Consider the following 41,194-nt stretch of genomic DNA (forward strand, 5'->3'; position numbering starts at 1 on the left):
GCTTCTCCAAGATCGAGGTCGCCAACGTCGCCAAGGTGTTCGGCGTCGGCGCGACGCTGGCCGGCCTCGCCGCGGCCGGAATCGTCGTCTACCGCTGGGGCGTGTTCCGGAGCCTGCTGGTCTGCGGCATCCTGCAGGCGGTCTCGAACCTGACCTACGTCGTCCAGGTCTGGGCCGGGCACGACGTTCCGGTCCTGATGCTGACCACGCTGGTCGAGAACTTCACCGGCGCCATGGGGACGGCCGCCTTCGTCGCCTACATCTCCAACCTGTGCTCGCGGCAGTTCGCGGCGACCCAGTATGCGCTGCTGTCGGCCTTCGCCGGCGTCGGGCGCAGCTACCTCGCGGCGAGCGGCGGCTGGCTCTCCGAGGTCCTCGGCTGGGTCCCCTTCTTTCTCGCGACCACGGCGGCGGCACTACCCGCGCTCGGCATCCTGATCTGGCTCGGCCGGCGCTTTCCCGAACCCGAACGGCCCGCGACATGACGCCGGCACGCGGACGTCTGCCGGCGCTGGCGCTTGCCGCGACCCTCGTCCTGACCGCGGTGCTGGCGCTCCACGCCCACCGCGCGGCGGCGCCGATCCTGGCGGCCGCCGGCATCGCGGTGCCGGCCCTCGCCTGGTTCGCGGGCCAGCGGCCACGACCGTCGCTGCCCTTCGCGGCGCTCTTCGCCGGCCTCCTCGCCTGGGCGGCGCTCGGCCTCGCATGGTCGATCGACCCCGCCGCCGGCATCGACCAGTGGCCGCGGGTCGCCTACCTGCTCGCGACCGGCCTCCTGCTGGTCGCCGTCGCCGCCGGGCTCGCGCCCGAGGATGCGCGCATGGCCGGCCGCGCGCTGGTCCTGGGCTTCGCCCTCGCCGCCGTCCTGCTGGTCGTCGAGGCGGCGACCGGCGGCGCGGTCAAGGCGCTGGTCGGCAACAAGAGCGACCCGGTGATGGCCCTCAAGGCCGGGTCGACCATCCTGGTGCTGCTGCTGTGGCCCGCGGTCGCCGTCCTGGCCGACGACGGCCGGCGGGGTGCGGCCGCGGTCCTGGCGCTGGCCGTCGCCGTGCCGCTCGGCCTCCTCGACGGGCGGGCGGCCTTCCTCGCCCTGCTGGCGGGTGCGGCCGTCTTCGCCGCGGCATGGGCGGCGCCGCGGAGCAGCGCGGCGCTCGTCGCCGTCGGCGCCGCGATCGGCATCCTCGCCGCGCCCTTCCTCGTGCTGCACGTCGCCTATCCGCTGCTCGGCGGCTTCGCCGACGGCGACACGATGCTGCCCTTCTCCGGCCGGCACCGGCTCGAGATCTGGCGCTTCGCGGCCGAGCGCATCCTCGAGCGCCCCCTGACGGGCTGGGGCTTCAACGTCTCGCGCGTGTTCCCGGGCGGCGAGCGCATCCTCGACGCCGGCTCGGGGGCGATGCAGATGCCGCTGCATCCGCACAATGCCGCCCTCCACTGGTGGCTGGAACTGGGGCTGCCCGGCGCCCTGGCCGGGGCGGCGGCGGTCGCCCTCCTCGCCGGCGCCGCCCGCCGCCTGCCGACCCCGGCCGCCCGCGCCGCCGGGCTGGCCCAGGTCGCCTCCGGCCTGGTGGTGGCGATGCTGAGCTACGGCGCCTGGCAGAACTGGTGGCTGGCGGCCCTCGGGCTGGCCGCCGCGGCGACGGCCGCGGTGGGGCGAATCGGTCCGCCGCAGAATTCCTCGCCGCCGCCGGATCGCGGACGCCCGCTGGCGCGTTGACGGCGTCGATGCTCCGAACGCCCGTGTTTCCGATGCCGCATCTGTTGCAGTATCGCCACATGGTCGCCAGGGAATCGCGGAAGAGCGGGGCAGATGGTCGAGAGGACTGCCGGGGTGCGGAAGATTCGACTATAGATTAACACGATGCCGTCGGCGTGGCGCGCCGCCGCGCCGATGTGTGTGGCTGGTGTCACGGGGGGTGCGCACGCGGGGTACTGCCGGCGGGGGTCGTGGATTTTGAGGTTGCCAGGGTCTGGCGTGACCTTAGAATTCATGGTCGAGGGGCATCGGAGGGCTTGTCGCCGTCCGATGGTCGCAGCATCGGTGGTTCGTGGGGCGCGCCCGGCGCCGCGGTATCGACAGGTTGAGCCGCGGTGTGGGCTGAAACGACAAGGAGGTTTTTCTTCATGCGATCGATGAAGCTAGGGGCAGTGTTCGCTGTCGGCCTCATGGCGGCCGCCTGCGGCACGACCGAGATCGACTCGGTCCGCGGCATGACGCAGACCGGGGGCACCGAATTCACCCAGGCGCTCGCCAGCGGTTACCGCGCGCTTGCCATCCAGGAGGAAGGCCTCCGTGACTGGTCCGACGCGTACATGTACGCGCGGAAGGGCCTGTCCGCCGGCCAGGGCCAGGTGGTGCTGCCGGAAGACCCGGCGAACTACGCCCTGCCCGCCAGCATGATGCCGGAGTTCCAGTCGGCCCGCGCCCGCCTCATCGCGGCGCTGGATGCCGGTGGCCGTCAGCGGCTGCCGCGCGTCGCGGCCGGCGCCCAGCTCGCCTACGACTGCTGGGTCGAGGAGCAGGAGGAAGGCTGGCAGATCGACTGCATCGAGAAGTGCAAGCGGGACTTCTATGCCCTGCTGGCGCAGCTCGAGGCGCGTCCGGCTCCGGCGGCGGCTCCGGCCCCGGCGGCTCCGCCCGCTCCGCGGCAGTTCATCGTCTTCTTCGACTTCGACCGTTCGAACATCACGGCTGAGGGCGCTCGCGTCATCCAGCAGGTGATCGCGTCGTACCGCCAGAAGGCGGGCCCGGTCAGCGTCGTCGGCCATACCGACCGCTCCGGCACGCCGCAGTACAACCAGGGCCTGTCGGTCCGCCGCGCCAACTCGGTCAAGGCCGCGCTGGTTCGTGGCGGCATCGCCGCCGGCCAGGTCTCGACCGCCGGTCGCGGCGAGTCCGAGCCGCGGGTCCCGACTCCGGACGGTGTCCGCGAGCCGCAGAACCGCCGCGCCGAGATCCGCATCCAGTAGCGGAACTCGATCGGCAATCGGGAACGGCGTCGGCTTCGGCCGGCGCCGTTTTCGTTTCCCGCCCCCGCTTTCCGGGCGCCCGGCGGCCCGGCTGGACAAGCCCGGACGGGCGGTCGATAGTCGGCGGAGCGAACGGACGCCCGACCCGCCGGAGGGTGAGTGCGGGTGTCCTCCCCTCGACGATCGGCCCCAGCGGTTCCACTCATGTACAGCGAAACCACCCACGCCATCCGCGTCACGGTGAAGCCTTTCTACCTCGAGGATCAGTCCTCGCCGGCCGAGAACCACTATGTCTGGGCCTATCACGTGAAGATCGAGAACACGGGCAGCGAGAAGGTCCAGCTCCGCACGCGCCACTGGCGCATCACCGACGCGCTGGGCCGGGTGCAGGAGGTGCGCGGCCCCGGCGTCGTCGGCGAGCAGCCGGTCCTGGAACCGGGCAAGTCGTTCGAGTATACGAGCGGCACGCCGCTCCCGACGCCGTCCGGCATCATGGTCGGCAGCTATCAGATGGAGGGGCCCGGCGGCCGCATGTTCGACGTCCGGATTCCCGCCTTCTCCCTCGACAGCCCCCACCAGCCGGTCCGCCTCAACTGAGGCCGGGCCGGGTCAACAACGACAAAGAGGCAAGATGACGACCGAGGATCGCCAGGACGCCACACCCGACCGGCCGACGCAGGCGGAGGCGGAGGCCGCCGTCCGCACGCTGATCCGATGGGCCGGCGACCGACCGGAGCGCGAGGGGCTGGCGGACACCCCGGCCCGCGTCGCCCGCTCCTTCGCGGACTTCTTCGGCGGCTACAAGCTCGACCCCGTCGAGGTGCTGCAGCGCACCTTCGAGGAGGTCGAGGGCTACGACGAGATGGTCGTGCTGCGCGACATCCGCTTCGAGAGCCATTGCGAGCATCACCTGGCGCCGATCATCGGCAAGGCCCACGTCGCCTACCTGCCGAAGACGCGCGTCGTCGGCATCAGCAAGCTCGCCCGGGTCGTCGACATCTATGCCCGCCGCCTGCAGATCCAGGAGAAGATGACCGCCCAGATCGCCAACGCGATCGACGAGGTCCTCCAGCCGTTCGGGGTCGCGGTGGTGATCGAGGCCTCGCACCAGTGCATGACGACACGCGGCGTCCACAAGCCCGGCACCACGATGGTGACGAGCCGGATGCTGGGTGCCTTCCGCGACGACGCCGCCACGCGGCGCGAGTTCCTGGCCTTCATCGGCGTCGGCGGACCGGCCGGCATGGTCTACGTCTGAGCCGCCGCGCGCGATCGGGCGGGGCGCGATCGCATGCCGGCGCTACGCCCGGTCCTGCACATCATCGGCCTGCTGCTCGGCATCGTCGCGGCGGCGATGACGCTGCCCGCCCTGCTCGACTGGGCCGACGGCAGCGACGGCTGGCGGGCGTTCGCCGCCTCGGCGGCGGCCACGCTCTTCGTCGGCGGCGGCCTCATGCTGGCCTGCCAGCCGGAGCGGCGGGTCGACCTCACCGTCCGGCAGACCTTCGTGCTGACCGGCGCCTCCTGGGTGCTGATCTGCGGGTTCGCCGCCCTGCCCTTCGTCTTCGGCGCCAGCCGCCTCAGCTATTCGGCCGCCTATTTCGAGGCCATGTCCGGGCTGACCACGACGGGCTCCACCGTCATCGTCGGCCTCGACCGCATGCCGCGCGGCATCCTGCTCTGGCGGGCCCTCCTGCACATGCTGGGCGGCGTCGGCATCGTCGTCATGGCGGTCGCCATCCTGCCCTTCCTGCGCATCGGCGGGATGCAGCTCTTCCGGACGGAATCCTCCGACCGCTCGGACAAGCTCCTGCCGCGGGTGTCGCAGATGGCGAGCGCCATCGTCGTCGTCTATTTCGTCCTGGTCGGGGTCTGCCTCGCCCTCCTGTGGGCCGTCGGCATGCACTTCTTCGACGCCCTCTGCCACACGCTCGCGACCATCTCGACGGGGGGGTTCAGCACCTACGACGCCTCGGTGGGCCAGTTCCGCAGCCCGGCGGTCGAGGTCGTCATCACCGTCTTCATGCTGCTCGGCGGGACCACCCTGTCGCTCTTCATCCGCTTCGCCCGCGGCGACTTCCGGCCGCTCCGCCTGGACACCCAGCTCCACTGGTATTTCGGCATCTTCCTCGCGTTCTCGGCCGCGATCGCCCTCTGGCAGGTCGTGGTCAACGGCGCCCTGCCGCTCGACGCCATCCGCGTCTCGGCCTTCACGGTCGCCTCCATCCTGACCACCACCGGCTTCGCCACCGAGGATTACAGCCTCTGGGGCGCATTCCCGGTCGCGTGCATCTTCTTCCTGACCTTCCTCGGCGGCATGACCGGGTCGACCTCGGGCGGCATCAAGATCTTCCGGCTCCAGGTCTTCTACAGCGTCGCCAAGGTCCAGATCGACCGCCTGATGCAGCCGCACCGGGTCATCCTGCCGCTCTTCAACGGCAAGGCGGTGGCGGAGCCGATCGTCTTCTCGGTGCTGGCCTTCCTGACGCTCTACGGCATGTCGTTCGGGCTGATCTCCCTCGGCCTCGGCCTCTTCGGCCTCGACCTGGTGACGGCGCTGTCGGGCGCGGCGACGGCGCTCGGCAATGTCGGCCCCGGTCTCGGCGAGGTCATCGGCCCGGCCGGCAACTTCAGCACCATCCCCGACGGCGCCCTGTGGATCCTCTCGTTCGGGATGCTGCTCGGCCGGCTCGAGCTGCTCACCGTGTTCGTCCTCTTCACCCCCGCCTTCTGGCGCGACTGAGGGCTTGCGGAAGGCGCGCCTTCCCGGTCCACTGCGCCACACACCCTTTCACCGCTGGAGCTTCCGCGATGCCTGCCGAGGTCGTTTCCCCCGAAGAGATGCTGCGCCGACTGATCGCGTTCGACACGACCTCGTCGCTCTCCAACCTGGCGCTGATCGACTATGTCCGCGAGTACCTGGAGGGCCACGGCATCGCCTCCCACCTGACCTTCGACGACGACGGCCGGAAGGCCAACCTGCTGGCGACGATCGGGCCCGCGGTCGAGGGCGGCTACGTGCTCTCCGGCCACACCGACGTCGTTCCGGTCGAGGGCCAGCCCTGGACGAGCGATCCCTTCGCCCTGGCCGAGCGCGACGGCCGCCTCTACGGGCGCGGCACCTGCGACATGAAGGGCTTCATCGCCATCGCGCTGGCGATGGTGCCCGAGTTCAAGGCCAAGGCGACGAAGCGGCCGATCCACCTCGCCCTCACCTACGACGAGGAGGTCGGCTGCTACGGCGTCCGCCGCCTGCTGCCGCAGCTGAAGGAGCTGCTGCCCAGGCCGCAGCTCGTGATCGTCGGCGAACCGACCGAGATGAAGGTCGCCAACGCCCACAAGGGGGTCCATTCCTTCGTCACGACGGTGACCGGCAAGGACGCCCATTCGAGCCAGCCGCAGATTGCCTGCTCGGCCATCGAGTACGCGGCCGAGATCGTCCGCTTCATCTACGGCATGGCCAAAGAGATGCGCGACAACGCCGATCCGGCCTGCCTCTTCGTGCCGCCCTACACGACCTTCAACATCGGCACGATCACCGGCGGCACCGCCGGCAACATCATCCCGCGCCAGTGCCGCTTCGGCTGGAACTTCCGCGGCCTGCCGACCGACGACCCGGCGGCGATCAAGGCGCGGTTCGACGATTTCGTCGCCAACGAGATCCTGCCCCGGATGCGGCGCGAGTACGCCGACGCCAAGGTCGAGACCACCGAGATCAACGTCCTTCCGGCGCTGGCGCCGCAGCAGGATTCGCCGGCCGAGGAGATGGCGAAGTCGCTGAGCGGCAACAACGGCACGGTCGTCGTCTCCTTCGGCACCGAGGCCGGCCACTTCCAGCGCGCCGGCCTCCCGACCGTCGTCTGCGGACCCGGCAGCATCCTGGAGGCGCACCAGCCCGACGAGTTCATCAGCCGCGCCCAGATGCAGGCGGGCGAGGCCTTCCAGCGCCGCCTCGCCGACCGCGCGGCCGCCTGACGGCGGCGCGGTCGCGGCGGCTGGCCCGGGCCGAAGCCGGCCCGGCGCCCGCCGTCCGTCAGAACGCCGGCGGACCGTCCGCGAGGCGGGCCGGATCGATGCGGTAGAGACGGGCGCAGAACTCGCAGCGCACCTCGATCGCGCCGTCGACGACGAGGTCGGCGCGGTCGGCCTCGGGCAGGCTGGCCAGGATCGACCGCACGCGCTCCTCGCTGCAGCGGCAGCCGTCGCGCACCGGGCCCGGCGCAAACACCCGCACGCCCTCCTCGTGGAAGAGACGGAAGAGCAGCGCTTCCGGCGCGAGGTCGGGGCTCGTCAGCTCGTCGTTGCGGCAGGTGCCGATCAGGCTCATGACGTGCCGGAACTGGTCCTCCCGCGCCTCCTCGTCCTGCCAGCCGCGATCCTGCTCGGGCAGGCGCTGGACCATGACGGCACCCCCCCGCCAGCCGCCGGCGGTGCGGGCGACGGCGACGCGGATGCCGGTCTCGATCTGCTCGGACTGGCGGAAATAGTGGTGGACCGCGTCGACGAGGCTGGTGCCGACCAGTTCGACGATGCCCTGGTAGCGTTCGGTGTCGGGCCCCTGGTCGATCGTGAAGGCGAGATGCCCGGTGCCGAGCAGGCGGGCCGGCGAGGCGCCCGCCGCCACCATCGCCGCCAGCCGGTCGCCGTCGAACTGGGCATAGCCGCGCACCGCCCGGGTGGCGGCCACGTAGTCGGCGACCAGCAGCTTGACCGGGCCGTCGGTCCGGGTCTGCAGGGTCAGGATCCCGTCGAATTTCAGCATGGTGGCGATCGTCGCCGTCAGGACGACGAGCTCGCCGAGCTGCACCGCCACCTCCGCCGGGTAGTCGTGGCGGCCGAGGATGGCGTCGAGCGCCGGCCCGAGCCGGACCAGGCGGCCCCGGAGGCGGTGCGGCTCGACCTGGAAGGGCTGGACCAGGTCGTCGGCCGCGATCGCCGCCGGGGTGTCGTCCGCACTCACTCCAGGCACCAGGCGAGGATGCCCTTCTGCGCGTGCAGGCGGTTCTCCGCCTCGTCGAAGACGACCGACTGCGGCCCGTCGATGACCTCTGCCGTCACCTCCTCGCCGCGATGGGCGGGCAGGCAATGCATGAAGATGGCGTCGCGGCCGGCCGCTTCCATCAGTCGCTGGTCGACCTGGTAGGGCTTCAGCAGGTTGTGGCGGCTGCCGGCATCCTTGTCGCCCATCGACACCCAGGCGTCGGTGACGACGCAGTCGGCCCCGGCGACGGCGGCATAGGGATCGTCGACGACCGCGACCTTGCCCCCCGCCCGGCGGGCCCAGTCGAGCAGCTCGGGCGAGGGCTGCAGCTCCCTGGGGCTGGCGATCCGCAGCTCGAAGCCGAAGCGCACGGCGGCATGGATCCAGGACGCGGCGACGTTGTTGCCGTCGCCGCTCCAGGCGATGACCCGGCCGCGGATCGGCCCCTTCTTCTCCTCGAAGGTCATGATGTCGGCCATGATCTGGCAGGGATGGCTGCCGTCCGTCAGGCCGTTGATGACCGGCACCGTCGCCGCCTCCGCCAGCTCCTTGAGCTTCTCGGGCGCGGTGGTGCGGATCATGATCGCATCGACATAGCGCGACAGCACGCGCGCGGTGTCGGCCACCGTCTCGCCGCGGCCGAGCTGCATCTCGGCGGCCGACAGGATCACGACCTCGCCGCCGAGCTGGCGCATCCCGACCTCGAAGGAGACGCGGGTGCGCGTCGACGGCTTCTCGAAGATCATCGCCAGTGTCTTGCCGGCGAGCGGCCGGGCCGAGGCGGCGTGGGTGCCGCCGCGCTTGTAGGCGGCACCCTGGTCGAGGATGCGGCGGAGGGTGTCCCCGTCGATCCGGTCGAGGTCGAGGAAGTGGCGCGGCGGCGCCGTCGTCAGTGTGTCCATTCGCGGCATGTCTTCTCGACGATGGCCACGGCCTCGTCGATTTCCCCCTCTCCGATGATGAGCGGCGGCAGGAGCCGCACGACGTTCTCGCCGGCGCCGACCGTGAGCAGGCCGTTCTCCCGCAGCTTGGTTCCGAAGTCGCCGCCCGGGACCTCGCAGCGCAGGCCGAGCATCAGCCCGGCGCCGCGGACCTCGGCGACGACCTTGGGATATTTCGCCACGACGTCGGCGAGGCGGTTGCGCAGCACGCCGCCCATCCGCTCGACCCGCTCCAGGAAGCCGTCCGAGAGGACGACGTCGAGCACGGCGTTGCCGACCGCCATCGCCAGCGGGTTGCCGCCGAAGGTCGAGCCGTGGGTGCCGGCGGTCAGCCCGACCGCCGCCTTCTCGGTGGCAAGGCAGGCGCCCATCGGGAAACCGCCGCCGATGCCCTTGGCGATGGTCATGACGTCGGGCGTGATCCCGGCCCATTCGTGGGCGAAGAGCTTGCCGGTCCGGCCGATGCCGCACTGGACCTCGTCGAAGACGAGGAGCAGGCCGAACTCGTCGCAGATGGCGCGCAGTTCGCGCAGGTACTCGACCGTGGCCGGGCGGATGCCGCCCTCGCCCTGCACCGGCTCGACCAGGATGGCCGCGGTGTCGTCGCGGATCGCCGCCCGCATCTCGTTGGTGTTGGCGAAGGCGACGTGGTCGAAGCCCTCGGGAATCGGCTCGAAGCCCTTGGTGTACTTGTAGCCGCCGGTCGCCGCGATCGTCGTCATGGTGCGGCCGTGGAAGGCCGCCTCGGCGGTGATGATGCGGAAGCGACCGGGGTTGCCGGTCTCGTCATGGTACTTGCGCACCAGCTTGATCGCGCACTCGTTCGCCTCGGCGCCCGAGTTGGTGAAGAACATGGTGTCGGCGAAGGTCCTGGCGACGAGCCGCTCGGCGAGCCGCTCGCCCTGCGGGATCCGCCACAGGTTGGAGACGTGCCAGACCTTCTGCGCCTGCTCGATCAGCGCCTGCTGGAGGTGCGGATGGTTGTGCCCGAGGCAGGTGACCGCGATGCCGCTGCAGAAGTCGAGGAAGCGTCGCCCGTCGGTCGCGTAGAGATAGGCGCCGTCGCCGCGCTCGAAGGCGAGGTCGACACGGGCGTAGGTGGGCATCACGGGCGAAATCATCGGCTGTCCTCCTGGCGGTGCGGAGATCGGCCAACCCCAAATCGAACCGGGCCGCACTTGCGGCCCGGAAAAGCGAAGAATATCGGGGTTGGGCCGGAACCTGTCAATCGAGCGCGCCACCTCGACGTCGCCCGTCCGTCGCGGCGGCGACGGCGGCGAAGACGGAGGAATGCAGGCCCGACAGCATGGGCCGGGAAGCTATCAGGTCCGGATTGTCCCGAAAACCGCGAACTTGTCCCGGGACAAGTTCGCGGTAAGAGGGACGGCGCCTCAGCTTTCGCCGACGAGGTCGGCCAGCTTCGTCGTGAAGGGCGCGGTCTTGTAGCCCAGGAGCTCGAAGTCGTAGGGCTCGAGCCGCGCCTTGAGGGCGGCCGCCTCCTTCTTCGCCGCGTCGCCGGCCTCGGGCGTCGTCTCGACCGTGAAGCGGGCCCAGGCGCGGTAGTTCGTCTCGTGCGTCGCGACCTTGACCACCAGCCCGTCGAAGGTACGGATCTCGGCCTTGACGGCATTGTCGGGGATGTCGGCCTCGCCGCGCTTGCGCACGTCGTCGAGGTCGATGCCGGCCAGGGCCGAGGCGGCCTTCTCGACCTTGTCCTTCTCCGTCACCGCCTTGCCCGCGGGCAGGTCGACCACCGCCATCGCGTCCTCGGCCTTGGCCCGGCCGATGACGAGCCGGGTCCCGTCGCCCTGGATCGTCGCCACCTCGGCGATGCGCTCGGGCTTGATGTCGATCAGCGGCCGCACCAGGAAGCGCTGGAACTCGCCCGTGATGTCGACGTTGCCGGCGGCGAGCCACGCCTGCTCGGAGCCCTTGCGGCGGACGTAGAGGGAGTCGCGGCCGCCGCCCAGCCGGTCGATGCGGCGGCGGCCGATCACCACGTCGGCGATGACCGCGCCCTGCCCGTCCTTCACCGTCATCAGGGTCGACCGCGAATCCTTCTCCGTCACGTCCTCGACCTGGAGGCGCGGATAGAGTTCCGCCTTCCGCGTCTTGGCCTCGACGAGGCGAAGGTCGGCCAGCTCGACCAGGACGCGGCGCACCTGCTCGCCGTTCGCCGGGTAGTCGCCCTTCTCGACGAAGATCCAGCGGTCGCCCTGCTGCTTCAGGGTGGCCGTGCCGCTGCTGCGGGTCAGCACCAACTCGCGGACGTCGTTGGCGCGGCGCTGCAGTTCCGGCAGGAAGACTTCGCCGCTGCGCGCCGAGACCACGGCCTCGCCGGGGCGCACCACCTGGTAGGCGACGCCCGCGGTGGCCGCGGCGGCGGCGGCGATCAGCAACACGAAGGTCGTCTTGCGCATCTCCGTCCTCTCCTGTCAGGCGCGGGCGGCGGCGGTGCGCGACCGGCCGCGGCGGCGGCGGCTGCGCCGCCAGAGGCCGAGCAGGATCGCGAAGGCCGCGACGACGATCGGGATCAGCCCGATATTGACGAACTGCACCACCGACTGCAGCCGGTCGATGTCCTTGCGGAGCGCGAGCTGGACGTCCCGCAGTTCCTTGCGGGTCGCCACCATCTCGGTGCGGAACTGGTCGATCGAGCGCTGCTGCTCCGGTGTCAGGATCGCCTGGGCACCCTGGCCCTGACCCTGGTTGCGGATGTCGGCCAGCTTCTTCTCGACGTCCTTCAGCTTGTCCTGCAGCTCCTTTTCCTTGGCGCGGAACTGCTGCTCGGCGTCGCGCTGGAGCACCTGCACCCGCTCGAACGGCCGCGACGAGGTGCCGCGCGAGCGCAGGCCGATCAGGTCGTTGGAGCCGGTCAGGTTCTCGATCGCGTTGGCGACGAAGTCGGCGTTGTTGGCCGTCGGCACCTGCATGCGCTGGCCGAAGAAGTCCTGGCTGTTGACCCAGAACCGGTCGTCCAGGATGTCGGTGTCGGCGACGACGATGAGGTTGACCGGCTGCTTCGACTGGGCGACGTGCCTCTCCATCGCCTTGGCGTGGTCGGCCTCGATCTTCTTCGCCTCCTCCTCGGCCTTCTTCTTGTCCTCCTCGCTGTCGGAGGCGGGCTTGGGCGGCTCCTTCTTCGGCGGCCCGTCGGGGAAGGCGGTCTTGACCGGCCCCTGGACGCGGGCGGCGATCGTCTCCGCCTTGTTCTGCGACTGGAAGCGGTTGAGGAGGCCCAGCACGTCCGGCACCGGCGCCGCGAACTCGGCGGCGTCGATCTCCATCGAGGCCGGGCTCGAATGGATGAGCGGCTTGATCTCGGTCGTGCCGCCCTCGGCCTTGCGGACGATGCCGGTCGAGGCGACGTTGACGAGGTTGAGGTCCGCCGTCACCGGGTCGGACGTGTCGAAATTGGATGGCCGGAGCGTCAGCCAGGCGACGTAGTCGACCGCCTGGATGCGGCTCGACCCGCCGGCGTTGACCTTGCGCGCCGAGAGCCGGTCGCCCAGAACCCTGCCCTTCACGACCTCCACGCCCCACGCCTTCATCAGCGGATCGAGGCTGGAGGAGGCATCCTCGACCGGCCCGCGCATCGGGTTCGGCCGCGACCGCTCGGCCTCGGAGTTCGGGTCGACGAAGACGATGGCCCGGCCGCCCTTCAGCACGAACTGGTCGATGGCGTACTGGGTCTGGGCGTTCAGGTTCTTCGGATGGACGACCATGACGACCGCCACGTCGTCGCCGATCTCCGACACCTCGCCGCCGAGCTGCCGCATCTCGAAGAAGGCGCGGAGCTGCTCCATGATCGCCCAGGGCTGCGGCGGCCGGCCGGTCATCCGCATCGCCATCACGTCGCCCTCGAGCGGCAGGTCGCTGATGAGCGCGACCACCTTCTTCTTCGGATTGGCGAGGTTGTAGACGAGCTTGGTCAGGTCGTACTCGAGGAAGCGCTCGCGCTCCGGCTGAAGGAACGGAATGACCTGCTCGTCGTCGGTCGAGTTGGTCGCCGCCAGGCCGAAATAGACCTGCTCGCCGCCCTGGGTGATCGGCACCCCCTGCAGGCCGAAGGCGACCGCGCGGTCCTCCTCGTCCGAGAAGGGCAGCGGGTTCAGCTGCTCGACCCGGATCTTGCCGCCGGAGAGGGCCGAATACTCGTCCAGCAGTTCGCGCACCCGGGTCGCGTAGGTGCCGTAGGCCGGCACCTCGCGGCCCAGCCGGTCGGAATAGTAGAAGCGGACGGTGATCGGCTCGTCGATCTGGCCGAGCACCGACCGCGAGCCGGGCGACAGCGTGTAGAGCCGCTGCTCGGTCAGGTCGAGGCGCTTGGTCCAGGACCCGGCCAGGATGTTGACGGCGACGAAGAGGACCGCGGCGGCCGCCAGCGCGACCAGCGAATAGAAGGCGTGGTTGCGGCGGAAGGGAGCGTTCATCGCGGCCACCTATCGGCTCTTCGCCAGGTCGACGAGGACGACGTTCGCGAAGAGGAAGAGGGCGATCGCCGAACCGAAGAAGATCACGTCGCGCAGGTCGATGACGCCGCGAACGATGGCGCTGAAATGGGTGAGGAAGCTGAAGGAGGCGATCGTGTCGATGACCGCCTGCGGCGCCCAGCCCGAGAAGAAGCTGATGACGATGGGCGAGCCGGACACGGTGAAGAGGAAGCAGACGACCGCCCCCAGCACGAAGGCGATCACCTGGTTGCGGGTCATCGCCGACATGCAGGCGCCGATGGCGAGGAAGGCGCCCGCCATCAGGAAGCTGCCGACGTAGCTCGCCAGGATCACGCCGTCGTCGGGCTGGCCCAGCCAGCGCACCGTCAGCCAGACCGGGAAGGTGAGCGCGAGGGCGATGCCGCAGAAGGCCCAGGCGGCCAGGAACTTGCCGATCACCGCCGAGGGGATGGAGACCGGCAGGGTGAGGAAGAGCTCGATCGTCCCGGTCTTGCGCTCCTCCGCCCACATCCGCATGGCGATCGCCGGGATCAGGAACAGGTAGAGCCAGGGATGGAACATGAAGAAGGGCTGCAGGTCCGCCTGGCCGCGGTCGAAGAAATTGCCGAGGAAGAAGGTGAGCGCCCCCGCCAGGGCGAGGAAGATGACGATGAAGACGTAGGCGACGGGGGTCGCGAAATAGCTCCCCAGTTCGCGCCGGAAGACCACCCAGGTCGTGCGCATCGGGCGGGGCTCCTCAGACTTGCGGCAGGGTCAGGATGCGGAACACGTCGTCGAGCCGGCCCGGCTCGACGCGGATCTGGTCGAACGGCCATTGCCGGGCGCGCAGGGTGCCGCCGACGTCGCCGACGATGTCGGCGCCGTTCTTGGGGATCACCAGCAGGGTCGCCGCGCCGTTGACGACCGGCCCGACCTCGACGGCGGCGACCTTGGGGTGGCGCACCAGTTCGGCCCGCGCCGCCTCGTGCATCGGCGCCGGGATCGTCACCGCGACGGCATTGTAGTGGCGCGAGCGCGCCTCCAGCCCGTGCGGGGTGTCGTCGGCGACGATGCGGCCGCGGGCGATGACGATCGCCCGCGAGCACACGGCATGGACCTCTTCCAGGATGTGGGTCGAGATGACGATCGCCTTGCGCGCCGACAGTTCCTGGATGAGGGCGCGCACCTCGTGCTTCTGGTTGGGATCGAGCCCGTCCGTCGGCTCGTCGAGGATCAGCACGTCGGGATCGTGGACCAGCGCCTGGGCGAGGCCGACCCGGCGCTTGAACCCCTTGGACAGCGTGTCGATCGGCTGGTGCAGCACCTCGCCGAGGTCGATGCGGTCGACGACCTCCCCGACCCGCCGCTTCCGCGCCGAACCGGAGATGCCGCGGATGGCGGCGCAAAAATCGAGGAAGCCCGCCGGCGTCATGTCGGGATAGGCGGGCGCGCCCTCGGGCAGATAGCCGATGTGGCGCTTGGCCTCCAGCGGGCGGTCCTGGATCTCGAAGCCGCAGATGGTGGCGGTGCCGGCCGTCGGCGCCAGGAACCCGGTCGCCATCTTCATCGTCGTCGACTTGCCGGCACCGTTGGGCCCGAGAAAGCCCAGCACCTCGCCGCGCCCGACCGCGAAGCTGACGTCGTCGACCGCGACGATGTTGCCGAAATGCTTGCTCAGGCCGCGAATCGAGATCATCGCCTCGCCACCCGACTGCGTCGCGGGGGCCGCACTTGCCTGCTCGACCATGGCCCGTCCCATCCTGTTCGCCCGGAAGCGCCGCCGGCGAACGCGACGGCGCATAAGGCACCCCCGTCCCACCCGCATCGGGTGGGGTGCCCGTCGATTGCGAGCCGATTTAAGGGATCGGCCAGGATTTGCAAGGGGTCTATTGACGCCCCGGTTGCGCACCCGTGCCCGCCGGGCGCGCCCGGCCAAGTGTCAGCGCGGCAACAATTTTTCGATTTCGCCCGCAATCTCCGGAGCGGACGGCCGCACCCGCGACGGCCAGGCGCCGACGAGCCGTCCCTCGCCGTCGATCAGGTACTTGTGGAAATTCCAGCGCGGCGCCGCGCCCTCGCCCGCCTCGGCGACGATCCAGCGGAAGAAGGGATGGGCGCCGCCGCCGACCACCGTCTGCTTCTCCGTCATCGGGAACTCGACCCCGAACCGGGTCTCGCAGAAGGCCTGGATCTGCTGGTTGGTGCCGGGCTCCTGGGCGCCGAAATCGTTGGACGGAACACCGAGCACGACCAGCCCGCGCGGCCCGTACTGCCGATGCAGCGCCTGGAGATCGTCGTACTGGGGCGTGAAGCCGCACTGGGAGGCGGTGTTCACCACCAGCACCGGCCGGCCGCGGAAGTCCGCCATGGCGATCGGCTGCCCGTCGATGCCCTCGAAACTGTGGTCGTAGGCGGTCATGCCCGTCTTCCCGTCGCTGAGGATGCGCCCGCTGAGCGCGAATGGGGTGAAGGACCAGACGAACGCCGCCAGCGCGGCGAACATGGTCGAGAGTCGCGAAGGCCGCATCGGCGTCGAACCTCCATCGGGGAGCCCCTGTCCCGACGCAACATAGGGCACGGCGGCGTCAGCGCCAGCGCAGCAGCAGGCGCTCGGCCAGGGACACCAGACCGGCGCCTGCCAGGCCGAGCAGCGACAGGACCGCCACCCCGGCCAGCAACTGGTCGGTCCGCATCAGGTTCCCCGCCATCAGGACGAAGGCGCCGAGCCCCTCGTCGGCGCCGATCATCTCGGCCGCGACCACCAGGATGACGGCGATCGCGACCGTGATGCGGAAGCCGGCCAGCACCGTCGGCATCGCCCCCGGCACGACGATGCGCAGCACGATCGCCCAGGCCGGCAGGCCGAAGCTCTGGCCCATGCGGATCAGCGACCGCGGCACCTGGTCGACCCCGCCGGCCGCGGCGATCACCGTCGGGAAGAAGACGCCGGCGGCGATCGTCGCCACCTTCGACGGCTCGCCGATGCCGAACCACAGGATGAAGAGCGGCAGCACGGCGATCTTGGGGATCGGGAAGATCGCCGACACGAGCGGCATGCCGACCGCGCGGGCGGCGGCGAGGATGCCGATCGCGAACCCGGCCGCCAGCCCGAGCCCGGTGCCGGCGAGCCAGCCCGCCGCGACCCGCCCGAACGACGCCGCGAAATGCCGGGCGAGCGCGCCCGATTCGGCGAGCTCCCAGAGCGCGGCCGCGACCGCGACCGGCGAGGGCAGGAAGAGAGGATTGGCGAGCCCGCCCGTCGACGCCGCCTGCCAGGCCAGGACGAGACCCGCGAGCGACGCCAGCGACGCGAGCCGCAGCCGGCGCGGCTCGAACCCGCCGCCGCGAAAGGGGACCGGGGCCGGCCTGTCGTCCATTACAACGCGCCCATTACCGCGCGCCCGCCAGTTCGCGATCGGCAGCACGCGCCTCGTCGCGGAGCAGCGACCAGAGATGCTCGGAAAGCTCGGCCAGGCGGGCCGCGCGGTCCGGCCGCCCGCGCTCGTCGCGCGGCACGTCGACCGCCAGGATTTCGCGGAGACGGCCCGGCCGGCGCGACAGCACCGCCACCCGGTCGGCCAAGCGCAGCGCCTCGCCGAGATTGTGGGTGACGTGGACGGCGGTCGTGCGCTGCCGTCGCCAGGCGGCGAGGAACTCCTCGACGAGGAGGTCGCGGGTCTGGGCATCGAGCGCCGACAGGGGTTCGTCCAGCAGCAGCACCGCGGGCCGCACCACGAGCGCCCGCGCGATGCCGACGCGCTGGCGCATCCCGCCGGAGAGCTGGCGCGGGAAGGCGGAGCGGAACTCGGCCAGTCCCATGCGCTGGAGCGCGTCTTCGATCCGCGCCCGCCGCTCGCCCGCCGGCAGCCGGTGGTGCTCCAGCGCTAGGCCGACATTGGCCGCCACCGTCCGCCACGGCAGCAGGGCGAAGTCCTGGAAGACGTAGGTAAGCGGGTTGAGGCAGCCGGCGGGGGCGGCACCCCGGGTCAGGACCCGGCCGGCGGTCGGCCGCAGGAGGCCGCCCATGATGCCGAGCAGCGTCGATTTGCCGGAGCCGGAGGGCCCGATGAGCGACAGGATCTCGCCGTCGCGGACCGCGAGTTCGATCCCCTCCAGCACCGGCAGGTCGCCGTAGGCGTGGCCGACGCCCTCGACCAGGAGTTCCATCGCCGACCCGCCCGGCGACCCGGTCAGCGCGGCACGTTGCGATGCCCGTCGACGAAGCCGAGATCGAGGATGGCGGCGGCGTCGACGCCCGCATCGACCATCTTCTGCGCCTGCCACCAGCGCACCTGGGCGTGGACGTCGCCGACGTCGAGGCGGCCGGCGGGATCGACGTAGGGAAGCCCGGTGGCGAGGCGCGCGGCCGGCTGCTGGGTGTATTTCTCCAGGATCGCCATCAGGGCATCGTAGTCGGGGCCGCGCTCCGCCCGCCCCGCGGCGTCGCGGCGGTTGAAGGCGCCATGGTACTCGGCCGCGCCCCGGGCGTAGGCGCGCACGAAGCGGGCGACGAGCGGCCGCCGGTCGGCGGCGGCCCGGCCGGAGGTGAAGAGGGCGCCGAGCTGCCACGGGGTGACGTCGCCGACCCAGCCGAGCAGCGTCCCCTCGCCCGAGGCGATCATCGGCAGCGCCACGCTGGACGGCAGGATCACGGCGTCGACCTGCCCGCCCTTGAAGGCGGAGACCATGTTGGGGATCGACTGCAGGGGAACCAGGCGCACCCGGGCGAGGTCGAACCCTTCCTTCCGGGCCAGCAGCCCGATCATGTAGTGGAAGGTGGAGCCCGTCTGGGTGATGCCGAGGCTGCGGCCGGGGAAGTCCGCCAGGGTCCGGAGCCCGGCCTCGACGGCCCTCGAGGTCGCCAGATAGGCGCTGAGATGGAAACCCGGCACGTCCGACGACTGCGCCGCCACGATCTTGAGGGCGCCCTTGCCGGCGAGGTTGTAGAAGCCCGCGGTCAGCCCGGTGACGCCGAAATCGGCGTCGCCGGTGGTCACCGCGACCGCCACCGGCTGGGCGGCGGTGAAGAACTTGAACGAGACCTCCAGCCCCTCTGCCGCAAAATGGCCCCGATCCTGGGCGATGAACAGCGGCCCGGACGAGGACAGGCGCAGCGCGGCGACGCTGACCGCCTCGCCGCGCGCCACGGTCGCCGTCACGAGAACGGCCAGGAAGGCGAGAAGACCGGACGATGCGTGCCTCAGGGCGAACATGTTTCCTCCGCGTTCGAGCCGGCTGCGGCAAGCTATCGACCGCCGCGCGCCGCCGTCAACGGCGGGGCCGGGGCCGGGATGCGGCTATCCCGGACGTTGCGTTCCGCCGCCGCCGCCTCTATGGGGTAGGTGCGCTGCCGCCGCACCGCGGGCGGCGGCGCCCGTGCGATCCAGCGGCGGCCAACCGGGAGGAGGCGGCCCAGCAACCGGGAGCTGCCCCTGTCCCTCCTCAGCCTGTTCTTCATCAAGGGCGTCATCGCCGGGGTCATCATCGCCGCCCCGGTCGGGCCGGTCGGCGTGCTCTGTGTCCGGCGCACGATCTTCGAGGGGCCGTTCTACGGCTTCGTCTCGGGGCTGGGCGCGGCCGTCGCCGACTCCCTCTTCGGCATCGTCGCGGCCTTCGGCCTGACGGTGATCTCCGACTTCCTGATCGGCCACCAGGGCTGGCTGAAGGCGGTCGGCGCCGCCTTCCTGCTCTTCATCGGCGGCCGGGCACTGATCGGCGCCCGCGACGTGACGCCGGCACCGATCAGCGGCGAGAACCTCTTCGGCGCCTTCGCCTCGACCTTCATCCTGACGGTCACCAACCCGATCACCATCCTCGCCTTCGCGGGCGTGTTCGCCGCCGCCGGGCTCTCCGGCGAAGAGGCGACCTGGGGCCGGGCCGGCATGCTGGTCGCCGGGGTCTTCGCCGGCTCGCTCGCCTGGTGGTTCCTGCTCTGCGGCATCGCCGGGGGCGTGCGCCACCTGGTGCGCGAGATCCATCTCGTCTGGGTGTCGCGCGCCTCGGGCCTGATCCTGGTCGCCTTCGCGCTCTTCCTCGTCCTCACCATGACGCCCTGGTCGCCGCTCGACTGACCGGGGCCGCCCCCGCCATGGAGTCCCGATGCCGGTTCCCCTCGCGGTCCCGCCGCCCGTCTTCCGTCGGCTGCTGCTCGCCCTCGTCGCGCTGATCCTCGCCGCCGCCGCGGTCCCGTCCCTCGCCCAGGTCCCACCGTCGCTGCTGGCGTCCGGCGGCAAGGCCGGCGCCGCCCCGACGCAGGCCGATGCCGCCGAGGCCGCCGAGGCCGAACGGCTGGCGAAGCTGCTCGAGGACCCTGCCCGGCGCGAGGAACTGATCCGCCAGCTGCGCCTCCTGTCCCAGGCCGGGCGCACCCCGGCGGCCGACCGGCCCGTGGTGCGCGACGACCCGTCGACCGGCGAGGCCGTGCTCGCGCAGGTGGCGCGGGCGGCCGACGCGGTCGTCCGCGCCATCGTCGACGCCGGCATCCTGGCCGCCAACATCCCGGGACTCGCCGACTGGCTGGTCGACCAGTTCGACGATGCCGAAAGCCGCACCCGCTGGCTCGGGATCCTGACGGAACTCGCCATCGTCTTCGGCGCGGCGGTCCTGGTCGAGCTCGTCACCTGGTGGGCGCTGCGCCGACCGCGCCAGGCGATCGCCCGCCGGCAGGCCGTGGGCCGGGTGCGGCGGCTGCCGTTCCTCTTGCTGCGCGCCTTCCTCGAACTGCTGCCGGTCGCGGCCTTCGTCGGCATCGCCTACGGCACGCTGGCCCTGCTGCCGCCCGACTTCGCGGCCCGCTTCGTCAGCCTCACGGTGGTGCGGGCGGTGGCGCTCGCCGGCATCGTCGTCGCGCTCGCCCGCGCCGCCCTGATGCCCGACGCGCCCGGTCTCCGGCTGCTGCCGCTCGGCGACGAGACCGCCAACTACGTGATGATCTGGGTCCGCCGCTTCGTCGGGCTCGGCATCTACGGCTTCGCGGTGCTCGACATCGCCTTCCTGGTCGGCCTGCCGGTCTCGATCTACCAGCTCGTCGAGCGCGTGCTCGGCCTCGTGCTGGCCGGCCTCGCCACCGTCTTCGTCCTGCAGAACCGGGTCGCGGTCTCGGACTGGCTGCGCAGCCGCTCGGACGGCGGCCCACCCCAGCCCCGGGTCGCCACCGCCTTCTGCGCGTGGCTGGCGGAGACCTGGCACCTGGTGGCGCTCGTCTATGTGGCGATGCTGGCGATCGTCTGGCTCCTGCAGATCCCGAGCGGCTTCGCCTTCGTGCTCCGGGCGTCGGCCCTGTCGGTCGTCGTCATCGCCGCGGGCGCGCTCGCCCAGGCCGGGACGCGGCGCCTGCTGCGGCGCGTCTTCGCCGTCGCCCCGGCGCTGGCGCGCGAGTTCCCCAACATCGAACTGCGCGCCAACCGCTACATCGCGATCGTCGGCATCGTCGCCTCGACCGCCATCGCGCTCGTCGTCGTCATCCTGCTGCTCCAGGCCTGGGGCCTGCGCTCGCTCGACTGGCTCTCCTCCTCCTTCGGCCAGCGGCTGACCGGCGGCCTCGTCTCCATCGTCGTCGTCGGGCTGCTGGCGCTCTTCGTCTGGGAGGTCGTCGACCGCATCATCGAGCGTTCGCTGCAGCGCCTGTCGCGGCAGGCGCCGACGGCGGGCAGCGCGGTCCGGCTGCGCACCTTCCTGCCGCTGATCCGCAACGTCGCCATGGTCGTCCTGGCGACCATCTTCGTCCTGGTCGCCCTCTCCGAGATCGGGGTCAACATCGCGCCGCTCCTGGCCGGTGCCTCGATCATCGGCATCGCCGTCGCCTTCGGCGCCAACGCGCTGGTCAAGGACGTCATCACCGGCCTCTTCATCCTGATCGAGGGCACGATCAACATCGGCGACGTGGTCGAGGTCGACGGGCGCAGCGGCGTCGTCGAGGGCCTCAGCATCCGCACCATGCGGTTGCGCGACCTCACGGGCTCGGTCCATACCGTGCCCTTCTCCAACGTGACCTCGGTCAAGAACATGACCCGCGACTTCAGCTTCGCGGTGATCGACGCCAACGTCGCCTACTCGACCGACCTCGCGCTCGCGATGGACGTGCTGCGCCGGATCGAGGAGGAGATGCGCGCCGACCCCGCCTTCGCCGTCATGATCTCGGCCCCGCTCGAGATGCTGGGCGTCGAGCGCTTCGCCGACAGCGCCATCGTCGTCCGCGCCCGCATCCGCACGCCGCCCGGCAAGCAATGGTCGGTCTCGCGCGAGTTCAACCGCCGCATGAAGCTGGCCTTCGACCAGGCCGGCATCGAGATCCCGTTCCCGCACCAGGTGGTGGTCGGCGAGCCCGGGCTGCGCCGCCCCGATGCCGCCCCGCCGCCGGCCCTCGGGCAGGACCGGGGGCCGGCGCAATGACCCCGGTCGCCGAACCGGGCCGCTGGCGCCCCTATGCCGGCCAGAACCGGCAGGGGCTGTGGTCGCTCTACCGCAAGGAGGTGACCCGGTTCTTCAAGGTCGCGGTGCAGACGGTGCTGGCGCCGCTCGTCACGACGCTCCTCTTCCTCGCCGTCTTCACGCTGGCGCTGGGCGGGGCGGACCGGACCGTCGGCGGCGTGCCCTACGTCCAGTTCCTCGCCCCCGGCCTCGTCATGATGGCGATCGTCCAGAACGGCTTCGCCAACAGTTCGTCGTCGCTGGTCAACGCCAAGGTCCAGGGCAATGTCGTCGACCTGCTGATGCCGCCCTTGTCGCCGGCGGTGCTGACAGCCGGCTTCGCGCTGGGCGGCATGACCCGGGGGCTCGTCGTCGGCCTCGTCGTCGGGCTGGCGATCGCGCTCTTCGTCCGCCTGCCGGTCGCCGACCCGGCGGCCATCCTGTTCCACGCCGTGGCCGGATCGCTGATGCTGGCGCTCGTCGGCATCCTGGCCGGCCTGTGGTCGGAGAAATTCGACCATATCGCCGCCGTCACCAACTTCGTCGTGACCCCGCTCGCCTTCCTCTCCGGCACCTTCTATTCGGTGGAGCGGCTGCCGCCGGAATGGGCCTTCGTCGCCCATCTCAATCCCTTCTTCTACCTGATCGACGGCTTCCGGGCGGGCTTCATCGGCCATGCCGACGGCAGCCGTGCGGTCGGCTACGCCGTCGTCCTGGCCGCCGACGCCCTCCTGTGGCTCGCCTGCCACCGCCTCTTCCGCGCGGGCTACAAGCTGAAGCCGTAGGCGCTTGCCCGACGCGGGCCCGCGGGTGCAGGAAGGGCGTCGCCCCGCAGCCGGAGCAGCCGCCATGTCCGTCCGCCGCATCGCCGCCCTCGCCTTCGCCCTCCTCGTGCCGCTGTCGGCGGCAGCGGAGAACCGGGTCGTCGCCTCCGCCCATCCGCTGGCGTCGGCCGCCGGCAAGAGCATCCTCGATGCGGGCGGCAACGCCGTCGACGCCGCGGTCGCGGTGCAGATGACGCTCTCGGTCGTCGAGCCGCACGCGTCCGGCATCGGCGGCGGCGCCTTCCTGCTGCTGTGGGACCCCGCCACCCGGCGGGTGCGCGCCTTCGACGGCGTCGCGGCGCAGCCCGCCCGGGCGACCGAGAGCCTGACCGTCGACGCGGACGGCAGCCACCTGCCGATCGACCGCGTCCGCTTCTCGGGCCGCTCGGTCGGGGTGCCCGGCGCCGTCGCCATGCTGGCCGACCTGCACGGACGCGAGGGCCGGCTGCCCTGGGCCGACCTCTTCCAGCCGGCGATCCGGGCTGCCGAGGAGGGATTCCCGCTGCCGGCCTACCTGCACCATGCGCTGACGGTCCAGGGCAGGCGCGTCGCCGACCCGGCGCTGCGGGCGGAGTGGCTCGAGGAGGACGGGCAGCCGAAGCCGGTCGGCGCCCGCGTGCGCAACGCCGCCCAGGCCGAGACCCTGCGCCGCCTCGCCGCCGAGGGGCCCGACGCGCTCTATCGCGGCGACCTCGCCCGGGCGATCGTCGCCGCGGTCGCGGCCGATGCCGTGCCGGGCTTCCTCGCCGAGGCCGACCTCGGCGCCTACCGCCCGCGCGAGCGCGAGCCCCTGTGCCGGGCGGCGCTCGGCCACCGCCTCTGCACCATGCCGCCGCCCTCCTATGGCGGCATCGTCGCCCTCCAGATCCTCGCCATGACCGGCGGGCTCGGCATCGCCGGCCTCGCCCCCGACGGCGCCGCGGCGGCGCACCTCTTCCTGGAGGCGAGCCGGCTTGCCTATGCCGACCGCTTCCTCCATGTCGGCGATCCCGACTTCGAAGCGGTGCCGACCGCGGGGCTGGTCGACGGCGGCTACCTTGCGGCCCGGGCCCGGCTGATCCGCGCCGAGGCCAGCATGGGCCGGGCCGCGGCCGGCGACCCGCCCGGCCGGCGCGCCGACATCGCCCCCTCCGAGCCGTGGAGCGAGGCCGCGACCAGCCATCTCGCGATCGTCGACGGCGACGGGCGCATCGTCTCGATGACGACGACGATCAACCTCTATTTCGGGTCGGGCATCGCGGTCGGCGGGTTCTTCCTCAACAACGCACTCACCAACTTCGCCTCGCAGGCCGAGCGCGACGGCAGGCCCGCCGTCAACCGCATGGCGGCCGGCAAGCGCCCCTACACCTCGATGGCGCCGACCATCGTCTTCGATGCCGACGACCGTCCGGTGCTGGCGATCGGCGCCGCCGGCGGCGCCCGGATTCCGAGCTACATCGCCCAGGCCGGGCTCGGCGTGCTGGCCTGGAAGCAGGACCTGGCGACGGCGCTGGCGCAGCCGCACTGGCACAACGCCAACGGGCCGAGCGAACTGGAGCAGGACAGCCCCGCCGCCGGCCTCACCGAGGCACTCCGATCCATGGGGCACGAGGCGAAGACCGCGGTGACGCAGAGCGGCCTCGCCGGCATCGCCCGCACGCCGTCGGGCTGGGTCGGCGCCGCCGACCCCAGGCGCGACGGGGCCGCCGTCGGCGACTGACGCTCAGAGCACCCCGGCCAGGATCGCGACGCCCGCCAGCGCGGCCGCGGCCCCGGCGCCGCGCACGGCCGCCATGCCGGCGCGGCCGACGAGCGCGCCGAGCGCGAGACCGGCACCGTGGAGCAGCGCGGTCGCCGCCAGGAAGCCCGCGGCATAGGCGGCCGCACCGGTGCCCGCCGGCATCTCGGCGCCGTGGGCATGGCCGTGGAAGACGGCGAAGAGCCCGGCCATGCCCATCGCGGCCGCGACCGGCCAGCGCGCGCCGGTTGCGATCGCGAGCCCGAGCGCCACGACCGAGAGCGCGATCCCCGCCTCGACCAGCGGCAGTGCGACCCCGGCCGCACCGGCGAGGCCGCCCAGCGCCATCACCGCGACGAAGGCGGCCGGCACCAGCCAGCGGGCACGGCCGCCGATCTGCCAGGCCAGCACGCCCACCATCACCATCGCCAGGACATGGTCGAGCCCGCCCGCCGGGTGGAGGAAGCCGCCGGCGAACCCGCCGCCATGATCGGCGCCGGCATGGGCGAAGGCGGCGGCCGGCAGCAGCGCCGCGGCGGCCGCGAAGATGGCGGAGAAGGTCCTCATGACGGGCTCCTGCAACGAGGGACGGCGGGGCGACCGGACTGGATCGCGCCCGCTCCACCGACGCAAGCCCCGTGCCGTCACGCGGCGGGCGCAGTCGCCCCCCGCGCGCCCGCCGCTTCGAGCACGAGCGCCGCCCCCCGCTCGCCGATCATCAGCGAGGCGGCGTTGGTGTTGGCCGAGGTCACCGTCGGCATGACCGAGGCGTCGATGACGCGCAGCCGCTCGACGCCCCGGACCCGGAGGGCGGGATCGACGACGGCGCCGGCATCCTCGCCCATGCGGCAGGTGCCGACGCAGTGGAAGACCGTGCCGCCGGTGGTCCGAACGAACTCGAAGATCTCGTCGTCGGTCGCCGCCGCCGGACCCGGCATCACCTCCTCGTCCCACAGGTCGCGGAAGGGCGGCTGGGCATAGATCTCGCGCAGCATGCGGACGCCGGCGACGATGACCTTGCGGTCGTGCGGGTCGGAGAAATAGCCGGGGGCGATGCGCGGCTGCTCGCGCGGGTCCGCCGAGCGGATGGCGAGGCTGCCGCGCGAGCGCGGGTGGCACTGCCAGACCGAGGCGGTGAAGCCGGAATAGCGGTGCAGCGGCGTCCCCGGCCGGTCGACCGACAACGGCATGACGTTGAACTGCACATCCGGCCGCCCGCCCTCGGCGAAGGGGGTGCAGGCGGCGCCGCCGACCTGCCCCGCCCCCACGGTCAGCGGCCCGGAATTCTTCAGCAGCCATCGCAGTCCCATGGCCGCGAGGCCGATCGGGCTGCGCACCTGGTCGTTGAGCGAGATCGGCCGGCGCAGGCGCACGATGGTGCGCGCCTGGTAGTGGTCCTGGAGGTTGGCGCCGACCCCCGGCAGGTCGCAGACGACCGGAATGCCGTGCCGGCGCAGGAGGTCGGCCGGCCCGATGCCGGAGAGCTGGAGGATCTGGGGCGACTGGATGGCACCGGCCGCGAGGATCACCTCGCGCTCGGCCCGCGCGCTGCGGACGGCCCGGCCTTCCAGCCATTCGACCCCGGTCGCGACCCCGCCCTCGAACCGCACCCGGGACGCGAGCGCCCCCGTCGCGATGGTCAGGTTCGGGCGCCTGCGGACGGGCGCCAGGAAGGCGGCCGACGCGCTCGCCCGCCAGCCGTCGCGGATGCTGAGCTGGTAGGCGCCGACGCCGTAGGTGGTCTCGCCGTTGAAGTCCGGGTTGTAGGGCAGGCCGGTGCGCTGCGCCGCCTCGACCCAGGCGCGGCAGGCGGGGTGGTCGTTGCGCAGCTCCGACACCGACAGTTCGCCATGGGCGCCGCGATACTGGTCCGGGGCACCCCGCCAGCATTCGAGGCGCCGGAAGAAGGGCAGCACCTCGCGGTAGCTCCAGCCGGCGGCCCCCGCCTTCGCCCAGTCGTCGAAATCCTCGTGCTGGCCGCGGATGAAGATGAGGCCGTTGATCGAGCTCGAGCCGCCGAGGATGCGGCCGCGCGGCCAGACGATGGCGCGGCCGCCCGTGCCCTCGGACGGCTCCGTCTCGAAGAGGCGCGCAAAGCGCTCGTCGTAGATCGTGCGGAAATAGCCGACCGGCAGCCGGACCCAGAAGTTGCGGTCGGGGCCGCCCGCCTCCAGCAGCAGCACCCGGACCGTCGGGTCGGCCGACAGCCGGTTGGCGAGGACCGACCCCGCCGAACCGGCGCCGACGACGACGTAGTCGTAGACCGCAGACGCCAAGCGCTCAGCCCTGGACCGTTTCGATGAAGATCTTCGGGTCGAAATACTGCGCCGCCGGCACCGCGTTCGGGATGTTGGCGGCGGCGACATAGAAGTCCGTCACCTGCTGCAGCCACTTCGTCACCGTGCCGTCGGCGAAGAGCTTCTTCCACTCCGCCGTCGGAAACGCCTTCTGGGCGCCGAACTGCTCCTTGAGGTCGGCGAGCGGCACCTGCTGGTAGTGCTTCTTCTGCAGCACGTCGAGCGCCTCGTCGGTGCGCTGGACCAGCATGTCGTTGCCGGCCGCCCAGGCGCGGACGACGCGGGCCAGCACCTCGCGGTTCTTCGCGTGGTAGTCGTTGCCGGCCGCCCAGCCGGAGACGATCGCCGCCTGGGGATAGTAGGCCGAGGCGTCGACCAGCTTCTTCGCCCCCGGCACCTTGTCGCGCACCGTCACGTTGAACGGCACCCACAGGGCCACGGCCGGCACCGCGCCGGCGATGAAGGAGGTCACCGCCTCCGACATGCGCTGGTTCAGGATCTCGACGTCGCCGCGGCCGATGCCGTTGGCGCGGAGCGCGGTGTCGAGGAAGACGTGGGCCGTGGTGCCGGTCGTCGTCGCGATGCGCTTGCCCTTGAGGTCGGCGAAGCCCTTGATCCCCTGGTCCTCGCGCACCCAGAGCTGGGCGGTGGCGAACTCGACGGCGTTGGCCATGAACATCCGGCCCTGGCCGCGGGCCGGGAAGTTGGAGATGACCGCACCCGTCGTCAGCATGTCGAGGCTGCCGCCGACCATCGCCTGGAAGAGCTCGAGGCCGGTGGTGAACTGCTTGAACTCGGGCTCGAGGCCGTTCTTCCCCCAGGCGTCGAGATGCTGGGCGAGCCACATCTGGCCGTCGACCGCCAGCGTGTGCAGGTAGCCGATGCGGACCTTGGTCCGCGACTGGGCGATGGCGGGCATGCCGAGGACGGCGAGGCCGGCCGTGGCGGCGGTGCCGGCGAGCAGCCGGCGGCGCGTGGTTTGCATGGTTCTGGTTCCTCCCTTGGTCGATCGTTCAGTCGGTGACCGCGAAACGCTGGCGCGCCTGGGCGGCATATTCCTGCATGACGAGGTCGCGCAGGTGGGAGCGCAGCCGGCCGAATTCCGGCTGCTCGTGCAGCGCCTCCGCCCGCGGATAGCCGAACGGGACCTCGACGATCTCGCGGATGCGGGTCGGCCGCGCGGTCATGACGACGATGCGCGACGACAGGTAGAGCGCCTCCTCGACGGAATGGGTGATCAGCATCACCGTCTTGCCCTCGGCCCGCAGCACCTCGAGGAGCAGGTTCTGCATGGCGCTTCGGGTCTGGGCGTCGAGCGCGCCGAAAGGCTCGTCCATCAGGAGGAACTGCGGCGAGACGGCATAGGCGCGGGCGAGCGCCAGGCGCTGGCGCATGCCGCCCGAGAGCATCCGGGGCCAGGCGTCGGCGAACTCCTCCAGCCCCATCAGCCGCATGTAGCGGCGGCTGATCTCCGCCCGCTCGGCGGCGCCGCGGCGGTTGGCGCGGAGCTTCAGGCCGAATTCGATGTTCTGGCGCACCGTCAGCCAGGGGAAGACGCCGTATTCCTGGAAGATGACGCCGCGGTCCGGCCCCGGCCCGGCGACCGGCCTGCCGTCGAGGAGCACGCGGCCGGCGGTCGGCTGCATGAAGCCCGCGACCATGTTCAGCATCGTCGTCTTGCCGCAGCCGGAGGGACCGATGACGGAGACGAACTCGCCGTCATGGATGGCGTAGCTGACGTCGTCGACGACGCGGAGTTGCCGGTCCGGCGGCCCGAAGGCGACCGAGACGTTCTCGAAGACGATCCGCGCCGTCATGCCAGCCGCTCCTGCCAGGCGAGCAGCCGCCGCGCCAGCGCCCGCAGCGCCAGGTCCATGGCGAGCGCGATGAAGCCGATCGAGATGATGCCGACATAGATGATGTCGAGCTGGAAGAAGGAGGCAGCGTCCTGGATGAGGGCACCCAGCCCCTGCTGGGCGGCGATCAGCTCCGACGCCACCAGCGTCGCCCAGGCGACCCCGAGGGCGACGCGCAGCGCGGTCAGCATGTGCGGCACCGTCATCGGCACCACGACCTTGAGGAAGATCTCGGCATCGCTGGCGCCCAGCGTGCGGGCGACGCGGAGATAGATCGGGCTGATCTGGGCGATGCCCTCGTACATGACGATGACGCCGGCGAAGAAGGCCGCATAGAAGAGGATGACGGTCTTGGCCAGTTCGTCGACGCCGAAATAGACGATGACGAGCGGGATCAGCGCGATCGGCGGCAGGGCGCGGAAGAAGTTGACCAAGGGGTCGACGAAGGTGCGGACGTGCCGGTACCAGCCGAGCAGGAAGCCCGCCGGCACCGCCAGCGCGATGCCGAGCGCCACCCCGGTCAGCACCCGGCGCGTCGACATCAGGACGTCGAGCGGCAGCCGGCCCTGCGCCAGTTCGGCGAAGCGGGCCGCGACCGCGTGCGGGGCCGGCACCAGCGCCGGGTTGATGAGCCCGCTGTGATGCACCGCATACCAGGTGGCGACGATCGCCAGCCAGGGCGACAGGATCAGCGCCGCGCGCCGCACGCGTCCCCCACTTCCACCTCCCATTCGTTCTATAGTGCGAACCTTCGCCTGTTGGCGGAAACGTACTCAGGTTGGGACGTTTGACACAAGCCCGTAGCGCGACCCCGCATCCCCTGTTCGGCACCAGCCCGATCCCCCTCTACCTGCAGCTCGCCGAGGTGCTGCGGCGCCGGATCGGCCGCGCGCCCTGGGTCGAGGGCGCAATGCTGCCGTCGATCGAGGAGCTGATGGCGGAGTTCCAGGTCGCCCGGGTGACGGTGCGCCAGGCGATGGCGCTGCTCGCCCGCGACGGGCTGGTGTCGCCGCAGCGCGGCCGCGGCACCTTCGTCACCGCCTCGGGTGGCGGCCAGCGGCGGCTCAAGGTCGAGACGACGCTCGACGACCTGGTCGAGATGTATCGCGGCGACGTGCCGGAACTGCTGACCATCGCCGAGTCGCAGGCCGCCCCGACGCTGACCGAGCGCGACGGCACGGCCGCCCCCGGCTATTTCCACATGCGCCGGGTGCATTCCCGCGGCGGCGAGCGCTACTGCGTCATCACCATCTACATCGACGAGCGCGTTTTCCGCCGCGCGCCCGAGCGGTTCCGCACCGAGGTCATCCTGCCGGTGCTGGTGGCCCTCCCGGGCCTCGTCGTCGCCCGCGCTCGGCAGACGCTGGAGATCTCGAAGGCCGACCCGGCGATCGCCGGCCTGCTCGGAATTCCGGTCAACGAGCCGATCGCGGAGGTCCGGCGCGTCCTGAGCGACCCCGCCGGAACCGTCATCTATCTGGCCGAGGTGACCTATCGCGGCGACTACGTCCATCTCGACATGGACCTGCGCCCCTGAGGCGCTATGGTGCCGGCGATGCGTGCCTGGGACATCCCGTCGCCCTGCGTCGGCATCTGCCGGCTCGACCCCGACACCGGCTTCTGCCAGGGCTGCCGGCGGACCATCGCCGAGATCTCGGCCTGGCCGCGCCTCGACGCGCCGGACCGGCTCGCCCTCCTCGAGCGGCTGGCGGAGCGCGAACGGGCCGAGTGCGAGGGGACCGAGCGCGGGCGGGCCGACGCCGCGCGCCAACCGCCGCCGGCGTGATAGACTGGCGCCATCGCCCGAATCCCCTTGCCGACCGAGGCTGCCATGCGACGCCCGCTTCCGACGCTTTCCGCCCTGGCCGCGCTCGGCCTCGTCCTGGCCGGCTGCGCCGGCCAGAGCTGGGTCAAGCCCGGCACCGACGAGGCGCAGATGCGCGCCGACTATCGCGAGTGCGTCCGCCTCGCCCAGCCGGCGGTCGAGCGCGACGCCCGCATCGAGAGCGACATCATGTCGACCCGCGGCGACGACTACCGGCGGTCGGGTTCGATGCTGACGCGGCGCGAGATCTCCGACGCGCGCACCACCGGCCGCCAGGACGACGAGGTCTATTCCTGCATGCGCTCGCGCGGCTACGCCCTCGCCGACCAGGCGCAGCCGGCCAAGTGACGGCGGCGACCGTCGGGGTGGGCACCCTCGACCCCACCAACCCCGCGATGTTCCGGCTGTGGCGGGAGGAAATCCTGCGCTACGGCGACATGGACACCAACGGCCATGTCAACAACGTCGCCATCGCCCAGTTCTGCGAAGGCGGGCGGGTGGCCTTCGAGCGCGCCGGCAACCTGCAGCAGGAGAACCCGGTGCTCGGCCTGTCGCTGGCCAAGGTGACGATCGAGTTCCTGGCCGAGGCCCATTTCCCGGGCAAGGTGCGCATCGGCACCCGCATCCTGGGGTTCGGCCGTTCGTCCTGCCGCCTCGTCCAGGGCCTCTTCCAGGACGGGCGCTGCATCGCCACCAGCGAGGCCGTCTCGGTGTGCTTCGACACCAGGGCGCGCAAGGCGGTGCCCTATCCCGAGGCGTTCAAGGCGCGGGCCCTGCAGCTGGCCGGCGCCTGACCGGACGGATGCCGGAATGCCGCCGCCCGATCTCTCCCGCGCGGCCTTCCTGCGCCTCGCCGCCGGCGCGGTGGCGGCGCGGACGGCCGGCGCCGTGGCGGCGGAACCGATGCTGAAGCGGACCATCCCGTCCACCGGCCGCACCCTGCCGGTCGTCGGCTGCGGCACCTGGCGCACCTTCGACGTCGCGCCCGGCCCCGGCCGGGAACCGCTCGCCCAGGTGCTGCGGACGCTCTTCGCCGCCGGCGGGTCGGTGATCGACAGCTCGCCCATGTACGGCCGCTCCGAGGAGGCGGTGGGCGACCTCCTGACCGGCATCGACGGACATGCCCGGGCCTTCGTGGCGACCAAGGTTTGGACCACGGGCCGGGAGGCCGGGATCGACCAGATGCGCCGGTCGCTGACGTTGCTGCAGCGCGAGCGCATCGAACTGATGCAGGTCCACAATCTCCTCGACTGGCGGACCCATCTGGCGACGCTGCGGGACTGGAAGGCGGAAGGCCGGATCGGGCATCTCGGCGTCACCCACTACACGGAGTCCGCCCACGACGCCTTGGAGGCGGTGATGCGGGCCGAGGCGCTCGACTTCGTCCAGATCAACTACGCGCTCGACGACCGGGCGGTCGAGCGGCGCATCCTGCCGCTGGCGGCCGAGCGCGGCATCGCCGTCCTGGTCAACCAGCCCTTCGGCGGCGGCGGGCTGCTGCGTGGCCTCCGGGATCGGCCGCTGCCGGGCGTCGCGGCCGAACTCGGCTGCACGAGCTGGGCGCAGCTGCTGCTGAAGTTCGTCCTCGGCCATCCGGCGGTGACCTGCGTCATCCCCGGGACCAGCCGCCCGGCGCACATGGCCGACAATGCCGCCGCCGGGCGCGGCCCGCTGCCGGACGCGGCGATGCGCCGGCGCATCCTCGCCGCCTGGGAAGCGGGCTGAGCCGCACTTGCCTCCGCCCGGCGCATCCCTATGCTGCGCCGCCATGCAAGACCAACCCAAGACGCGGCCGCGGATCACCCTCCTGCCCGGCCACGAAAAGCGCGCCCGCCACGGCCACCCCTGGATCTACTCCAACGAGATCCAGATGGATGCGGCCGCCAAGGCGCTGCCGCCCGGCACCCTCGTCACCGTGGTCACCGCCGATGGTACCCAGATCGCGGCGGCCACCTTCAACCCGCACACGCTGATCGCGGCGCGGGTGCTGACGCGCGAGGCCGGCAGCCACATCCACGACGAGTTCGTCCGCCGCCGCCTGCGCCGGGCGCTCGACATCCGCGAGCGGCTCTATCCCCGTCCCTTCTACCGCCTCGTCCATGCCGAGGCGGACGGGCTGCCGGGGCTGATCGTCGACCGCTACGGCGACGTCCTGGCGGTGCAGGTCAACACGGCCGGGATGGCGCTGCTGTGGCCGTCGGTGCTGCAGGGGCTGCAGGCGCTGGTGTCGCCCGCCGCCGTCGTCCTGCGCGGCGACAGCCCGGCCCGCACCCAGGAAGGGCTGCCGATCGGCGTCGAGGTCGCGCTCGGCGAGGTCACCGGCCCGGTCGAGATCGAGGAGAATGGCGGCCGCTTCCCGGTCGACGTGCTGGGCGGCCAGAAGACCGGCTGGTTCTTCGACCAGCGCGACAATCGCGCCTGGGTCGCCCGGCTGGCGCGCGACCAGCGGGTGCTCGACTGCTACAGCTACGGCGGCGGCTTCGCCGTGGCGGCGGCGCTGGGCGGGGCCAGGAGCGTGCTCGCGATCGACCGCTCGGAGGCGGCGCTGGCCGCCGGGGCCGAGGCGGCGCGTCTCAGCGGGGTCGGCGAGACCTGCTCCTTCAAGCGCGCCGAGGTCTTCGCCGACCTGGAGGCGCGGGGACGCGACGGTGAGCGCTGGGAGGTGGTGGTCGTCGACCCGCCCGCCTTCGTCAAGTCACGCAAGGACCTGGCGTCGGGCACCCGCGGCTATCGCAAGCTGGCGCGGCTGTCGGCGCAGGTGACGGCGCCGGGCGGCTACCTCTTCATCGCGTCCTGCTCGCACAATGTCGACCTGCCGCTGTTCGGCGAGCAGGTGGCGCGCGGGCTGGCCGATGCCGGCCGCAGCGGCCGCATCCTGCGCACCGGCGGCGCCGGACCGGACCATCCGGTCCACCCGCTGCTGCCCGAGAGCGCCTACCTCAAGAGCCTGACGCTGGCGCTGGACTGAGCGGCCCAGACAAGACGGCCCCAAACAAGACGGGCCCGGCCGGAGGGGGGATCGGCCGGGCCCTTCGCTCGGGGAAGCGAGGTCGAGAGCGACTTCTTGGGGAGGGGGATCGCGCTCTCATGGGTAGAGACGCCCGAGCCCCCCAAAAGGTTCACGCCCGATTCGATTATTTTTCGGGAAGCGCCGCCCGGCGGGCCTCGACCGCCGCGCGAGCGGGCGAGGCGGGCGGCAGGCGGTCGAGGAGGCGGGTCCAGAGCCGCCGCGCCTCCTCCGGCCGACCCTCGTCGGCGGCGATGCGGCCGAGATACCACAGCACCTGGGGATGGTCCGGGGCGATGCGCGCCGCCTCGCGCATCGTCCCGACGAAGTCCGGCGGCAGCACGTCGTCGCCGCCCGCCCGTTCGAGCTGGCTGTTGGCGAGGTCGAGCCGCAGCTCGATGTCGTCGGGATGGGCCGCGACCGCCCGTTCGAGCGCCGCTGCCAGCCGCGCCGGCTCGCCCAGCACATGCAGCGCCTGCACCAGCCGCCGCCAGCCTTCGCGATCCTCGGGCTGGCTCCGGAGCCGCTCCTCGAGGCCGGCGACCATGCCGCGGATCGCCTGCGCCCGCTCCTCCGGCGACAGGCGCATGACCGCCTCGCCGCCGGGCGGCAGCGCCGGCGTGCCCGTGGCCGGGGCTGGCACCGGCACGCCGCGCTCGCGCGCCGCCTCCTCGATGCGGCGCCGCAGCATCGGGCGCCACGGGGCATCGGCGGCCGACGCCGCCTCCAGCGCCGTCCAGCGCCGGATCGCCGCGTCGAGATCGCCCGACTGCGCCGCCGCCTCGCCCAGGAAATAGAGCGCGCGCGGGTCCGCGCCCGCCCGCTCGAAGGCCGCCCGGGCAGCGGGGGTGACGATGCCGCCCGCCGCCAGGGTCAGGGCTTCGCCGTGCTGGGCGTGGAGGTCCGGGCGCTCGGCGCCGAGGCCGAGCCGGTGGCGGTAGGCCTCGGCCGCGTCGGCGAAGCGTTGCAGCCGGACCAGCGCACGGGCCAGCCGCTCCCAGCCCTCGATGTCATCCGGGCGCTCCTCGAGCCGGCGGACCAGTGCGGCGACGGCCTCGTCCTGGGCCCGCGGGTCGCCGGCGTCCGGGGCCGGCAGGCCGCGCTGGGCGAGCGGCTGCCCCGGCTGGCGCGGTGCGCCGTGCCAGCCGTAGACGACGAGCGCGCCCGCCGGCAGCAGCAGCGCCAGCGCGATCGCGGCGGCGGCGTGCCGGCCGGAAGCGGAGCCGCCGGCGGACGACCGCTCGGCCGCGCCGCGGTCGGCGGCGGCCAGGATGCGGCGCTCGATCTCCAGCCGGGAGCCCGCCGCCTCCTCCTCGCCGACCTCGCCCGCGGCCCGCGCCCGCTCGACCTCCGCCAACTGGTCGCGATAGACCTCGAGGTCGTAGGCGAGACGATCCGCGCCGGCGCCGCCAGCCCGCAGCAGCGGCCGCACCAGCAGCCCGACCACCGCCGCCGCCGTCAGGGCAGCCAGCGCCCAGAACATCGTCATCGGCCGTCCCGCCCGGGCGCCGCGCCGGGCGAACCGTCCCCGGCGTCGGCGAGGAGGGCCGCGACCCGGGCCCGTTCGGCCTCCGAAAGGCCCGCCGCCGCCGGGCGGCGCCGACGCCGGAGCGCCAGGACCGCGACGGCGGCGCCCAGCACCAGGGTCGCCGGCGGCGCCAGCCACAGGGCCAGCGTCGCCGCCTTCACCGGCGGGCGCAGCAGCACGAAGTCGCCGTAGCGGGCGACGAGGAAGGAGCGGACGGCGGCATCGTCGTCGCCGGCCGCCAGCCGTTCGCGCACCAGCAGGCGGAGGTCGCGGGCGAGCGGGGCGCTGGAATCGTCGATCGACTGGTTCTGGCAGACGAGGCAGCGCAGTTCCTGCGACAGGGCGCGGGCGCGGGCCTCGAGCGCCGGGTCGGCGAGACGCTCGCCCGGCTCGACCGCGAAGGCGGAGGCGGCGAGCAGCAGCAGGACAAGGAGCGCCCGCATCAGCCGCGCCGCAGCCGCTCGATCATCTGCAGCAGCGGCTCGAAATCCTGCGGGCCGAGCGCACCGACATGGCGGTAGCGGATGCGGCCGGCGCGGTCGACGACGAAAGTCTCGGGCACGCCATAGACCCCCCATTCGATGCTGGCGCGGCCGTCGGCATCGACGCCGATGCGGCGGTAGGGGTTGCCGAGCTGGTCCAGGAAGCGCCGGGCGTCGGCCGGCTTGTCCTTGTGGTTGATGCCGTGGATCGGCACGCCCTTCTCGCTGGCGAGCCGCATCAGCAGCGGATGCTCGGCCCGGCACGGCACGCACCAGGAGGCGAAGACGTTGACCAGCGCCACCTCGCCGCCGAGATCGGCGGTCCGGAAGCGCGGTCCGTCGTCGGCCAGTGCCGGCAGGTCGAACGTCGGCGCCGGCTTGTCGATCATCGCCGACGGCAGGGTCTTGGGATCCAGGCCGAGGCCGGCCAGCAGCCAGGCGGCGACCAGCGCGAACAGGAGCGCGGGGACGATGTAGAGCAGGCGGCGCATGGGACGGACCGGCTGGTCGGGCGCGCGGAATCAGGCGCGCGCGGCGGCGGCGGGCGCACGCCGGCGGGCGGGTGCGCCGACGCGCAGGCGCCGGTCGCTCAGCGACAGCAGGCCGCCCGCGGCCATGATCGCGGCGCCGATCCAGAGCCACGGCACGAGCGGCTCGTGGTAGATGCGCATGGTCCAGGCTCCCTTGCCGTCCGGATCGCCCAGGACGACGTAGTGGTCGACGACCCAGCGGGTATGGATGGCGGCCTCCGTCGTCGGCATTGCCTGCACGGGGTAGAACCGCTTTTCCGGATGCACGGTGGCGATCACCCGGTCGCCGGAGCGGATCGTCACCGTCGCCTGCTCGGCCCGCCAGTTGGGGCCGGGAACCGCGTCGACGCGCTCGAGCCGGTAGACGTAGGCACCGAGCCGGGCCTCGCCGCCGACCGGCACGATCTCGACCAGCTCGCTCTTCCAGGCCGAGGCGGCGACGGCGCCCGCCACCAGGATGCCGGTGCCGGCGTGGGCGACCGCCGCCCCCCAGGCCGCGCGCGGCAGGTGGCGGGCCCGCGACAGGCTGGCGCCGGCCGGGATGCGGAAGAGGCGGACGCGCTCGGCGATGTCGATTCCCGCCCCGACCACCAGCCAGGCGGCGAGTGCCATGCCGACGAGCGCCAGCACCGGCCGACCGCCCATCAGCCAGAGCGCCAGGAGCGCGGCCGCGACGCCGGCCGCGGCCGCCACCCACAGCCGCGCCATCGCGCCGGCGAGGTCGGCGCGCTTCCAGGCGAGCAGCGGCCCGACCGCCATGGCGACGACGAGCGGCACCATCAGCGGCACGAAGGTCGCCTCGAAATAGGGGGCGCCGACCGAGACCTTGGCGCCGCTCACCGCCTCCAGCACCAGGGGGTAGAGGGTGCCGACCAGGACCGTCGCCGCCGCCGTGGCGAGCAGCAGGTTGTTGAGGACGAGCGCGCCCTCGCGGCTGACCGGCGCGAAGAGACCGCCCGGCGCCAGCGCCGGCGCCCGCACCGCATAGAGGACGAGCGAGCCGCCGATGACGATCACCAGCAGCGCCAGGATGAAGACGCCGCGCGCCGGGTCGACGGCGAAGGCGTGGACCGAGGTCAGCACGCCCGAGCGGACGAGGAAGGTGCCGAGGAGGCTGAGCGAGAAGGCGAGGATGGCGAGCAGGATGGTCCAGCCCTTCAGCGCATCGCGCTTCTCGACCACGATGGCCGAGTGCAGCAGCGCCGTCGCCACCAGCCACGGCATGAACGAAGCGTTCTCGACCGGGTCCCAGAACCACCAGCCGCCCCAGCCGAGCTCGTAGTAGGCCCACCAGCTGCCGAGCGCGATGCCGAGCGTCAGCGCGCACCAGGCGGCGAGGGTCCACGGCCGGACCCAACGCGCCCAGGCCGCGTCGACCCGCCCCTCGATCAGGGCGGCGACGGCGAACGAGAAGGCGACGGAGGTCCCGACATAGCCGAGGTAGAGCATCGGCGGATGGAAGGCGAGGCCGGGGTCCTGAAGCAGCGGGTTGAGATCGCGCCCGTCCGCCGGAGCCGGGTCGAGGCGCAGGAACGGGTTGGAGGTGGCGAGCAGGAAGAGCAGGAAGCCGATGCCGACCAGCCCCTGCACGGCCAGCACCCGCGCCTTCAGGCGCGGCGGCAGGTTGCCGCCGAAGAGCCCGACCGCCGCCCCGAAGAGGGCGAGGATCAGGACCCAGAGCAGCATCGAGCCCTCGTGGTTCCCCCAGACGCCCGTGACCTTGTAGAGGAGCGGCTTGGCGGAATGGCTGTTCTGGGCGACCAGCGCCACCGAGAAGTCCGAGACCACGAAGGCATGGGTGAGCGCGGCGAAGGCGCCGAGGACGAGGACGCCCTGGGCGACGGCGGCGGGAGCGGCCAGCGCCATCAGCCGCCGGTCGCCGCTGGTGGCGCCCCAGAGCGGCAGGGTGCCCTGGACGACGGCCACCAGGAGCGCCAGCGCCAGCGCGAAATGTCCGAGTTCGGCGATCATGGGGTCCGGCTCAGGGGCGGGCCGCCGGACGGCCGCCGGCGGGCGGCGGCTCGCCTTCCTTCCAGTGGCCGGACTTCTTCAGCGCGTCCGCCACCTCGCGCGGCATGTAGGTCTCGTCGTGCTTGGCCAGCACCTCGCGGGCCTCGAAGCGGCCGTCGGCCAGCATCCGCCCCTCGGTGACGACGCCCTGCCCCTCGCGGAAGAGGTCGGGCAGGACGCCGCGATAGGCGACGGGAATGGCGTTGGCGCCGTCGGTGACCCGGAAATGGATGGTGCGGCCATCCTCCGAGCGGGCGACGCTGGCCGGTTCGACCAGACCGCCGAGGCGGAAGGAGCGGTCGCCGGGCGGGCCCTTCGCCAGCACGTCGCTCGGGCTGTAGAAGAAGACGAGGCTGTCCTGGAAGGCGACCAGGACGAGCGCGGTGGCGCTGCCGAGCAGCCCCATGGCGAGGGCCAGCACCAGCATCCGGCGGCGCTTGCGGGTCACGGCAGGCCCTCCGCGGCGGCGCCGTCGGCCGCGCCCTGCGCGCGGGCCGCGCGGCGGCGACCGCCGCCGGCGAGCCGCGCCAGCGCCCGCTCCTCGCGGCCGGCGCGGACGAGGCTGGCGACCAGGATCGCGACCAGGACGACGGCCGCGGCGGCGTAGGCGGCCCAGACGAAGGCGCCGTAGCCGCCCATGGCGAGGAAATCGGCGATGCGCTCGGTCACGCCTCGGCCTCCATCGCCGCCAGCCGCAGCGCCCGGATGCGCCGCGCCGCCAGTTCGGCGCGCACCCGCACGAGGAGCACGGCGGCGAAATAGAACCCGAACCCGGCCGCCATCAGCAGCAGGGGCAGCAGCATCGAGGGATGGATCGACGGCCCGTCCATGCGCGCGACGCTGGCCGGCTGGTGCAGGGTGTTCCACCAGTCGACCGACCACTTGATGACCGGCACGTTGACGGCGCCGACGATCGCCAGGATCGAGGCGGCGCGGCCGCCGCGTACCGGGTCGTCGAAGGCGCCGAGCAGGGCCATGTAGCCGAGATAGAGGAAGAAGAGGACGAGCACCGAGGTCAGCCGGGCGTCCCACACCCACCATGCCCCCCACATCGGCTTGCCCCAGAGCGAGCCGGTGACGAGGCAGACGAGGGTGAAACCGGCGCCGATCGGGGCGGCGGCGCGGGCCACGACCTCGCCCAGCGGGTGCTTCCACACCAGGGCCGAGACGCTGCCGGCGGCGACGACGACATAGACGAAGAGCGCCATCCAGGCCGACGGCACATGGACGTACATGATCCGCACCGTCTCGCCCTGCTGGTAGTCGGCCGGCGAGCGGAAGAGGCCGAAATAGAGGCCGGCCCCGAGGCACAGCACGGCGGCGGCGGCGAACCACGGCAGGGTCGCCGCCGAGAAGCGCTGGAAGCGTGCGGGGTTGGCGAAGCGATGCATGGCGATCCGGCTCGTATCTATCACCCGCTCCCGCCGCGAGTCATGCGACGCAACGCCCGCCGGACCCGGAGGGCGGCTGCCGCTGCCTACTCCACCGCCTGCCGCAGGGCGGCGGCGGCGGCGAAGGGGGCGAGCGCCAGCGCCGCCAGCAGCATCGCGCCGAGGACGAGGAGATGGGGCCGGGCCGGCAGCCCGGCAACCGCGGCGTCGACGGCTGCGACACCGAAGACCAGGACCGGCACGGTCAGCGGCAGGACGAGCAGCGCCAGGAGGACGCCGCCGCGCCGGGCGCCGAGCACCAGCGCCGCGCCGATGGCGCCGACCAGCACCATCGTCGGCGTACCGAGCGCCAGCGCCGCCAGCATCGCCGGCAGGCCCTCGGCCGGCAGTTGCAGGAATACCGCCAGGATCGGCGTCGCCAGGATCAGCGGCAGCCCCGACATCAGCCACTGGGCGGCGCACTTGGCGAGGACCAGTCCGGCCGCCGGCAGCGGCGTCGTCATCAGCACCTCGAGGCCGCCATCCTCGTGGTCGGCGAGGAAGAGGCGGTCGAGCCCGAGCATCACCGAGAGCAGCGCCGTCACCCAGATGACGCCCGACGCGATGCGCGCCAGGAGGTTCGGTTCGGGACCGACGCCGAACGGGAACAGGCTGGCGGCGAGCACGAAGAAGAACACGACCGCGGCGGCGTCGCCGCCCTGGCGGAGGGCGAGCCGCACGTCGCGAAGGAGGACGGCGCGCAGCGCGGTCAGCACGCCGCCGCCTCCGTCGTGCGGCGGAGGACGAGGACCCGGGCGCCGGGGGTGGCGATGGGAACATGGGTCGCGAGCACCGCGAGGCCGCCGTCGCGACAATGCTCGGCCAGGACCGCCTCGAACCCGGCCACCGCGCCGGCATCGAGGCCGACCGTCGGCTCGTCGAGGAGCCAGACCGGACGCCGGACGGCGAGCAGGCGGGAGAGGGCGAGCCGCCGGCGCTGGCCCTGCGACAGGAAGCGCGCCGGCGTGTCGGCGAGGCCGGCGAGGCCGAAGCGGTCGAGGCCGAAGCGGTCGAGGGCCGCGGCCGCGGCGCCGCGGCGGCCGCCGGCGACCTCGGCCCAGAAGCGCGCGTTCTCCAGCACCGTCAGGTTGGGCTTCACCGCGTCGCCAGCGCCGATCCAGGCGATGCGCCCGCGATGGGCCTCGGGATCGGCGGCGACGTCGCCGCCGTCCCAGGTCAGCCGCCCGGCCGCCGCCGGCAGCAGCCCCGCCATCAGGCGCAGGAGGCTGCTCTTGCCGGCACCGTTGGCGCCGGTCAGCGTCAGGGCCGAACCGGATTCGACGGAAAAGGAGAGGTGGCGGAAGACCGGCCGCTCGCCGCGGACGCAACCGAGATCCGACCCTGCAAAGACGCTCATCGCGCCCGGTTGATAGCACGAAACAAGAAAGGGCGGTTGCCGAGGGGGGCCGGCAACCGCCCTAGGGGCAGCGGGTCGTGGTGCTGCCAAGGAGGCATTTGAGAACCGTCGCGGGCCGCTCTCGCCCTGTCGACACCATCAATGTGATGCAGCAATGCGACAGGTCCAGGGTCAGAATGCGGCAAGATTGTGGAATCGATCGCGCCAAAATGGAGTTGGCACGGCCCTCGAATGGCAAAATCGCGCCCCGGCCAGCCACTTGCCGGACAATGCTGAAAACGCGCGCGAAGACGGGGCATTGCGCACAAAAAAGATGGGCGGCCGCCGAGGGGGGATCGGCGACCGCCCGAAGACAGCATCGAAGCTGCCAAGGAGGCGTTGAAACCGTCGCTGAACCCGAAGGGTCGTTCGTGTCCTGCGACGAATAGCAATCTGATGCCCGAATGCGACACCGGCTGGGTCGGATTGCGGCGAAACTGTGATTTCTGCGGTTCCGGATCGGGCTTGGCATGGGCCGCGGGGCGGGTGGCTGGTATGGCTCCGCCCCGACCCATGCCGCGTCCCGAAGCCGTTTCCCGGCCCGTCCCCCGGCCCGTC

Annotated in this window: 42 protein-coding genes; 17 read left to right on the forward strand and 25 right to left on the reverse strand. The window is 72.3% G+C overall.

Annotated features, from left to right (window positions below; translation table 11 throughout):
* The 7 genes from ACE3Q3_RS07540 to argE all read left to right on the forward strand — a co-directional run.
* A partial coding sequence (locus ACE3Q3_RS07540; protein ID WP_374444119.1) for an MFS transporter occupies nt 1-485 on the forward strand: 485 nt, incomplete at its 5' end.
* Nucleotides 482-1,717 (forward strand): O-antigen ligase family protein, encoded by a 1,236-nt coding sequence (locus ACE3Q3_RS07545; RefSeq protein WP_374444121.1) that lies wholly within the window; start codon nt 482-484, stop codon nt 1,715-1,717. The genes ACE3Q3_RS07540 and ACE3Q3_RS07545, both read left to right, overlap by 4 nt.
* Before the next feature lie 431 nt (nt 1,718-2,148).
* On the forward strand, nt 2,149-2,970 hold the full coding sequence (locus ACE3Q3_RS07550) for an OmpA family protein (RefSeq protein WP_374444123.1): 822 nt from the start codon (nt 2,149-2,151) through the stop codon (nt 2,968-2,970).
* Nucleotides 2,971-3,174: 204 nt separating this feature from the next.
* Nucleotides 3,175-3,567, forward strand: a complete 393-nt coding sequence (gene apaG / locus ACE3Q3_RS07555; RefSeq protein ID WP_374444125.1) for a Co2+/Mg2+ efflux protein ApaG — start codon at nt 3,175-3,177, stop codon at nt 3,565-3,567.
* Nucleotides 3,568-3,601: 34 nt separating this feature from the next.
* Nucleotides 3,602-4,228: a GTP cyclohydrolase I FolE gene (gene folE / locus ACE3Q3_RS07560; RefSeq protein WP_374444127.1), complete on the forward strand. Its 627-nt coding sequence runs from the start codon at nt 3,602-3,604 to the stop codon at nt 4,226-4,228.
* Between the two features lie 33 nt (nt 4,229-4,261).
* A complete protein-coding gene (locus ACE3Q3_RS07565) occupies nt 4,262-5,713 on the forward strand; it encodes a TrkH family potassium uptake protein (protein ID WP_374444129.1) in 1,452 nt (483 codons plus the stop codon).
* Nucleotides 5,714-5,781: 68 nt separating this feature from the next.
* Nucleotides 5,782-6,945, forward strand: coding sequence for an acetylornithine deacetylase (argE, locus tag ACE3Q3_RS07570; protein WP_374444131.1), 1,164 nt, complete (start codon nt 5,782-5,784; stop codon nt 6,943-6,945).
* 58 nt (nt 6,946-7,003) lie between these two features.
* Here the strand turns inward: argE and ACE3Q3_RS07575 are convergent, their stop codons facing one another.
* The 11 genes from ACE3Q3_RS07575 to ACE3Q3_RS07625 form a co-directional block, all read right to left on the reverse strand.
* The gene (locus ACE3Q3_RS07575; protein WP_374444134.1) at nt 7,004-7,930 is read right to left on the reverse strand and encodes an Hsp33 family molecular chaperone; all 927 of its coding nucleotides are present in this window, start codon (nt 7,928-7,930) and stop codon (nt 7,004-7,006) included.
* A complete protein-coding gene (gene argF / locus ACE3Q3_RS07580; RefSeq protein WP_374444136.1) occupies nt 7,927-8,853 on the reverse strand; it encodes an ornithine carbamoyltransferase in 927 nt (308 codons plus the stop codon). The genes ACE3Q3_RS07575 and argF overlap by 4 nt, the downstream gene beginning before the upstream one ends.
* Nucleotides 8,841-10,013: an aspartate aminotransferase family protein gene (locus ACE3Q3_RS07585; RefSeq protein ID WP_374444138.1), complete on the reverse strand. Its 1,173-nt coding sequence runs from the start codon at nt 10,011-10,013 to the stop codon at nt 8,841-8,843. The genes argF and ACE3Q3_RS07585 overlap by 13 nt, the downstream gene beginning before the upstream one ends.
* Before the next feature lie 270 nt (nt 10,014-10,283).
* Nucleotides 10,284-11,312 (reverse strand): DUF4340 domain-containing protein, encoded by a 1,029-nt coding sequence (locus tag ACE3Q3_RS07590; RefSeq protein ID WP_374444140.1) that lies wholly within the window; start codon nt 11,310-11,312, stop codon nt 10,284-10,286.
* A 15-nt stretch (nt 11,313-11,327) separates the two neighbouring features.
* Nucleotides 11,328-13,325, reverse strand: a complete 1,998-nt coding sequence (locus tag ACE3Q3_RS07595) for a GldG family protein (RefSeq protein WP_374444142.1) — start codon at nt 13,323-13,325, stop codon at nt 11,328-11,330.
* A 9-nt stretch (nt 13,326-13,334) separates the two neighbouring features.
* Nucleotides 13,335-14,069, reverse strand: a complete 735-nt coding sequence (locus tag ACE3Q3_RS07600) for an ABC transporter permease subunit (RefSeq protein ID WP_374444143.1) — start codon at nt 14,067-14,069, stop codon at nt 13,335-13,337.
* Between the two features lie 13 nt (nt 14,070-14,082).
* A complete protein-coding gene (locus tag ACE3Q3_RS07605; protein WP_374444145.1) occupies nt 14,083-15,072 on the reverse strand; it encodes an ABC transporter ATP-binding protein in 990 nt (329 codons plus the stop codon).
* A gap of 192 nt (nt 15,073-15,264) precedes the next feature.
* Nucleotides 15,265-15,852, reverse strand: a complete 588-nt coding sequence (locus tag ACE3Q3_RS07610; protein ID WP_374444147.1) for a glutathione peroxidase — start codon at nt 15,850-15,852, stop codon at nt 15,265-15,267.
* A gap of 58 nt (nt 15,853-15,910) precedes the next feature.
* On the reverse strand, nt 15,911-16,702 hold the full coding sequence (locus tag ACE3Q3_RS07615) for an ABC transporter permease (protein WP_374444150.1): 792 nt from the start codon (nt 16,700-16,702) through the stop codon (nt 15,911-15,913).
* Between the two features lie 13 nt (nt 16,703-16,715).
* Complete coding sequence (locus ACE3Q3_RS07620; protein WP_374444152.1) at nt 16,716-17,492, reverse strand: ABC transporter ATP-binding protein; 777 nt, start codon at nt 17,490-17,492, stop codon at nt 16,716-16,718.
* 23 nt (nt 17,493-17,515) lie between these two features.
* Complete coding sequence (locus tag ACE3Q3_RS07625; protein ID WP_374444154.1) at nt 17,516-18,538, reverse strand: ABC transporter substrate-binding protein; 1,023 nt, start codon at nt 18,536-18,538, stop codon at nt 17,516-17,518.
* A 129-nt stretch (nt 18,539-18,667) separates the two neighbouring features.
* Between ACE3Q3_RS07625 and ACE3Q3_RS07630 the strand changes: the two genes are divergently transcribed.
* The 4 genes from ACE3Q3_RS07630 (at nt 18,668) to ACE3Q3_RS07645 (ending at nt 24,257) form a co-directional block, all read left to right on the forward strand.
* Complete coding sequence (locus ACE3Q3_RS07630; RefSeq protein ID WP_374444156.1) at nt 18,668-19,396, forward strand: LysE family translocator; 729 nt, start codon at nt 18,668-18,670, stop codon at nt 19,394-19,396.
* Nucleotides 19,397-19,424: 28 nt separating this feature from the next.
* A complete protein-coding gene (locus ACE3Q3_RS07635) occupies nt 19,425-21,716 on the forward strand; it encodes a mechanosensitive ion channel domain-containing protein (protein ID WP_374444162.1) in 2,292 nt (763 codons plus the stop codon).
* The gene (locus ACE3Q3_RS07640) at nt 21,713-22,519 is read left to right on the forward strand and encodes an ABC transporter permease (protein ID WP_374444165.1); all 807 of its coding nucleotides are present in this window, start codon (nt 21,713-21,715) and stop codon (nt 22,517-22,519) included. The genes ACE3Q3_RS07635 and ACE3Q3_RS07640 overlap by 4 nt, the downstream gene beginning before the upstream one ends.
* Nucleotides 22,520-22,583: 64 nt before the next feature.
* Nucleotides 22,584-24,257, forward strand: a complete 1,674-nt coding sequence (locus ACE3Q3_RS07645) for a gamma-glutamyltransferase family protein (RefSeq protein ID WP_374444167.1) — start codon at nt 22,584-22,586, stop codon at nt 24,255-24,257.
* Nucleotides 24,258-24,260: 3 nt separating this feature from the next.
* Here the strand turns inward: ACE3Q3_RS07645 and ACE3Q3_RS07650 are convergent, their stop codons facing one another.
* The 5 genes from ACE3Q3_RS07650 to ACE3Q3_RS07670 form a co-directional block, all read right to left on the reverse strand.
* Nucleotides 24,261-24,842 carry a HupE/UreJ family protein gene (locus ACE3Q3_RS07650; RefSeq protein WP_374444169.1) on the reverse strand — a complete coding sequence of 194 codons (582 nt, stop codon included), beginning with the start codon at nt 24,840-24,842 and terminating at the stop codon, nt 24,261-24,263.
* Between the two features lie 77 nt (nt 24,843-24,919).
* Nucleotides 24,920-26,551 (reverse strand): GMC family oxidoreductase, encoded by a 1,632-nt coding sequence (locus ACE3Q3_RS07655; protein ID WP_374444172.1) that lies wholly within the window; start codon nt 26,549-26,551, stop codon nt 24,920-24,922.
* 4 nt (nt 26,552-26,555) lie between these two features.
* A complete protein-coding gene (locus tag ACE3Q3_RS07660; protein WP_374444174.1) occupies nt 26,556-27,557 on the reverse strand; it encodes an ABC transporter substrate-binding protein in 1,002 nt (333 codons plus the stop codon).
* Nucleotides 27,558-27,585: 28 nt separating this feature from the next.
* Entirely contained in the window at nt 27,586-28,389 is an 804-nt protein-coding gene (locus ACE3Q3_RS07665; protein WP_374444177.1) for an ABC transporter ATP-binding protein, read from the reverse strand.
* A complete protein-coding gene (locus ACE3Q3_RS07670; RefSeq protein ID WP_374444179.1) occupies nt 28,386-29,135 on the reverse strand; it encodes an ABC transporter permease in 750 nt (249 codons plus the stop codon). The genes ACE3Q3_RS07665 and ACE3Q3_RS07670 overlap by 4 nt, the downstream gene beginning before the upstream one ends.
* Nucleotides 29,136-29,215: 80 nt before the next feature.
* Between ACE3Q3_RS07670 and ACE3Q3_RS07675 the strand changes: the two genes are divergently transcribed.
* Genes ACE3Q3_RS07675 through ACE3Q3_RS07700 form a run of 6 tightly spaced genes read left to right on the forward strand, consistent with a single transcriptional unit; the run spans nt 29,216 to nt 33,221 of the window.
* Nucleotides 29,216-29,965 (forward strand): GntR family transcriptional regulator, encoded by a 750-nt coding sequence (locus ACE3Q3_RS07675; RefSeq protein WP_374444181.1) that lies wholly within the window; start codon nt 29,216-29,218, stop codon nt 29,963-29,965.
* An 18-nt stretch (nt 29,966-29,983) separates the two neighbouring features.
* Entirely contained in the window at nt 29,984-30,214 is a 231-nt protein-coding gene (locus ACE3Q3_RS07680) for a DUF1289 domain-containing protein (protein WP_374444183.1), read from the forward strand.
* A 45-nt stretch (nt 30,215-30,259) separates the two neighbouring features.
* Entirely contained in the window at nt 30,260-30,601 is a 342-nt protein-coding gene (locus ACE3Q3_RS07685; protein ID WP_374444185.1) for a hypothetical protein, read from the forward strand.
* Entirely contained in the window at nt 30,598-31,047 is a 450-nt protein-coding gene (locus ACE3Q3_RS07690) for an acyl-CoA thioesterase (RefSeq protein WP_374444187.1), read from the forward strand. The genes ACE3Q3_RS07685 and ACE3Q3_RS07690 overlap by 4 nt, the downstream gene beginning before the upstream one ends.
* Nucleotides 31,048-31,063: 16 nt before the next feature.
* Nucleotides 31,064-31,978: an aldo/keto reductase gene (locus ACE3Q3_RS07695; RefSeq protein ID WP_374444189.1), complete on the forward strand. Its 915-nt coding sequence runs from the start codon at nt 31,064-31,066 to the stop codon at nt 31,976-31,978.
* Nucleotides 31,979-32,021: 43 nt separating this feature from the next.
* Nucleotides 32,022-33,221, forward strand: a complete 1,200-nt coding sequence (locus tag ACE3Q3_RS07700) for a class I SAM-dependent rRNA methyltransferase (protein WP_374444191.1) — start codon at nt 32,022-32,024, stop codon at nt 33,219-33,221.
* 166 nt (nt 33,222-33,387) lie between these two features.
* Here ACE3Q3_RS07700 and ccmI read toward each other — a convergent pair whose 3' ends face one another.
* The 9 genes from ccmI to ccmA form a co-directional block, all read right to left on the reverse strand.
* Nucleotides 33,388-34,749, reverse strand: a complete 1,362-nt coding sequence (ccmI, locus tag ACE3Q3_RS07705) for a c-type cytochrome biogenesis protein CcmI (RefSeq protein WP_374444193.1) — start codon at nt 34,747-34,749, stop codon at nt 33,388-33,390.
* A complete protein-coding gene (locus ACE3Q3_RS07710; protein ID WP_374444195.1) occupies nt 34,746-35,231 on the reverse strand; it encodes a cytochrome c-type biogenesis protein in 486 nt (161 codons plus the stop codon). The genes ccmI and ACE3Q3_RS07710 overlap by 4 nt, the downstream gene beginning before the upstream one ends.
* Nucleotides 35,231-35,761 carry a DsbE family thiol:disulfide interchange protein gene (locus ACE3Q3_RS07715; protein WP_374444197.1) on the reverse strand — a complete coding sequence of 177 codons (531 nt, stop codon included), beginning with the start codon at nt 35,759-35,761 and terminating at the stop codon, nt 35,231-35,233. The genes ACE3Q3_RS07710 and ACE3Q3_RS07715 overlap by 1 nt, the downstream gene beginning before the upstream one ends.
* A gap of 30 nt (nt 35,762-35,791) precedes the next feature.
* Entirely contained in the window at nt 35,792-37,771 is a 1,980-nt protein-coding gene (locus tag ACE3Q3_RS07720; RefSeq protein WP_374444199.1) for a heme lyase CcmF/NrfE family subunit, read from the reverse strand.
* Between the two features lie 10 nt (nt 37,772-37,781).
* Complete coding sequence (gene ccmE, locus ACE3Q3_RS07725) at nt 37,782-38,258, reverse strand: cytochrome c maturation protein CcmE (protein WP_374444201.1); 477 nt, start codon at nt 38,256-38,258, stop codon at nt 37,782-37,784.
* Entirely contained in the window at nt 38,255-38,479 is a 225-nt protein-coding gene (gene ccmD / locus ACE3Q3_RS07730; RefSeq protein WP_374444203.1) for a heme exporter protein CcmD, read from the reverse strand. Before ccmD ends, ccmE begins: the two co-directional genes overlap by 4 nt.
* The gene (locus ACE3Q3_RS07735; RefSeq protein ID WP_374444205.1) at nt 38,476-39,201 is read right to left on the reverse strand and encodes a heme ABC transporter permease; all 726 of its coding nucleotides are present in this window, start codon (nt 39,199-39,201) and stop codon (nt 38,476-38,478) included. Before ACE3Q3_RS07735 ends, ccmD begins: the two co-directional genes overlap by 4 nt.
* A gap of 86 nt (nt 39,202-39,287) precedes the next feature.
* Nucleotides 39,288-39,953, reverse strand: coding sequence for a heme exporter protein CcmB (gene ccmB, locus ACE3Q3_RS07740; RefSeq protein WP_374444210.1), 666 nt, complete (start codon nt 39,951-39,953; stop codon nt 39,288-39,290).
* Nucleotides 39,950-40,597, reverse strand: coding sequence for a heme ABC exporter ATP-binding protein CcmA (ccmA, locus tag ACE3Q3_RS07745; RefSeq protein ID WP_374444208.1), 648 nt, complete (start codon nt 40,595-40,597; stop codon nt 39,950-39,952). The genes ccmB and ccmA overlap by 4 nt, the downstream gene beginning before the upstream one ends.
* Between the last annotated feature and the right edge of the window lie 597 nt (nt 40,598-41,194).

The organism is Allostella sp. (genome assembly GCF_041913585.1).
Taxonomy (GTDB): domain Bacteria; phylum Pseudomonadota; class Alphaproteobacteria; order ATCC43930; family Allostellaceae; genus Allostella.

Bases quoted from the DNA above. Each gene is read 5' to 3' on its own strand.
- ACE3Q3_RS07545 (WP_374444121.1), top strand. From the start codon at position 482: ATGACGCCGGCACGCGGACGTCTGCCGGCGCTGGCGCTTGCCGCGACC.
- apaG (WP_374444125.1), top strand. From the start codon at position 3,175: ATGTACAGCGAAACCACCCACGCCATCCGCGTCACGGTGAAGCCTTTC.
- folE (WP_374444127.1), top strand. From the start codon at position 3,602: ATGACGACCGAGGATCGCCAGGACGCCACACCCGACCGGCCGACGCAG.
- ACE3Q3_RS07565 (WP_374444129.1), top strand. From the start codon at position 4,262: ATGCCGGCGCTACGCCCGGTCCTGCACATCATCGGCCTGCTGCTCGGC.
- argE (WP_374444131.1), top strand. From the start codon at position 5,782: ATGCCTGCCGAGGTCGTTTCCCCCGAAGAGATGCTGCGCCGACTGATC.
- argF (WP_374444136.1), bottom strand. From the start codon at position 8,853: ATGGACACACTGACGACGGCGCCGCCGCGCCACTTCCTCGACCTCGAC.
- ACE3Q3_RS07585 (WP_374444138.1), bottom strand. From the start codon at position 10,013: ATGATTTCGCCCGTGATGCCCACCTACGCCCGTGTCGACCTCGCCTTC.
- ACE3Q3_RS07590 (WP_374444140.1), bottom strand. From the start codon at position 11,312: ATGCGCAAGACGACCTTCGTGTTGCTGATCGCCGCCGCCGCCGCGGCC.
- ACE3Q3_RS07595 (WP_374444142.1), bottom strand. From the start codon at position 13,325: ATGAACGCTCCCTTCCGCCGCAACCACGCCTTCTATTCGCTGGTCGCG.
- ACE3Q3_RS07600 (WP_374444143.1), bottom strand. From the start codon at position 14,069: ATGCGCACGACCTGGGTGGTCTTCCGGCGCGAACTGGGGAGCTATTTC.
- ACE3Q3_RS07605 (WP_374444145.1), bottom strand. From the start codon at position 15,072: ATGGTCGAGCAGGCAAGTGCGGCCCCCGCGACGCAGTCGGGTGGCGAG.
- ACE3Q3_RS07610 (WP_374444147.1), bottom strand. From the start codon at position 15,852: ATGCGGCCTTCGCGACTCTCGACCATGTTCGCCGCGCTGGCGGCGTTC.
- ACE3Q3_RS07615 (WP_374444150.1), bottom strand. From the start codon at position 16,702: ATGGACGACAGGCCGGCCCCGGTCCCCTTTCGCGGCGGCGGGTTCGAG.
- ACE3Q3_RS07620 (WP_374444152.1), bottom strand. From the start codon at position 17,492: ATGGAACTCCTGGTCGAGGGCGTCGGCCACGCCTACGGCGACCTGCCG.
- ACE3Q3_RS07625 (WP_374444154.1), bottom strand. From the start codon at position 18,538: ATGTTCGCCCTGAGGCACGCATCGTCCGGTCTTCTCGCCTTCCTGGCC.
- ACE3Q3_RS07635 (WP_374444162.1), top strand. From the start codon at position 19,425: ATGCCGGTTCCCCTCGCGGTCCCGCCGCCCGTCTTCCGTCGGCTGCTG.
- ACE3Q3_RS07640 (WP_374444165.1), top strand. From the start codon at position 21,713: ATGACCCCGGTCGCCGAACCGGGCCGCTGGCGCCCCTATGCCGGCCAG.
- ACE3Q3_RS07645 (WP_374444167.1), top strand. From the start codon at position 22,584: ATGTCCGTCCGCCGCATCGCCGCCCTCGCCTTCGCCCTCCTCGTGCCG.
- ACE3Q3_RS07650 (WP_374444169.1), bottom strand. From the start codon at position 24,842: ATGAGGACCTTCTCCGCCATCTTCGCGGCCGCCGCGGCGCTGCTGCCG.
- ACE3Q3_RS07660 (WP_374444174.1), bottom strand. From the start codon at position 27,557: ATGCAAACCACGCGCCGCCGGCTGCTCGCCGGCACCGCCGCCACGGCC.
- ACE3Q3_RS07665 (WP_374444177.1), bottom strand. From the start codon at position 28,389: ATGACGGCGCGGATCGTCTTCGAGAACGTCTCGGTCGCCTTCGGGCCG.
- ACE3Q3_RS07680 (WP_374444183.1), top strand. From the start codon at position 29,984: ATGCGTGCCTGGGACATCCCGTCGCCCTGCGTCGGCATCTGCCGGCTC.
- ACE3Q3_RS07685 (WP_374444185.1), top strand. From the start codon at position 30,260: ATGCGACGCCCGCTTCCGACGCTTTCCGCCCTGGCCGCGCTCGGCCTC.
- ACE3Q3_RS07695 (WP_374444189.1), top strand. From the start codon at position 31,064: ATGCCGCCGCCCGATCTCTCCCGCGCGGCCTTCCTGCGCCTCGCCGCC.
- ACE3Q3_RS07700 (WP_374444191.1), top strand. From the start codon at position 32,022: ATGCAAGACCAACCCAAGACGCGGCCGCGGATCACCCTCCTGCCCGGC.
- ccmI (WP_374444193.1), bottom strand. From the start codon at position 34,749: ATGACGATGTTCTGGGCGCTGGCTGCCCTGACGGCGGCGGCGGTGGTC.
- ACE3Q3_RS07710 (WP_374444195.1), bottom strand. From the start codon at position 35,231: ATGCGGGCGCTCCTTGTCCTGCTGCTGCTCGCCGCCTCCGCCTTCGCG.
- ACE3Q3_RS07715 (WP_374444197.1), bottom strand. From the start codon at position 35,761: ATGCGCCGCCTGCTCTACATCGTCCCCGCGCTCCTGTTCGCGCTGGTC.
- ACE3Q3_RS07720 (WP_374444199.1), bottom strand. From the start codon at position 37,771: ATGATCGCCGAACTCGGACATTTCGCGCTGGCGCTGGCGCTCCTGGTG.
- ACE3Q3_RS07735 (WP_374444205.1), bottom strand. From the start codon at position 39,201: ATGCATCGCTTCGCCAACCCCGCACGCTTCCAGCGCTTCTCGGCGGCG.
- ccmA (WP_374444208.1), bottom strand. From the start codon at position 40,597: ATGAGCGTCTTTGCAGGGTCGGATCTCGGTTGCGTCCGCGGCGAGCGG.